Source organism: Pseudomonas sp. FG36, from assembly GCF_057809275.1.
In genome coordinates this window covers 1-55531 of sequence record NZ_JBMDJQ010000034.1, presented here as the reverse complement: position 1 = coordinate 55531, position 55531 = coordinate 1, and the positions used below count along the sequence as shown (strand labels likewise).

Annotated in this window: 58 protein-coding genes (1 of these 58 cut by a window edge); 41 read left to right on the top strand and 17 right to left on the bottom strand. The window is 63.9% G+C overall.

Annotated elements, in window-relative coordinates:
- From lon to ACODS9_RS21620, 4 genes are all read right to left on the bottom strand, one after another.
- A protein-coding gene (gene lon / locus ACODS9_RS21635) for an endopeptidase La (protein ID WP_046856830.1) crosses the window boundary here: on the bottom strand, positions 1-1118 show its beginning. The gene continues 1303 nt to the left of window position 1, outside the view; the window shows 1118 of its 2421 coding nt (coding positions 1-1118); the start codon lies at positions 1116-1118; its stop codon lies off the left edge, out of view.
- Positions 1119-1272: 154 nt separating this feature from the next.
- Positions 1273-3684, bottom strand: coding sequence for a glucose/quinate/shikimate family membrane-bound PQQ-dependent dehydrogenase (locus ACODS9_RS21630; RefSeq protein WP_046856829.1), 2412 nt, complete (start codon positions 3682-3684; stop codon positions 1273-1275).
- A 31-nt stretch (positions 3685-3715) separates the two neighbouring features.
- Positions 3716-5062: a carbohydrate porin gene (locus tag ACODS9_RS21625; protein WP_489094724.1), complete on the bottom strand. Its 1347-nt coding sequence runs from the start codon at positions 5060-5062 to the stop codon at positions 3716-3718.
- A gap of 245 nt (positions 5063-5307) precedes the next feature.
- Positions 5308-7362, bottom strand: a complete 2055-nt coding sequence (locus ACODS9_RS21620; RefSeq protein WP_489094723.1) for a TonB-dependent receptor — start codon at positions 7360-7362, stop codon at positions 5308-5310.
- 193 nt (positions 7363-7555) lie between these two features.
- On the opposite strand from ACODS9_RS21620, the gene ACODS9_RS21615 reads away from it, so the two are divergent.
- Both ACODS9_RS21615 and ACODS9_RS21610 read left to right on the top strand, forming a co-directional pair.
- Positions 7556-7777, top strand: a complete 222-nt coding sequence (locus tag ACODS9_RS21615; protein WP_046856826.1) for a VF530 family protein — start codon at positions 7556-7558, stop codon at positions 7775-7777.
- Positions 7777-8403: a Pr6Pr family membrane protein gene (locus ACODS9_RS21610; protein ID WP_489094722.1), complete on the top strand. Its 627-nt coding sequence runs from the start codon at positions 7777-7779 to the stop codon at positions 8401-8403. Before ACODS9_RS21615 ends, ACODS9_RS21610 begins: the two co-directional genes overlap by 1 nt.
- A gap of 440 nt (positions 8404-8843) precedes the next feature.
- Here the strand turns inward: ACODS9_RS21610 and fdxA are convergent, their stop codons facing one another.
- The 3 genes from fdxA to ACODS9_RS21595 form a co-directional block, all read right to left on the bottom strand.
- Positions 8844-9167, bottom strand: a complete 324-nt coding sequence (gene fdxA / locus ACODS9_RS21605; RefSeq protein WP_023629582.1) for a ferredoxin FdxA — start codon at positions 9165-9167, stop codon at positions 8844-8846.
- 139 nt (positions 9168-9306) lie between these two features.
- Positions 9307-11880 carry a DNA mismatch repair protein MutS gene (gene mutS, locus ACODS9_RS21600; RefSeq protein ID WP_046856824.1) on the bottom strand — a complete coding sequence of 858 codons (2574 nt, stop codon included), beginning with the start codon at positions 11878-11880 and terminating at the stop codon, positions 9307-9309.
- A 121-nt stretch (positions 11881-12001) separates the two neighbouring features.
- Positions 12002-12205 (bottom strand): hypothetical protein, encoded by a 204-nt coding sequence (locus ACODS9_RS21595; protein ID WP_102681627.1) that lies wholly within the window; start codon positions 12203-12205, stop codon positions 12002-12004.
- A gap of 112 nt (positions 12206-12317) precedes the next feature.
- Here ACODS9_RS21595 and ACODS9_RS21590 point away from each other — a divergent pair, with 112 nt between their 5' ends.
- The 33 genes from ACODS9_RS21590 (at position 12318) to recX (ending at position 38825) form a co-directional block, all read left to right on the top strand.
- The gene (locus ACODS9_RS21590) at positions 12318-13064 is read left to right on the top strand and encodes a LexA family transcriptional regulator (protein WP_082337656.1); all 747 of its coding nucleotides are present in this window, start codon (positions 12318-12320) and stop codon (positions 13062-13064) included.
- Positions 13065-13524: 460 nt separating this feature from the next.
- Positions 13525-13872: a phage holin family protein gene (locus tag ACODS9_RS21585; RefSeq protein WP_186714660.1), complete on the top strand. Its 348-nt coding sequence runs from the start codon at positions 13525-13527 to the stop codon at positions 13870-13872.
- A 25-nt stretch (positions 13873-13897) separates the two neighbouring features.
- Positions 13898-14086 (top strand): zinc finger domain-containing protein, encoded by a 189-nt coding sequence (locus ACODS9_RS21580; RefSeq protein WP_367856895.1) that lies wholly within the window; start codon positions 13898-13900, stop codon positions 14084-14086.
- Positions 14087-14096: 10 nt separating this feature from the next.
- Positions 14097-14927 (top strand): putidacin L1 family lectin-like bacteriocin, encoded by an 831-nt coding sequence (locus tag ACODS9_RS21575; RefSeq protein WP_401104377.1) that lies wholly within the window; start codon positions 14097-14099, stop codon positions 14925-14927.
- A gap of 62 nt (positions 14928-14989) precedes the next feature.
- On the top strand, positions 14990-15487 hold the full coding sequence (locus ACODS9_RS21570; RefSeq protein ID WP_401104374.1) for a hypothetical protein: 498 nt from the start codon (positions 14990-14992) through the stop codon (positions 15485-15487).
- Positions 15484-16044: a phage baseplate assembly protein V gene (locus tag ACODS9_RS21565; RefSeq protein ID WP_489094721.1), complete on the top strand. Its 561-nt coding sequence runs from the start codon at positions 15484-15486 to the stop codon at positions 16042-16044. Before ACODS9_RS21570 ends, ACODS9_RS21565 begins: the two co-directional genes overlap by 4 nt.
- 19 nt (positions 16045-16063) lie before the next feature.
- Positions 16064-16708, top strand: a complete 645-nt coding sequence (locus tag ACODS9_RS21560) for a hypothetical protein (RefSeq protein ID WP_367856891.1) — start codon at positions 16064-16066, stop codon at positions 16706-16708.
- Between the two features lie 136 nt (positions 16709-16844).
- Complete coding sequence (locus tag ACODS9_RS21555; protein WP_110738424.1) at positions 16845-17177, top strand: hypothetical protein; 333 nt, start codon at positions 16845-16847, stop codon at positions 17175-17177.
- Positions 17178-17256: 79 nt separating this feature from the next.
- Entirely contained in the window at positions 17257-18234 is a 978-nt protein-coding gene (locus ACODS9_RS21550) for a baseplate assembly protein (protein ID WP_401104367.1), read from the top strand.
- A complete protein-coding gene (locus ACODS9_RS21545; RefSeq protein ID WP_401104364.1) occupies positions 18231-18863 on the top strand; it encodes a phage tail protein I in 633 nt (210 codons plus the stop codon). Before ACODS9_RS21550 ends, ACODS9_RS21545 begins: the two co-directional genes overlap by 4 nt.
- Entirely contained in the window at positions 18860-19546 is a 687-nt protein-coding gene (locus tag ACODS9_RS21540) for a phage tail-collar fiber domain-containing protein (RefSeq protein WP_489094720.1), read from the top strand. Before ACODS9_RS21545 ends, ACODS9_RS21540 begins: the two co-directional genes overlap by 4 nt.
- Before the next feature lie 5 nt (positions 19547-19551).
- Entirely contained in the window at positions 19552-20277 is a 726-nt protein-coding gene (locus ACODS9_RS21535) for a hypothetical protein (RefSeq protein WP_489094719.1), read from the top strand.
- A gap of 8 nt (positions 20278-20285) precedes the next feature.
- On the top strand, positions 20286-20738 hold the full coding sequence (locus tag ACODS9_RS21530; protein WP_401104356.1) for a hypothetical protein: 453 nt from the start codon (positions 20286-20288) through the stop codon (positions 20736-20738).
- 138 nt (positions 20739-20876) lie between these two features.
- Positions 20877-21203: a GPW/gp25 family protein gene (locus tag ACODS9_RS21525; RefSeq protein ID WP_476258542.1), complete on the top strand. Its 327-nt coding sequence runs from the start codon at positions 20877-20879 to the stop codon at positions 21201-21203.
- Positions 21200-22081 (top strand): baseplate assembly protein, encoded by an 882-nt coding sequence (locus ACODS9_RS21520; protein ID WP_489094718.1) that lies wholly within the window; start codon positions 21200-21202, stop codon positions 22079-22081. The genes ACODS9_RS21525 and ACODS9_RS21520 overlap by 4 nt, the downstream gene beginning before the upstream one ends.
- Before the next feature lies 1 nt (position 22082).
- Positions 22083-22694 (top strand): phage tail protein I, encoded by a 612-nt coding sequence (locus tag ACODS9_RS21515; RefSeq protein WP_489094717.1) that lies wholly within the window; start codon positions 22083-22085, stop codon positions 22692-22694.
- Positions 22687-25713, top strand: coding sequence for a phage tail-collar fiber domain-containing protein (locus ACODS9_RS21510; protein WP_489094716.1), 3027 nt, complete (start codon positions 22687-22689; stop codon positions 25711-25713). Before ACODS9_RS21515 ends, ACODS9_RS21510 begins: the two co-directional genes overlap by 8 nt.
- On the top strand, positions 25710-26090 hold the full coding sequence (locus ACODS9_RS21505; protein ID WP_489094715.1) for a phage tail assembly chaperone: 381 nt from the start codon (positions 25710-25712) through the stop codon (positions 26088-26090). The genes ACODS9_RS21510 and ACODS9_RS21505 overlap by 4 nt, the downstream gene beginning before the upstream one ends.
- A complete protein-coding gene (locus ACODS9_RS21500) occupies positions 26087-26971 on the top strand; it encodes a phage tail protein (protein ID WP_489094714.1) in 885 nt (294 codons plus the stop codon). The genes ACODS9_RS21505 and ACODS9_RS21500 overlap by 4 nt, the downstream gene beginning before the upstream one ends.
- 102 nt (positions 26972-27073) lie before the next feature.
- Positions 27074-28240 (top strand): phage tail sheath subtilisin-like domain-containing protein, encoded by a 1167-nt coding sequence (locus ACODS9_RS21495; RefSeq protein ID WP_046856794.1) that lies wholly within the window; start codon positions 27074-27076, stop codon positions 28238-28240.
- A 13-nt stretch (positions 28241-28253) separates the two neighbouring features.
- Positions 28254-28763, top strand: a complete 510-nt coding sequence (locus ACODS9_RS21490) for a phage major tail tube protein (protein ID WP_023628885.1) — start codon at positions 28254-28256, stop codon at positions 28761-28763.
- Between the two features lie 12 nt (positions 28764-28775).
- Complete coding sequence (locus ACODS9_RS21485; RefSeq protein ID WP_046856793.1) at positions 28776-29078, top strand: phage tail assembly protein; 303 nt, start codon at positions 28776-28778, stop codon at positions 29076-29078.
- 329 nt (positions 29079-29407) lie between these two features.
- Entirely contained in the window at positions 29408-31309 is a 1902-nt protein-coding gene (locus ACODS9_RS21480; RefSeq protein WP_489094713.1) for a hypothetical protein, read from the top strand.
- A 12-nt stretch (positions 31310-31321) separates the two neighbouring features.
- Entirely contained in the window at positions 31322-32167 is an 846-nt protein-coding gene (locus tag ACODS9_RS21475) for a phage tail protein (protein WP_367856883.1), read from the top strand.
- Positions 32142-32348 carry a tail protein X gene (locus tag ACODS9_RS21470; RefSeq protein ID WP_476258550.1) on the top strand — a complete coding sequence of 69 codons (207 nt, stop codon included), beginning with the start codon at positions 32142-32144 and terminating at the stop codon, positions 32346-32348. Before ACODS9_RS21475 ends, ACODS9_RS21470 begins: the two co-directional genes overlap by 26 nt.
- Positions 32349-32364: 16 nt before the next feature.
- Positions 32365-33399 carry a phage late control D family protein gene (locus tag ACODS9_RS21465; protein ID WP_489094712.1) on the top strand — a complete coding sequence of 345 codons (1035 nt, stop codon included), beginning with the start codon at positions 32365-32367 and terminating at the stop codon, positions 33397-33399.
- Between the two features lie 217 nt (positions 33400-33616).
- Positions 33617-34168, top strand: a complete 552-nt coding sequence (locus ACODS9_RS21460) for a glycoside hydrolase family 19 protein (RefSeq protein WP_489094711.1) — start codon at positions 33617-33619, stop codon at positions 34166-34168.
- Between the two features lie 32 nt (positions 34169-34200).
- Complete coding sequence (locus ACODS9_RS21455) at positions 34201-34662, top strand: lysis system i-spanin subunit Rz (protein ID WP_401105000.1); 462 nt, start codon at positions 34201-34203, stop codon at positions 34660-34662.
- A gap of 86 nt (positions 34663-34748) precedes the next feature.
- Positions 34749-36017, top strand: a complete 1269-nt coding sequence (locus ACODS9_RS21450) for a colicin-like pore-forming protein (RefSeq protein WP_489094710.1) — start codon at positions 34749-34751, stop codon at positions 36015-36017.
- A 61-nt stretch (positions 36018-36078) separates the two neighbouring features.
- On the top strand, positions 36079-36651 hold the full coding sequence (locus ACODS9_RS21445; RefSeq protein WP_110697824.1) for a hypothetical protein: 573 nt from the start codon (positions 36079-36081) through the stop codon (positions 36649-36651).
- 30 nt (positions 36652-36681) lie between these two features.
- Positions 36682-37164: a CinA family protein gene (locus tag ACODS9_RS21440; RefSeq protein WP_489094709.1), complete on the top strand. Its 483-nt coding sequence runs from the start codon at positions 36682-36684 to the stop codon at positions 37162-37164.
- Between the two features lie 104 nt (positions 37165-37268).
- Positions 37269-38345 carry a recombinase RecA gene (recA, locus tag ACODS9_RS21435; protein ID WP_028690616.1) on the top strand — a complete coding sequence of 359 codons (1077 nt, stop codon included), beginning with the start codon at positions 37269-37271 and terminating at the stop codon, positions 38343-38345.
- Between the two features lie 9 nt (positions 38346-38354).
- Positions 38355-38825, top strand: coding sequence for a recombination regulator RecX (gene recX, locus ACODS9_RS21430; RefSeq protein ID WP_102681663.1), 471 nt, complete (start codon positions 38355-38357; stop codon positions 38823-38825).
- A gap of 69 nt (positions 38826-38894) precedes the next feature.
- Here the strand turns inward: recX and ACODS9_RS21425 are convergent, their stop codons facing one another.
- The gene (locus ACODS9_RS21425; RefSeq protein ID WP_094010100.1) at positions 38895-40013 is read right to left on the bottom strand and encodes an LOG family protein; all 1119 of its coding nucleotides are present in this window, start codon (positions 40011-40013) and stop codon (positions 38895-38897) included.
- A 304-nt stretch (positions 40014-40317) separates the two neighbouring features.
- Here ACODS9_RS21425 and ACODS9_RS21420 point away from each other — a divergent pair, with 304 nt between their 5' ends.
- Positions 40318-40524 carry a hypothetical protein gene (locus ACODS9_RS21420; protein ID WP_046857890.1) on the top strand — a complete coding sequence of 69 codons (207 nt, stop codon included), beginning with the start codon at positions 40318-40320 and terminating at the stop codon, positions 40522-40524.
- 1 nt (position 40525) lies between these two features.
- Here ACODS9_RS21420 and ACODS9_RS21415 read toward each other — a convergent pair whose 3' ends face one another.
- On the bottom strand, positions 40526-40945 hold the full coding sequence (locus ACODS9_RS21415) for a quorum-sensing-regulated virulence factor family protein (protein WP_046856783.1): 420 nt from the start codon (positions 40943-40945) through the stop codon (positions 40526-40528).
- A gap of 214 nt (positions 40946-41159) precedes the next feature.
- Between ACODS9_RS21415 and ACODS9_RS21410 the strand changes: the two genes are divergently transcribed.
- From ACODS9_RS21410 to ACODS9_RS21400, 3 genes are all read left to right on the top strand, one after another.
- On the top strand, positions 41160-41870 hold the full coding sequence (locus ACODS9_RS21410; protein ID WP_094010099.1) for a tRNA-uridine aminocarboxypropyltransferase: 711 nt from the start codon (positions 41160-41162) through the stop codon (positions 41868-41870).
- Positions 41871-42127: 257 nt separating this feature from the next.
- On the top strand, positions 42128-42778 hold the full coding sequence (erdR, locus tag ACODS9_RS21405; RefSeq protein WP_023631045.1) for a response regulator transcription factor ErdR: 651 nt from the start codon (positions 42128-42130) through the stop codon (positions 42776-42778).
- A gap of 76 nt (positions 42779-42854) precedes the next feature.
- Positions 42855-43220, top strand: a complete 366-nt coding sequence (locus tag ACODS9_RS21400; RefSeq protein ID WP_023631044.1) for a diacylglycerol kinase — start codon at positions 42855-42857, stop codon at positions 43218-43220.
- A gap of 3 nt (positions 43221-43223) precedes the next feature.
- On the opposite strand, the gene finR is transcribed toward ACODS9_RS21400, so the two are convergent.
- Positions 43224-44150, bottom strand: coding sequence for a LysR family transcriptional regulator FinR (gene finR / locus ACODS9_RS21395; RefSeq protein WP_023631043.1), 927 nt, complete (start codon positions 44148-44150; stop codon positions 43224-43226).
- 120 nt (positions 44151-44270) lie between these two features.
- On the opposite strand from finR, the gene fpr reads away from it, so the two are divergent.
- Complete coding sequence (fpr, locus tag ACODS9_RS21390; RefSeq protein WP_046856781.1) at positions 44271-45050, top strand: ferredoxin-NADP reductase; 780 nt, start codon at positions 44271-44273, stop codon at positions 45048-45050.
- 78 nt (positions 45051-45128) lie between these two features.
- Here fpr and tsaA read toward each other — a convergent pair whose 3' ends face one another.
- The 5 genes from tsaA to rimO all read right to left on the bottom strand — a co-directional run bounded on the left by tsaA (position 45129) and on the right by rimO (position 49047).
- Complete coding sequence (gene tsaA / locus ACODS9_RS21385; RefSeq protein WP_489094708.1) at positions 45129-45821, bottom strand: tRNA (N6-threonylcarbamoyladenosine(37)-N6)-methyltransferase TrmO; 693 nt, start codon at positions 45819-45821, stop codon at positions 45129-45131.
- 6 nt (positions 45822-45827) lie between these two features.
- Positions 45828-46289 (bottom strand): YehS family protein, encoded by a 462-nt coding sequence (locus tag ACODS9_RS21380; protein ID WP_094010097.1) that lies wholly within the window; start codon positions 46287-46289, stop codon positions 45828-45830.
- 50 nt (positions 46290-46339) lie between these two features.
- Entirely contained in the window at positions 46340-47050 is a 711-nt protein-coding gene (locus tag ACODS9_RS21375) for an rRNA pseudouridine synthase (RefSeq protein WP_489094707.1), read from the bottom strand.
- Positions 47051-47171: 121 nt separating this feature from the next.
- Positions 47172-47630 (bottom strand): GNAT family N-acetyltransferase, encoded by a 459-nt coding sequence (locus tag ACODS9_RS21370; protein ID WP_489094706.1) that lies wholly within the window; start codon positions 47628-47630, stop codon positions 47172-47174.
- Between the two features lie 85 nt (positions 47631-47715).
- The gene (gene rimO / locus ACODS9_RS21365) at positions 47716-49047 is read right to left on the bottom strand and encodes a 30S ribosomal protein S12 methylthiotransferase RimO (RefSeq protein ID WP_031315328.1); all 1332 of its coding nucleotides are present in this window, start codon (positions 49045-49047) and stop codon (positions 47716-47718) included.
- A 235-nt stretch (positions 49048-49282) separates the two neighbouring features.
- On the opposite strand from rimO, the gene ACODS9_RS21360 reads away from it, so the two are divergent.
- Positions 49283-51193, top strand: coding sequence for a potassium transporter Kup (locus ACODS9_RS21360; RefSeq protein WP_023631037.1), 1911 nt, complete (start codon positions 49283-49285; stop codon positions 51191-51193).
- Between the two features lie 101 nt (positions 51194-51294).
- Here ACODS9_RS21360 and ACODS9_RS21355 read toward each other — a convergent pair whose 3' ends face one another.
- Positions 51295-52587, bottom strand: a complete 1293-nt coding sequence (locus ACODS9_RS21355) for a virulence factor family protein (protein WP_367856872.1) — start codon at positions 52585-52587, stop codon at positions 51295-51297.
- A complete protein-coding gene (gene mprF / locus ACODS9_RS21350; protein ID WP_489094705.1) occupies positions 52587-55229 on the bottom strand; it encodes a bifunctional lysylphosphatidylglycerol flippase/synthetase MprF in 2643 nt (880 codons plus the stop codon). Before mprF ends, ACODS9_RS21355 begins: the two co-directional genes overlap by 1 nt.
- Positions 55230-55531: the final 302 nt, after the last annotated feature.

Below are 55531 nucleotides of genomic sequence, written 5' to 3'. Positions count from 1 at the left end.
AACTCGAGGATGCGCTCCTTGATGTCGTCGAGCCCGGCGTGGTGGCGGTCGAGTACCTTGCGCGCGTGCTTGAGGTCGAGCTTGTCCTTGCCGTACACACCCCAGGGCAGCGCGGTGGCCCACTCCAGGTAGTTGCGGGTGACGGCATACTCCGGCGAGCCGGTCTCGAGGATCGCCAGCTTGCCCATCTCTTCGTCGATGCGTTTTTTCGCCTGCTCGGGCAGGGTCTTGCCCGCCAGGCGCTGCTGGAACTGCTCCACGTCGGCGCTGCGGTCGTCCTTGGTCAGGCCCAGCTCCTGCTGGATGACCTTGAGCTGTTCCTTGAGGAAGAATTCGCGTTGGTGCTCGCCAATCTGGCGGTTCACCTCGGCGGAGATCTCGTTCTGCAGGCGGGCGACTTCGACCTCCTTGCGCAGCATCGGCAGGACCTTTTCCATGCGCTTGAGCATGGGCACGCAATCGAGCACTTCCTGCAGCTGGTTGCCGGTGGCCGAGGTGAGGGCGGCGGCGAAGTCGGTCAGTGGCGATGGATCATTCGGGCTGAAGCGGTTGAGGTAGTTCTTCAGCTCTTCGCTGTACAGCGGGTTGAGCGGCAGTAGCTCCTTGATCGCGTTGATCAGGGCCATGCCGTAGGCCTTCACCTCGTCGGTGGGCTCCGCCGGTTGGCGTGGGTATTCGACCTCCACCAGGTAGGGCGGGCGGTGGTGCTTGAGCCAGGTGCGGATGCGCACGCGGGTCAGGCCCTGGGCGACGAACTGCAGCTTGCCGCCTTCGCGGCTGGCGTGGTGGACCTTCACCAGGGTGCCGTATTCGGGCAGGGCCTTGGTGTCGAAGTGGCGGTGGTCTTCCGGCGGGGTGTCCATGAAGAACAGCGCCAGGGAGTGGTGCGGGGTCTTGGCGACCAGGTCGAGGGTTTCGGCCCAGGGTTCTTCATTGACGATCACCGGCAGCACTTGCGCGGGGAAGAACGGGCGGTTGTGGATCGGGATCACGTACACCTTGTCCGGCAGCTGCTGGCCGGGCAGGGCGAGATGGTGACCGGGTGCGGTCGCGGGATCGAGATGTTCGACTTCGCTGTGTTCGTCGGGGTGTTCCGGGAAATCCTGCTGGTCGCTCATGGGGCACCTGCGTGAATGGCTATGGTGCTTAGATGGGGCGGTGGTTGGCAGGTTTCAATGGTAGACGAAGGGGGGAGAACTGCGGGGGGAAACAATAGCGGGGCAAGCCCGCTCCCTCGATGGGAGCGGGCTTGCCCCGCGACAGGCGTGACGCTTACTCAGCCAATTTGTAAGCGATGATGTAGTCGCCCATTTTCGTGCCGAGCGAGCCATGGCCGCCCGCGGTCACCAGCACGTACTGCTTGCCATCCTTGCCGGTGTAGCTCATCGGCGTGGCCTGGCCGCCTGCCGGTAGGCGAGCCTTCCACAGCTCCTGGCCGTTCTTCACGTCGTAGGCGCGCAGGTACTGGTCCAGGGTGCCGCTGAGGAAGCCGACGCCGCCGGCAGTGACGATCGAGCCACCCATGCTTGGCACGCCCACCGGCATGCCGATCGGCACTGGGGTGCTGTCACGGGTGGTGCCGTTCTTGTGCTTCCACACCACTTTGTTGGTGAACAGGTCGATGGCTGCCACGTAGCCCCAGGCCGGCGCCTGGCACGGAATGCCCAGCGGCGACATGAACGGGTGCATGGTCACGGCGTACGGCGCACCGGTGTTCGGCTGCACGCCGCTGGTCTCGCTTTCGCGTTTGCTGCCTTCGGCGACCTGCTCGCGTGGGACCATCTTCGACACGAAAGCCATGTAGTTCGGCGAGGTGAAGAGGATCTGGCGCACCGGGTCGACCGAGACGCTGCCCCAGTTGAACACGCCCACGTTGCCTGGGTAGACCAGGCTGCCCTGCTCGGACGGCGGAGTGTACTGGCCTTCGTAGCGCAGGCTGCGGAACTGGATGCGGCAGAGCATCTGGTCGAACGGCGTGGCGCCCCACATGGCCTGTTCGGTCAGGTCAGGGCCGAGCAGGTTGAGGTCGGAACGGGCCTGGGTTGGCGCAGTGTGGTCGCCCTTGACCGCGCCTTGGGGGACCGGGATCTCGCGGATCGGCACGATCGGCGTGCCGTCGCGGCGGTCGAGCACGTACAGGCTGCCTTGCTTGGTCGGCACGATGACCGCCGGCTTGACGCCGTCGTCGGTCTTCAGGTGCACCAGGGTGGGCTGGCTGCCGACGTCCATGTCCCACAGGTCGTGATGGGTGAACTGGTAGTTCCAGCGCGCCTTGCCGGTGGCCAGGTCCAGGGCGACGATGCCGGCGCTGTACTTCTCGGCGCCCGGAGTGCGGTCGGCGCCCCACTGGTCAGGGGTCTGGTTGCCCAGCGGCAGGTAGATCATGCCGAGGTCTTCGTCGACGCTGGCGATCGACCACATGTTGGCCGAGTTGCGGCTGTAGAACTTGCCGTCGGCCAGGGGCTTGGTGTCGTCCGGGTTGTTGCTGTCCCAGTTCCACACCAGGTGGCCGTCGTGCACGTCGTAGGCGCGGATCACGCCGGACGGCTCGTTGGTCGACTCGTTGTCTGTGACGTGGCCACCGATGATCACCAGGCTGCGGGTGATCGCGGCCGGCGAGGTGGAGTAGTAGCCACCGGCGGTGAACGGGCCGATGCCACGGGTCAGGTCGATCACGCCCTGGTTGGCGAAACCTTCGCAGACCTTGCCGGTGTCGGCGTTGATGGCGATCAGGCGGGCGTCGGCAGTAGGCAGGTAGAGGCGGCGCGGGCAGGCCTGGGCCACGGCCTGGCCTGCGTCGGTGATCTTCGGCGCGGGGCTGCCATCGCGGCTGACGTAGCTGTTCTCGTCATAGTACGAGACGCCGCGGCAGGTCATGTGGGCGAAGCCCTTGAAAGTGCCGGTGGGGCTCTTGACCTGCGGATCAAAGCGCCAGATCTCGGCGCCGGTGTCCGGGTCCAGCGCCAGCAGGCGGCTGTGGGCGGTGCAGGCGTAGAGCATGCCGTTGACCTTCAGCGGCGTGTTCTGGTTGGTCAGCTCCACCGGGTCGTTCTCGGTCGGCAGGTCGCCGGTGCGGATACGCCAGGCCTCTTCCAGGCGGTAGGCGTTCTGCGGGGTGATCTGGCGCAGCGGCGAGTAGCGGTCGCCGTGCTCGGTGCGACCGTAGGCCTGCCATTCACCGTCGGGCATGGCCGGGGCGGCGCTGCCCATCTCGCTGTTGTCGCGGGTGAACTCGCCACGGATTTCGCCCGGGTGAGTGAACTGGCTGGCCACGGCAGTGGCGCCGGAGGCGACCACGGCGACGCTGAGCAGGGCGGTGTTGACCTTCGACGCAGGGCCGACCAGCGGGCGGCGCGCCCACGGCAGCAGCAGGACCACGCCGATGGCGAACCAGATGGCCAGGCGTGGCACCAGTTGCCACCAGTCCAGGCCCACTTCCAGCAGCGCCCACGCGGTGCTGCCCAGCAGTACCAGGCCATACAGGCCCAGGGCGATGCGACGCTTGGCCAGCAGCAGGATGCCGGACAGGGCGAAGCCGATACCGGCAATCAGGTAGTAAAGCGAGCCGCCCAGCTGGCTCAGCTTGATGCCGCCGGCCAGCAGGGCCAGGCCCATCAGCAGCAGCAGCACGCCCATCAGGCGCGGTAGCCAGCGGGTTCCATTCTTGGCACCGTCAGTGCTCATCGTCTGTTCTCCGTAGTGTGAAAGGGTCGGGTTAGAAACTGCTCTGGATCTTCAGGCCGCCGATCAACGCGTCGTCGACCCGCGACACCCCGCCCGGATGGCGGATGTACTGCAGGTTCGGGCGTACGGTGAGCCAGTCGGCCAGGTGGATGCCGTAATAGAGTTCGGCGCTGTACTCGGTGTCCTGCACGGGCAGGAAGCCGGGGTTGTCGTAGTCGTCCAGGCCGTTGGCCTGGTTGATGAGGCGGGCGTTCTTGCGATAGCCGGGGTTGACGTGCACGCGGGCCAGGGCGAAACCGATGTCGTCCTTGGCGCGGGCATCGAACGGCCCTTTGTAAACCACACCTGCCTGCACATAGTTGTCGATGGCATTGGTCTTCTTGTCGTGCACCGTGGCGTTGGCGAACAGGCTCAGGCCGCGCGACTGGTCGGAGGCCAGCGCGGTCACCTGCTGCTGCGCGCCGAGCCACAGGCCGTGCTTGCTCGAGCTGCTGCGATAGGCGGCGCCGCTGATGGCGGCGGGCGTACCGTTGCTGTCCTTGAGTACATCCTGTGCCTTGGCATTACTGTAGTAGTAGCCGGCGCGATATTCCCCTTTCAGGCCATTGACCCGCGGGCTCCAGACCAGTTCGATCGGCATCACCGCGCCCTGGGTGCCGCTGCCGCTGAGCTTGAAGCCGTTGCCGCTCTCGAGGTTCGAGGGGTTCTGCTCGAACACCCCGACCTGGGCGTAGAGCGCGTCATTGAGGTTGTAGCGCACGCGCAGGGCCCACTGGCTGACCGGCCAGTTGTACCAGATGCCGCCTACCCAGTTGCCCACCTGCGAGCCGCAGAACGCCAGGTTCTGGAAGTCGCAGGGGAAGCTGTTGAAGTCCTCGCCCTCGCCGAAGCGGCCGAATTTCACGTCCAGCGCGCCATCGAAGTACTTCTGCTTGATCCACATCTGGGTCAGGCGCCAGGTCTGGCCACGGCCCCAGACTTCCTGGGCCGAGGTGAAGCCGCCGACGCGCGGGTCGTTGATGCGGTCGTTGCTGATGTTGTTGCCGTGGCGTTCGGTGACGGTCAGCTGCACCTCGGTGTCGTACCAGCCGAGGATCTTCTGCAGGTCCATGTTCACGCCGAAGGTGAACTGGTCGCTGTAGCGTGCGGCGCGGTCGTGGCTGTAGCCGCCGTGCAGGTTGCTGCCCATCTCGCCGGTGTAGCCAAGGGTGAAGTCGTAGCCCTTTTCCAGCAGTTCACTGCGGGTACCACCCCAGTCGCCGAGCATCCACTTCGAGTCCTTGGCGAACATTTCGCCAGCACTGGTGGTAGGGGACAGGGCACCGAGCAGGGTGGCGAGGGCGAGGCCGGAGTAGCGGGTATTGGGCAGCTGGGGCATGAGATAGCGCTATCTTTTGATTTTTGAGGAAACGGCAAGCGCAACGAAGTGCGAGGTCTTCGAAGGGAAATGGCTGCGATGGATATCGAGTGAAGCGATTCAGCTTGCGGCAGGGAGGATATAGGGGAAGTTGTAAGAAAAAAAGACAAAATGTCGCAGGGGATTGTTGCTGATGGGGTAACAGTCCATCGGCCCTCGCCGGGTAGCCCACCCCACAGTGGGAGAGGGCTTACCCTGCGATAACGTCAGAACGAGGTGCGCAAGCCAACCTGCACACTACGCCCCGGCGCCGGCGCGATATCGCGCAGGATCGAGCTGGCATAGCGCACGGTCTGGTCGGTGAGGTTCTCGCCGCGCACGAACGCCAGCCATTCACTCTGGCCGATGTCGAAGCGATACCCCACGCTTGCGCCGAGGGTGGTGTAGCCGTCGGTGCTGGTTTCGTTGGCCGGTTTGCGCCGTTGCGACGCGGCATGCTGCACATCGACCCGGGCCTGCCAGCGATCCAGTTCCCAGACCAGGCCGCTATTCAGGCGCAGCGGGGCGATACGCGGCAGCGGCTCGCCGCTGTCGAGGTTCTTGGCCCGGGTGTAGTCGCCGGACAGTTCCAGGGCCAAGCTGCCGTAGCGATTTTCCAGCAACTTCCAGCGGTCCTGGGCCTCGATACCGTAGAAGCGTGCGCGCACACCCTGGTAGACATACTCGGGGATATCACCGTGATCGTGATCATGGTCGTGGTCGTGGTCATGATCGTCGCCATGGTCGTGATCATGCCCTTCACGCATGTTGCCGGTACCGATCAGGCCGATGTAGTTGCGAAAATGGCTGTAGAACACACCGACGCTGCCCTTGTGGGTGCCGTTGTCGAAGCGCAGGGCCAGGTCGCCGGAGATGGCTTTTTCCTTGTTCAGGTTCGGGTCACCGATCTCGTAGGCGCCGGTCGCCACGTGGGCGCCGTTGGCATACAGCTCATAGAAAGTCGGCGCGCGCTCGGTGTAGCCGAGGTTGGCTGCCAGCGACCAGATCGGGTCGAGCTGGTACACCGCGCCCGATGACAGGCTGAAGGCATTGAAGCTGCTGGCGCTGTCGGCTCCGGCAAAGGTTTCGTTGCCCTTGGCATCCGGATCGACCCGGGTGTGTTCCATGCGCGCGCCCAGGCTCAGGTTCAGGCGCTCGGTGGCCTGCCATTGCTCGAGCAGGAACAGCGCCAGGCTGTCGGTATCGGTGTGCGGGACAAAGGCTTCCTCGCCCAGTGCGGAGAACTCGTTGCGGCTGACCTGTGCACCGATCACGCCCTCGACCGGCCCCAGCGGCTGGTGGCGTGCCTCGATGCGTGCCTCGTAGCCCTTGTTCTTGAAGGTGGTGTGCACTTCACCGCTTTCGATTTCACGGTGCTGGTAGTCGGTGTAGCCGGCATCGACCTTCACCGAGCTGAATGGTCCGTCGAGATCGCGCAGTTCCGAGGCGAAGCCGTAGTGGTCCTGCTGCATGTCCAGGCGCACGCCGGGCTCGGCTACCGAGCCATAGTTGCTGTCATAGCGGCTGTAGGACAGGCCGGTATAGCCGTGATCCCAATGATAGGAACCGCCGATTGCACCGCCGTCCTGGCGTCCATCGCTGTTCTTCAGGCGGTGTTTGCTGCCGGGCTCGTCGGCGTCGCGCACCTTCGAACTGCGGGCATAGCCGGGGATGCGCAGGTCGTTGAACTGGCGGCTGTTGGCATCCAGGTGCAGGGCGAAGGTACCGTTGCCGGCCTCCAGTTTGCCGGCACTGCTGCGCGTGGTGTCGGCACCGCCGTAGCGCAGCTCGCCCGCGCCATGGATACCGTCGATGGGCGTGTCGGGGATGCGGTTGTCGAAGGTGTTGACCACGCCGCCAATGGCGTTGCCGCCGTAGAGCAGGGCGGCCGGGCCGCGGACGATCTCGACCCGCTCGACGGTCACCGGGTCCAGCGGCACGGCGTGGTCGTAGGACAGCGACGAGGCATCCAGGGCGCCGACGCCGTTGCGCAGGATGCGAATGCGGTCACCGTCCAGGCCGCGGATCACCGGGCGGCTGGCGCCGGGGCCGAACCATGTGGAGGCGACACCAGGCTGTTTGTTGAGGGTCTCGCCGAGGCTGCCCTGTTGCTGTTGCAGCAGGTTGTCGCCTTCAAGGACGGTGCTGGGGGCGGCCAGCTGGGCGTTGCCCAGCGGGTTGGCGGTAATCACCTGGGGTTGCAGTTCCACGGCCTGGCTGGAAGTCGAGGCCAGCCAGAGCGCGACGGCAAGGGGGGAGAGGTGCAGCGGCATGTGACGCATGGGGATGTGGCGTTCCTTGGCAGATTCTTTGTGTTGTTACAGTATAACATCACTATTTCAGCATAAGGTTTCCCGTGCTTGCCAGTGGTTTTTGCATCGTCTTCAGCCGGGCTGTGGCGGGGCAAGCAACCTCGATCCCACCCGCTCGCTACACTCGTGTAAGGTGCGCACCTTCCCGAACCTGGAGCACTGCATGAGCACGGCCAACCATAACGCGCTGCACGGCAAGACCCTCGAACAGATCCTCACCGAGCTGGTGGCGCACTATCAGTGGCAGGGCCTGGCCGAACGCATCGATATCCGCTGCTTCAAAAGCGACCCGACGATCAAGTCGAGCCTGACCTTCCTGCGCAAGACCCCCTGGGCCCGGGAGAAGGTCGAGCAGCTTTACGTGAAGCTGCAGCGCAAAGGCTGATGCCGCGCCGGCCTTGGCTTGCCCTGGCGGCCGTTCTTGGCTGGGCGGGATTGGCGATCCAGCTGTATCTGGTACTGCTGGCACGTTGGCAGGAACAGGCCAGCCTGATCGGCGGGCTGGTCAACCTGTTCTGCTATTTCACCGTGCTCAGCAACACGCTGGTGGCCACGGTGCTCAGCCATGCCGCATTCGGCCGCGACTCGCCGGCCAGGCGCTGGTTTCTTTCCCCGGCGATCAGCTCGTGCGTTGCAGCCAGTATCGTGCTGGTGGCGCTGGCCTACAGCCTGCTGCTGCGCCACCTATGGCAACCCCAGGGCTGGCAGTGGCTGGCGGACGAGTTGCTGCACGACGTGATGCCGCTGCTGTTCGTCCTGTACTGGTGGTTCGAGATACCCAAGGGGCAGCTGCGGCTCTGGCATCTGGCAGCCTGGGCGCTGTATCCGATGCTGTATTTTGCCTTCGTGCTACTGCGTGGGCATGAGATCGGCGTCTATCCCTATCCGTTCGTCGACGTCGCGCGGCTTGGCCATGGGCAGGTGCTGATGAATGCAGTGGGAGTGCTGGCAGGGTTCTGGGCCATCGGGCTGGTGCTGCTGGGGCTTGACCGTTGGCGAGGGCGGCATTGAGGCGGGAGGAGTTCATGGCACCCTCAGCAAAGTGTTTATTTCGCCACCCTCGTAGTATCGCGTGTAAGCATTCGCTTACTCATCATGTAAGTGATCGCTGTAGGGATCAGTAAATCAATGTCGTTTCCAGTGGCGTATTTTTTCTAAGTGCATGAAATATATTATTTTTATAAATATCAGAAGATATTTCGCCTGAATCATCCTGAGATATTCGCCGCTTGTACCAAGGCGGGGAATCGCTAGTATTCGAACTGTGTCTACGGACTGACACAGGCTCTCAAGGATGATGGCCAAGGACATCGCGGGACGCGATTCATCAGGACGATGATTGGGACATACAGGGACTACGGAAAAAATGTGGGCGGGTCAAACCGCCCCTTTTTTTTGCCTGCTGAAAATGAAAAAAGGCCCTCGCGGGCCTTTTTCGTACCTGGGCGCTGTCAGCGCTCCAGATCGGCGATCTTGCCAGGCTTGCCATCCCACTCTTCGGCGTCCGCCAGGGCGTCTTTCTTCTCGGTGATGTTCGGCCAGATCTCGGCCAGCTCGGCGTTCAGCTCGATGAAGTTCTCCATGCCGGACGGCACTTCGTCTTCCGAGAAAATCGCCTGGGCCGGGCACTCAGGCTCGCACAGCGCACAGTCGATGCATTCGTCCGGGTGAATCACCAGGAAGTTCGGGCCTTCGTAGAAGCAGTCCACCGGACAGACTTCCACGCAGTCGGTGTACTTGCATTTGATGCAGTTGTCGGTGACGACGAAGGTCATTTCTAATTCTCTCCTCAGGCGACGGCAGCTTGCCCTTCCTTCCAGGGCAGCGCGGTTCACGGTGCTGGCTGCAGACCAGGCTAATAACCTGCAGCCCTCGCAAACCGCGCCGGATTCTACCAGCTTGCGCGGTGGGCCGTTATAACAGGTTTTTCAGTTGATATAGCATTTCGATAGCTTGGCGCGGCGTCATGTCATCCAGGTCCAGCTTGCCCAGCTTCTCGATGGCCGGATGTGGCAGGCTGGCGAACAGGTCGCTCTGGTGCGGCACGTGAGGCGTATTGTCGCGCGGCGTTGCAAGCGGCGCTTCATGGGGCAGGCTGGTGGTCTCCAGCCGGCCCAGATGCTCGCGGGCACGCTGGATTACCGCCGCCGGCACACCCGCCAGTTGCGCCACGGCTAGGCCGTAGCTCTGGCTCGCGGGGCCCGGCAGCACATGGTGCAGGAACACGATGCGTTCATTGTGCTCGGTGGCGTTCAGGTGCACGTTGGCCACCAGCGGCTCGCTGTCCGGCAGCACGGTCAGTTCGAAGTAGTGGGTGGCGAACAACGTGTAGGCGCGCAGCTGGGCCAGGCGCTCGGCGGCGGCCCAGGCCAGCGACAGCCCGTCGAAGGTGCTGGTGCCGCGGCCAACTTCGTCCATCAGCACCAGGCTGCGGTCGGTGGCGTTGTGCAGGATGTTCGCTGTTTCGCTCATCTCGACCATGAAGGTCGAGCGCCCGCCGGCCAGGTCGTCGCTGGAGCCGATACGGGTGAAGATACGGTCCACCGGCGACAGCTCGCAGGCGGCTGCCGGGACGAAGCTGCCGATATGCGCCAGCAGCACGATCAGCGCGGTCTGGCGCATGTAGGTGGACTTACCGCCCATGTTCGGGCCGGTGATGATCAGCATGCGCGTGCTGTCGTCCAGGCCCAGGTCGTTGGCCACGAACGGCGTGGTCAACACCTGCTCGACCACCGGGTGGCGGCCCTGCTCGATGCGCAGGCACGGCTCGTCGACGAAGCTTGGGCAGTTCAGGTCCAGGTTCAGGGCGCGTTCGCCCAGGTTGCTCAGCACATCCAGCTCGGCCAGCGCCGCGGCGCTGTCCTGCAGTGGCGCCAGGTGCCCGATCAACGTTTCGAGCAAGGCATCGTAGAGCATCTTCTCGCGGGCCAGGGCACGGCTCTTGGCCGACAGCGCCTTGTCCTCGAACGTCTTCAGTTCGGGGGTGATGAAACGTTCGGCGCCCTTGAGCGTCTGCCGGCGGATGTAGTCGGCGGGTGCCTGCTCGGCCTGCTTGGTCGGCAGCTCGATGAAATAGCCATGCACGCGGTTGTAGCCGACCTTGAGGTTGGCAAGGCCCGTGCGGGCCTTCTCGCGGGCTTCCAGATCGATGAGGAACTGGCCGGCGTTCTCGCTGATCGACAGCAGTTCGTCCAGTTCGCTGTCGTAGCCGGTCTTGAGCACGCCACCGTCGCGGATCACCGCCGGCGGGTTGTCGATGATCGCCCGCTCCAGCAGGCCGGCCAGCTCCGGATAGGTGCCGGTGATCGCGGCCAGGCGCGCCAGGTGCGGTGCCTCCAGCTCGGCCATGGCGTTCTGCAGCTCGGGCAGGGCACCGAGGGCGTCGCGCAGGCGCGCCAGGTCACGCGGGCGGGCGTTGCGCAGGCCGATACGCGCGAGGATCCGCTCGATGTCGCCGATTTCCTTGAGCTGCGGCTGCAGCTTTTCGAAGCGATAGCCGTCGAGCAGGCAGCGGATCGAGTCCTGGCGTGCCTTGAGCACCTTCAGGTCGCGCAGCGGACGGTTCAGCCAGCGGGTCAGCAGGCGGCTGGCCATGGCGGTCTGGCAACGGTCGATGACCGATTGCAGGGTGTTGTCGCGGCCACCGGCCAGGTTGATGTCCAGCTCCAGGTTGCGGCGGCTGGCGGCATCGAGGATGACGGTGTCGTCCAGGCGCTCGTGGCGCAGGCTGCGCAGGTGGGGTAGGGCGGTGCGCTGGGTTTCCTTGGCGTAGCTCAGCAGGCAGCCGGCGGCGCCAATGGCCAGGGTCAGCTTGTCGCAGCCAAAGCCCTTGAGGTCCTGGGTGGCGAACTGCTGGCAAAGGCTCTTGCGTGCCGAATCACGGTCGAAGTCCCACGGGGCACGGCGCCGTGCGCCACGGCGCTTCTCCGCTGGCAGGCCCTGCGGCCAGTCATCCGGGATCAGCAGCTCCACCGGGTTGATGCGCTCGAGCTCGGCCAGCAGGTTCTCCCAGCCCTTGATCTCCTGCACGGTGAAATTGCCGCTGGTGATGTCCAGTACCGCCAGGCCGAACAGCCGCTCGTCGCCGAGCAAGGCGGCAATCAGGTTGTCGCGACGCTCGTCGAGCAACGCCTCGTCGCTGATCGTGCCCGGGGTGATGATGCGCACCACCTGGCGCTCCACCGGGCCCTTGCTGGTGGCCGGGTCGCCGATCTGCTCGCAGATCACCACCGACTCGCCGAGCTTGACCAGCTTGGCCAGGTAGCCTTCGAGCGAGTGGAACGGAATCCCGCACATGGGAATCGACTGGCCCGCCGACTGCCCGCGCGCGGTCAGGGTGATATCCAGCAGTTTCGCGGCTTTCTTCGCATCTTCGTAGAAGATCTCGTAGAAATCGCCCATGCGGTAGAACATCAGCTGGTCCGGGTGCTGGTTTTTCAGCTTCCAGTACTGCTGCATCATCGGGGTGTGTGCGGAGAGATCAGACATTCAGGGCCTTACAGCGGGTGGTCTGGTGGCAAATTTCGAAACCGTCAATGGTACAGGCTTTTTTCGGTGGGCGCAGGTTGGATGGGTGGGGCAAATCTGCGCAGCTTGTCAGGCGTTGGCCTCAGCCCGGGTGGCCGAAGAACTGGTTGAGGAGGATCAGTTCCATGATCACCACCAGCACGCAGAACATCACGAAGCCTCGGCTAAAGACTCGCCGTGGCCGTTCAAAGGACGGCCAGTCCTGGATGTTCAGGGCCGCCATCAACGCAATGATCAAGCCGACAAGCAGGTAGGTGGGCCAGCGGCGTCGCGGCGAAAGGTCCATGCCGTTTTCCGATCCATGGTGAGGGATGGCGACGATAGCGATGGCCCGGGGGAGGGGCAACCCTTGTTTTCCGCTTGCCCGGCCATTGCATTTGCGCTGCCACGGATGCATTATGCGCATTATGCAAAAACGCAACGTAGCCTCCGTACTTAGAGAACTGCTCGCCCGCCACGGCCTGTCCCCGACAGAGCTGCATCGGCGCACGGGTGTACCTCAATCTACCCTGTCGCGGATTCTCAGCGAGAAGATCGTCGATCCTTCGGACAAGCACGTCTCGAAGATCGCCGAGTACTTCGGCGTGAGCACCGACCAGTTGCGCGGCCGTGTCGAACTGGGCGAGTCCCGTGACGCGGCCCCGCTCGCCCAGGGCCACGCAGCCCTGAGCGATATCAGCCTGTGGGACGATGAAACCCCCGTCGAGGACGACGAGGTATCCGTTCCTTTTCTTCGTGAGGTCGAGTTGGCAGCAGGATCAGGAAGATTCGTCATCGAGGAAAGCGAGAACGCTCGCTTGCGCTTCGGCAAACGCAGCCTGCGTCACAATGGCGTGCAGTTCGACAACGCCAAGTGCGTGACGGTGCGTGGCAACAGCATGCTGCCGGTATTGCGCGATGGCGCCACGGTCGGGGTCAACACCGGTAAAAGCACCATCGGCGATATCATCGACGGTGACCTTTATGCCATCAACCACAATGGCCAGCTGCGGGTGAAACAGGTGTACCGCCTGCCTACCGGCATTCGCCTGCGCAGCTTCAACCGCGACGAGCACCCCGACGAGGACTACAGCTTCCAGCAGATGCAGGAAGAACAGATCAGCCTCCTCGGTCACGTTTTCTGGTGGGGCATGTACGCCCGTTGATCCCCAGCCTCGATAAAAACCCGCCTTGGCGGGTTTTTTTTTGCCCTCAGAAACCCCCTACACCCACGTCAGATCAGGCCTCCATGCATAAGAGCAAATCCTGATGCATAAATTTTTGAATTTGTGCATTGACTGCATATGCATGAATGCATAAAATGTATCCCAAGCCGGACGAAACCGGTTGAGATACAGGCAGCGATGAACAGGCCTCGACTGTTCAGAGGGTTGGCAACTGGCCCGGGTGTGCAGCGTAAAGCACCACGATCAGTTATCCGGCGGGCAGGCGGCCGCGGTCGGAGTCACCAATTTGAAGCGCAACCGCACGGCGTCACCAGTCGTGGCCGGCGGTTACACCGCGCATTACTGAAAAGCCTGCAAGGCGGGCTTTTTGGAATGCCGAGTCAAGCCAATCACGATCCGCCGGCCTGTCGCCGGCGGGTAATACACAGGAGACAGGAACGTGACGAACGAGCAACAGACGTTGCTGGAGATGCCGCTCTGGCTGGTGATCCTCCTGGCATTGCTGGGCGGACTCTCCGGCGAGATGTGGCGCGCAGACAAGGCCGGCGCGCGCGGCTGGGGGCTGCTCAGGCGGCTGGCGCTGCGCTCCGGGGCCTGCATGGTCTGCGGGGTGTCGACGGTCATGCTGTTGTACGCCAGCGGCATGTCGATCTGGAGTGCCAGCGCCTTCGGTTGCCTTACCGCCATGGCCGGTGCCGACGTGGCCATCGGCCTTTACGAGCGCTGGGCCGCTCGAAGGCTGGGGTTGGGCGAACAGCCCGCTGCTGTGCGCCAGGACGAAGAATGAACGCGGTAACAAGGAAGAAAGGCGGATGTTCAACGAGTTTCGCTGCGGTAAATGCAACCGCTTGCTGGCCCGCATCGGCGGGTCGGCGCTGGTCCAGATCAAGTGTTCGCGCTGCGCGACCATCAACCACATGAAGGCCACGGGCCTCGACAACGTGCCGACGAGCGATCAGGGCGGGCCACAGAGCCCGGCTCCCCTTCAATCGATCCAGTAGGAGAAACACCATGGCAGGTCGTACCCGCATTCCTTTCAACGGCGTCGGCACTTCTGTGCTGCCCGCTTACCAGACTCTGTCGGCGGGCCAGTACCTGCTGTCGCCCAACCAGCGCTTCAAGCTGCTGCTGCAGGGCGATGGCAACCTGGTGATCCAGGACAACGGCGCCACCGTCTGGGTCGCCAATGAACAGCAACCTTTCAGCTCGACCATCCCCCTGCGCAACAAGAAAGCCCCGCTGGCCTTCTACGTGCAGTACGGCGCGTTCCTCGACGACTACTCGCGACGCCGGGTGTGGCTGACCAACAACAGCACCTTCACCAGCAACGACCAGTGGAACCGTACCCATCTGGTGCTGCAGGACGACGGCAACATCGTGCTGGTCGACTCCCTGGCGCTGTGGAACGGCACGTCGGCTATCCCTCTGGTGCCTGGCGCCGTCGATTCGCTGCTGCTGGCACCTGGCTCCGAGCTGGTACAGGGTGTGGTATACGGCGCGGGCGCCAGCAAGCTGGTGTTCCAGGGTGACGGCAATCTCGTGGCCTATGGCCCGAACGGCGCGGCCACCTGGAACGCCGGCACTCAAGGCAAGGGCGCCGTGCGCGCAGTGTTCCAGGGTGACGGCAACTTGGTGATCTACGGCGCTGGAAACGCGGTGCTGTGGCATTCGCACACCGGCGGCCATGCCAGCGCGGTGCTGCGCCTGCAGGCCAACGGCAGCATCGCCATTCTCGATGAGAAACCGGTGTGGGCGCGCTTCGGCTTCCAGCCGACCTATCGCCATATCCGCAAGATCAACCCTGACCAGAAGCCGATCGACATCTGGACCTGGCACTTCTGAGCCGGGCGCCGGGCCTTTGCGGGCCCGGCCTTCGCCGAACCGAGCGTTCAAGGAGCACACGCATGAGCGAACTGGCCCAGTTGTACGCGGCCGTCACCTCCACCCTGCGGGCGGCGTTGCCGGCCTTCGCCACGGTCGCCACGGAGGGCGACGACATTACCGAGCCGGCACTGCCGGCCTTGGTCCATGGCGTGTTGCGCATGCGTGGCGACGAGGCGCTACGTGATGGTCGCTCATTGCTGATGACGACCTTCGAGGCCCGCGTCACCGCCCAGGGCACCCCCGCGCAGGCACGGACGCAGGCCGGTGTGCTGGCGGCGCAGCTGATCGATGTGCTGCGCCAGCAATCCTGGGGGCTCGATTACGTCGAGGGCGCACGGGACATCCTCGCCGAAGCCGAGGGCACCACCTGGCGGGTGCAATGGGATCAACCTGTCCTGCTGGGCACTGTCCAGTGGCCTTGGCCCGACCAGCCGGCGGGCAGCATGATGCTGGGCTTTGCTCCGGACACCGGGCCCGGCAACCAGGACAAGTACCTGTCACCGGAGGACCTGGCATGAGCTACGCCAGTGCCATGCACGATCGTATGCTGGCCAGCCTGGTGATCCCTTGTCGGGTGGTCGCGGTCGACCTGGCCGCAGCCCGGGTGCGGGTGTCCGACGGCGGCGGCTGGACCAGCGCCTGGGTGCGCTGGCATGCCCAGGCTGCCGGCAAGGCCCGCCACTGGCGGGTACCGAGCCTGGACGAGCAGGGCGTGCTGATCAGCGCCAGCGGCGAACCGGCACTGGGCACCTTCGTCCCGGGGTTATACGGCAATGCCGGCACGGCGCCGGACAACCGCGACCATGTCGAGGTCTGGCGCTTCGATGACGGCGGATCGCTGGCTTACGACTGGCAGGCCAAACGCTATGACATCCAGCTACCCAGCGGCCAGGCCACGGTCAAGGTCGGCGCCAGCACCCTGGTGGTCAGCGACAACGCCATCACCCTCGACGCTGCGTCGATCACCCTGACCGGCGCGGTCGCCATCAATGGCCCGCTGACGGTCAGCGGTGACATCAACGGCGGTGGCCGAATCATCGATACGGCCGGCAACACCGCCAATCACAAGCACTGAACAAGGATCTGATCAGACCATGAAAAAATTCAAAACTACTCTAGTCGTGCTCACCCTGCTGTGTAGCGCCATGGCCCCCAGTGCCTGGGCGGCAACTGCCCAGTCGTGGAACCTGGCCCGGGACATGTATATCGCGACCCAGAGTGCCGCAGCCGACTCCCCTTGGACGTTCATGCAGAACAAGTCTGGGGTCAACGCACCGGCCAACTACACGCTGCTACCGACGTTCGTTGCCGACAACTGCAGTGGCGCCAACGTCACTTGCTGGCGCGATGACGCCAACAACGCGTACGTGAGTGTCATCAAGAAGAGCTTCGTCTTCAGCGGCTCGGGTGGCAGCTTCGTCTTCAAGCAGGGCGAAGTGGCCACCCATCCGGGCGGTGACAGCCAGAGCATCGTGCGTTGGGCGAGCCCGATCAGTGGCCGGGTCAACGTGCTGGGCCGGGTCAACGACCTGCACAGCGCGTGCGGCGACGGTATCGCCTGGTCGCTCAACCTGGGTGACAGCGTGGTGCAGTCGGGCGACCTGGCCAATGGCGGCAGTGCGGTCATCAAGGCCAACGATATCGAAGTGAGCACCACGTCGATGCTCTATCTGGTCATCGACAAGAAGGCCAGCAACGCCTGTGACGCGACCAGTCTGGATCTGCTGATCACCAACTGATTTTTGCCACCGAGCAGTGCCTGGACGTGCGCTTGCGTCATTGCGCAAGGCGCCTCCAGCGAACGCGATCGCCTGTGAGCGACATGTCTTGCGCAATGGTGCGCATCTGATCATTCGACTCAAAAGGTAAAGCAACATGGAAGCAGTAAAAGTCGGCAAGCATTTCTTCAACGCCCACCCAACCGCCGTCAGCCAGGTCTTCAGCGCGGCGGACAACAAGGATGGCGTGTACCTGCGCACCGCTACCCTGTGCACCGGTGGCGGCATCCTCAACCTGTACACCGGTCCTAAGGCGCCGGCCTACATCGGCGACATGAGCGTCCACGCGATCATGGGCGGGATCAATGGCGGCATCGACTCGCAGTACACCCTGCCTTATCCGCTGTTCATCCCGGCGGGCTACGGCCTGTGGACCGTGGCCAACAACGCCACGGCGGCCATCGCCCTGACCTACGACTTCGTGTCCTGAGGCCGGTTGCCCGGCAGTGCCGGGCAACTTGTTGGGGCTGGCTCGCTGATGCGGGCCTTGACGAGCAAGGAGACCAGCGATGATCGATCTTTCGCAGTTGCCTCCACCCGATGTGCTGGAGAGTCTCGAGTTCGAGGCCCTTTACCAGGGGTTGCTTGACGATTTTCGTCAGCACATGGGAGAGCGCTGGACGGCGCAGCTTGAGTCGGACCCGGTGATCCATCTGTTGGAAGTGGCTGCCTATCAAAAGCTACTGGGGCGGGCACGGATCAATGACGCTGCGAAGGCGAGCCTGCTTTCGCATGCTGCGGGTGCCGACCTGGACAACCGCGCCGCGGATTACGGTGTACAGCGGTTGCGCCTGAGTGAAGCGGATCCTGACGCGCTGCCGCCAGTGGCGGCAGTCATGGAAAGTGACGAAGACTTGCGCTATCGCACCCGTCTGTCACTGGAGGCGTTGTCCGTGGCTGGTAGCCGAGGGGCCTATGAGTTCCATGCGCGCACCGCATCCGCTGAGATTGCCGATGTTTCGGTGGACTCGCCGACGTTTCGGGTCGCTCCACTGAATGATGAACTACGTGCTTGCTTGCCTGCGGGTGCCATGGTGCTGGAATGTGACTACGCGGCTGGCCTGGTCGATCCCCTGCCGGGTGATGTGTCGCTGACCCTGCTGCCCAGGCTCGAGAGTACGAGCTCCGGAAGCTCTCTGGTCGAGGCAGTGCGTAGCGTACTTTCGGCGGAGTCCGTGCGTCCTTTGACCGACCGGCCGCGTATCCAGCTGGGGCAGCCAAGCCTTTACCGGGTAGAGGCGAGCATCGAGGTGGAAGAGGGGCCCGACCCGGAAGTGGTCACGGCTGCCGCCCATGCCCAGCTGCGAATCGCCGTAGCCGAGGCGCGCCGACTGCAGGGTGAGCTACCTGTATCTGCCGTATACGCAGCGCTGCACGTGCCCGGCGTACGCCGGGTACGACTGCGACAACCGGCTGCCGATGTGGTTTGCGACCAGCGCCATTATCCCAGTTGCGCGGGTATCGAGCTGACGCAGGTGGCTCCATGAGTTTGCTTGCGCACAACGCCAGCCCCCTGGAGCGGCAACTGGAGCACGTTTGCGACCCGCGTCTCGACCCAGGGCTGATTCGAGGTGTCGCCGACTCTGCACGGTGTCCACTAGCCCTGTTGCCCTGGTTGGCCTGGGCGATGAAGGTCGATGGCTGGGAGGCCGCGACCAGCGAGAGCCAGCAGCGCGCATTGATCCGTGAGGCCATCCCTGTGCACCGCAGCAAGGGCAGCGTGGCGGCTGTACGTCGTGCCTTGCAGGCAGTTCAGGTTCATTCGGAACTCAAGGAGTGGTGGCAGGTACCTGGTGCTGCGCCCTATACCTTCCAGTTGACCGCCTGGGCCAATGACAACCGGATGGGTGAAGGGGCGATCCTGTCCCCGCAGCTCTATATCCGGTTGCGAAACCTGGTGAACGCGGTCAAGAACGAGCGCAGCCATTATGACTTTCGCCTTGGCGCCGGCTTCACGACCGGCCTGCGCCTGGCCAATGCCAACTTCAATCGCTGTGTGGCGAGGCACGCGGCCACGCTACAAGGCGTCCCACTGACACCCGGACAGGGCCTGCTGATCGCCAACCTCAGCCGGCCCTGTATCGTCGTGCGCGGCAGGATGGAGGCCGTCACATGAGTACTGTCTTGCAGCCCGTTATCACCAAGGCCGGTTTGGCTGCTGTGTGGCGGGCCGACAATAGCGGCCTGGCCGCGAAAATCACCCACATTGCCCTGGGCACGGCAGGCTACAGCCCGAGCACCGAGCAGAAGGCGTTGCGCACGGAGGCTGCGCGTCATGTCATCGCTGGCGGTGAGCGTCTTGGCAACAATCAGTTGCACCTGACCGCGATTGCCGATGGCGCACACGCCTTCTGGGTTCGCGAGGTCGGCTTTGTGCTCGAGGACGGCACGTTGTTCGCGGTCTGGTCCCACCCAAGCGAAGCGTTGGCCTACAAGCCCGCCGGCACCGACCTGTTGCTGGCCTATGACTTGTCGTTGGCGGCCTTGCCGGCCGACAGCGTGACCATCGTCAGCAACGGTGCCGGGCTCAGCCTGACCCTGGCAGCGCCCCTGGCCGCCCAGGCTTCGGCGCTGATCACCGAACAACTGCGCAACCTGCAGCAACAGGACCGGCTGGACAGCCTACAGCAGGCAGGGGGTATCGCAACTGCACAGTTGCAGGCTCTGCGGGCTTGCACGATTGAGATGGAGCAGCGGCAGGTCGATGCTCATCAACGACTCTTGACCGTCGTGGCGGCCAATGCGGCCTCGCTGGTCAGCCTGCAGACCCTTGTCGTGAAACACATTCATGGAGAATGAGGCATATGAGCCTTGAAACGGAAATTGCCAACCTGACGTCGAAGACCACGGCGTTGATCGATTACTTCAACAGCAAAAAGACCGGCATCGAGGCGGCACTCAGTGCTGCGGTTGCCGCGGCTCCTGCCCTTGCCCGGAACTTCTTCGTCGACTGCGTGGCCGGGGATGATGCGGCGGTCGGCACAGAGGCCGCGCCGTTCAAGTCACTGGCTCGGGCCCTGGCAGCAACCCCGGCAGGGGGAATCTGCGATGTCACGTTGCTGCGTGACTATGTACACACCCACCAGATCGCCCTTGTCAGCCGACAACTGAGGATACGCGGGAATGACAAGAAACTGATTCTCGAAGACTTCATCAAGCCGGACGATGGCCTGCGCTACATGGCTGGATTTCAGCAAATAGGCAACTCGACGCTGGAACTGACGGACTTGACCGTGGTGTTGCCCGAAGGCAAAACCACGCCCAATACCCATGCGGGGTACTCGGCGCTCATCTATGCCGGAGGCTATGCGATTCCCGTGGCCCTGACTTTGCGTCTCTACAAGGTCAAGTTCGAGCTCCGCGGCGCGTTGCTGGATAAATTGGTCGGCGCAGGGTCGACCCTGGTGGTGCTGTCCGGGGCGGGAACGACGTTCCCGGCGGAAATGGCGGGGACGATTGTATTTGGCGTGGCCAAAGGTACCGATCCGCGCACGGTCCCCTATGTATTCACCAACTTCGCTTCCTTGTGAGAACCGCCATGCAATTGGAAAACCTTAATATTTCCCATGCCGGCGAACACTACGTCGGTTTCGCCTTCGTCGAGTTGCCACTTGATGCCGCACGACAGGCAGCTGTTGTGCAAATCGATGCGGCGGCCAATCAGGCGCGGGTGGCCGTGGTGGGAGACCCCTTGCGAGCATTCGAATACCAACTGGCGGAGATCGAAGCTCGGCGTTTCACCGAACAGTCCTATCAAGGCGAGGCCCCTCGGGCGGTCCGTGCCTGGGCCAGGGCCTCGGGCATTTCTGATCAGCAGGCCGCCCAGGCCATCCTGGAAAAGGCCAGTGCCTGGATTACTGCACTGCACGTTATCCGCGAGACACGGCTACTGGCCAAGCAGGCCGTGTTCAAGGCTGACAGTCATGTAGAGGTTCAGAGCATTGCAGACAAGGCCTTGGTTTCCTTCCCGAGCATGCCGCTCGACATTTGATCGCTTGATGACATCCATGCGCGCCAGATTTTCCGAGGCGTATCTCCCAGGCCCGCTCAAGCGGGCTTTTTCATGCCGGGTGATTACCATGTGCTATGTGAACAGGCAGCCTGGAGCCTCAATTCCAGGCGGTACCCCATGATCGGCATGGACCGCCGCACCGGCCAGCCCCTGTCGGGCGTAGCCCACCTGCGTCAATCCATCGAAGACATCCTCACCACACCATTGGGCAGCCGTCGCATGCGCCCTGACTACGGCAGCCAGCTGCGCCGCTACGTCGACCTGCCGGTCAACGAAGGCTGGAAGAGTGCGGTGCAGGCCGAGGTGGCCAGGGCCCTGGGGCGTTGGGAACCGCGGCTGAAGCTGGAGCGGGTCAAGGTCGTCGCCGTACTTGATGGCCAGGTCAGTCTGGCCTTGAGCGGTCGTTACCTGGGGGATGACGCCCTGGTGGAGGTGACTGTATGAGCCAGGTCGACCTGTCGAAACTGCCTGCCCCGCAATTGCTTGAGGACCTCGATTTCGAGGCGTTGTATCAGGAAGACCTGGCCAGCTTCCGTGCTCAGCTGGGCGACGGCTGGACCGCCAACCTTGAAAGCGACCCGGTGACCAAGCTGCTCGAGGTCGGTGCCTACCGCAAGCTGCTCAACCGGGCACGGATCAATGACGCGGCCAAGGCCTTGTTGCTGGCCTACGCCCAGGGCAAGGACCTCGACCAACTGGCGGCCAACGTCAGCCTGCAGCGCCTGGTGATCCAGGCCGCGGACCCGGGCACGATTCCACCGACCGAGGCGGTGCTCGAATCCGACGACGCCCTGCGCGAACGGGTGCAGCTGGTCTACGAAGGCCTGACCACCGCCGGCCCGCGCAACAGCTACATCCTCCACGCCCGCAACGCTTCGGGGCGGGTCGCCGACGCGACCGCCGAAAGCCCGTCGCCGGCCGTTGTGGACGTCACCGTGCTGAGCCTGGACAACGATGGCGTGGCCAGCCCCGAGCTGCTGGCCCAGGTCAACGCCTACCTCAACGACGACGACATCCGCCCGGTCGCCGACCGGGTCAATGTGCGCAGCGCCGAGGTGTTGCCGTACCGCGTCGAGGCGGTGCTGCATATGGCCGACAACGGCCCGGAGTTCGAGGCGATCCTCACCGAGTGTCGACGCCGTCTCCAGGCGTGGGTCAACCCGCGCCGACGCCTGGGCGTCGAGGTCGCCCGTTCGGGGATCGACGCGCAACTGCATATCGACGGCGTGAGCCGCGTCGAGCTGGTCGGTTGGAGCGATATCCGCCCGAGCAAGGCCCAGGCCGCCTGGTGCACGGACATCGAACTGCGGCGGGGTGGCTGACATGCAGAGTCTTCTGCCGCTCAACCGCACGCCACTGGAGCGGGCCATCGAGGTGGCCACCGATGAAGACCTCAAGGCCGCCTTGCGCACACTCTACAACCCCGACACCTGCCCGGCGCACCTGCTCTACCAACTGGCCTGGGCCTGGTCGGTGGACCGCTGGGACGACAGCTGGAGCGAGGCGATCAAGCGCTCGGTGATCCGCTCGGCGTTCTTCGTCCACGCCCACAAGGGCACCCTCGGCGCCTTGCGGCGGGTGGTCGAACCGTTCGGCTACCTGATCGAGGTGCAGGAATGGTGGCAAACCCAGCCGGCCGGGGTGCCGGGGACCTTTGCACTGAAGGTCGGGGTGGCGGACAGCGGTATCGATGAACAGACCTACCAAGAGCTGACCCGACTGATCGAGGACGCCAAGCCAGTCAGCCGGCACCTGGTCGGGCTCGACATCAGCCTCGAAAGCCACATCCCCGCCTATCAGGCCGTCGCGCTCTACGACGGTGAACTGCTGGAGGTACTTCCCTGGCAGGCATCGGACATCGACGTACACCTGGGCGCTTACAACCTGGTGAACGACCACACCTCGGACATACTGGACATCTACCTCAATGGCTAACTCAACCACCCAATTCGGTGGGTTCCTGACCAACGTGGGCATCGCCCAGCAGGCCAACACCGCCGTGCTGGGCCTGCCCTGGAACATCACCCACATGTTGATCGGTGATGCAGGCGGCGAGCCTTCGCAGACCCCCGACCCAACGCCTAAACCAACCCAGACCGCGCTGGTGCGCCAGGTCTATCGGGCACAACTCAATGCCCTGTATCAATCGCCCGCCGACCCTGGCGTGCTGGTGGCCGAACTGGTTCTGCCACCGGAAACCGGCGGCTGGTGGATCCGCGAGCTGGCGCTGGAGGATGCCAACGGCAACTTCATTGCCGTGGCCAAACCGGCGCCCAGCTACAAGCCGCTGCTGGCGCAAGGCTCCGGGCGTACCCAGACCATCCGCATGCACGTGGTGTTCGGCAACCTCGCCAATGTCACGCTGAAGGTCGATCCGAGCATCGTCCTGGCGACACGCGACTATGTGGACAAGGCCCGCGAAGCGGCCGAGCTCTACGCCCGCAACCAGCTCAAGGCGCACGTGGAGGCCGCCGACCCGCACCCGCAGTACCTGCGCCGCGCCGATGCGGCCAAGGACGTCGGGCCGTTGGCCTGGCTGGGTGTCGCCACCGGCACCGCCGATGCCCTGACGCTGAAGCTCAAGAGCGGCGAATCGGCCCTGGCGGCCTACGCTGCTGGCCAGCGCTTCCAGTTCCAGGCCAGCGCTACCAATACCGGCGCCGTGACGGCACGCATCAATGGTCTGGCCGCCGTGGCGGTGAAGAAGTCCGGCAATAGCGGCCTGATCGACCTGGTGGGCGGCGATATCCGCGCTGGCGCCCTGTACGACCTGAACTACGACGGCACCTACTTCCAGCTCGGTGGTGGCGTTGGTGCCAACAAAGCGTTCGAGCGTTACTCGTTCGAAGCGTCGGTCGGCCAGACCGTCTTCACCCTGGCCCATACCATCGGCAGCACCATCGTGCTGCGCAATGGCCGCGAGATCACCGACTACCTGTCCGACGGCCAGAAGATCACGTTCAAGGCCCCATGCAGCTTGGGTGAGGCCGTGGAGATCCTGGCCTTCAGCTCGTTCCAGGCCGCGAACAGCTACACCAAGGCCGAGACTCAGGCGTTGTTGAATACAGCGTCGGCGTTACCGGTGGGCACCATGCTGCCGTTCCCACGAGGCACCGTGCCGGCGGGCTTCCTCGAAGTAGATGGTAGTACCCAGAGCGCGGCGGTGTATCCGGACCTGGCGGCTTACCTGGGTGGGGCTTTCAACAAGGGCAATGAGGCAGCAGGATTCTTCCGCCTGCCGGATACCCGTGGTGAATTTTTGCGAGGTTGGGATCACGGACGGGGTGTCGATGTTGGACGCTCTGTTGGGACTTTTCAAGGACATCAAATGGAGGCGCATTCGCACGTGACTCCAGTAAATGATCCCGGAACGAAAGTGCCATGTATCCAAAACGCTCGGGGCCTGGGTAGCGGAGGAGGGGAGTGGCCTTACGGATCTGCTGCCATTGGTGTTCCAGGAACAAACAGTGTGGCGAGCGATGTGATTTATGCTGCTACGGGTGAAGATGGCTGGTTGAAAACTGGACCAGCTATCTCATTGGGTATCGGTGAAACGCGCAGCCGCAATATGGCTGTTATGTGGTGCATCAAGGCCTGGAGCGCGCCGGTAAATCAGGGGCAGATCGATGTCGCGGCCCTCGTTGCCGAACTGACGGCATTGCGCTCTTCGACACCAGTCGGTGCGATCCTGCCCTTCCCAAAGGCCGAGGTACCAGCCGGTTACCTTGAGCTCGATGGCAGCCTTCAAAGCATGGCGACCTACCCGGACCTGGCGGCCTACCTAGGCACCACGTACAACAAAGGCGCAGAGCCAGCAGGTTTTTTCCGCCTACCAGACTACCGCGGTGAATTTCTGCGGGGCTGGGATCATGGTCGGGGCGTGGACACCGGCCGAGCAGTAGGCTCTATCCAGGCCGACGCCTTGCAAAACATCACAGGCAAAATGGGTGATTTCACTCGCTCACCTGCGAATACGGCGGCATTCGGTGAAGGCGCTTTTAACGCCAACCTGACCGGTACCGGTGGGAGCGCAGACGGCGCAGGCGTCAACTACTTCCAGATGACACTTGATGCTTCGCGCGTGGCTCGAACCGCCAACGAAACCCGACCGCGCAACTTGGCAGTGATGTGGTGCATAAAGGCCTGGAGCACCCCGGTTAACCAGGGCCATGCCGACGTTGCCGCGCTGATTGCCGAAGCGAAGGCGCTGATGAAGGCATCGGCGACCGTGGGCGAGGCGCGCGGTGTGCGCATGGAGATCGCTTCGGCATCTGCCACGGCAACCGTTCAGGCAGATGAACTGGTGGTTAAGAATACCCTGGGTGGCGCCGGCTGGTCGGTTGCGAACGTCTCTGTGCCGTTGAACCTGGGCACGGTAGGTGCCGGCGGCATGAATACCGGCACTGCGCCTGCCAATGGCTATGTGGCCCTTTATGTGCTCTACAACCCCCAGGCCAGAACGAGCGCCGCGATAGCGGTGAACGCCAGCAAGGATGTGGCAGCCGAGGTCTTTGCCGGGCCATGGCCCTCTGGCGGTTTCAGCGCCTCGGCACTGGTGGCGGTAGTGCCAACCGATGGTGCCGGGAGAATGCTCCCCGTGGTGGTGCGGGGGCGTTTGGCCGCGCCACCGCCCACACAACCTTACCTGGGCGCTGCAGCCGTCAACATGGCTCCGGTCTCGTTGGCGGGCTCCGTGCCACCCAATGCAGTATCGGCCGAGGGGCTGTTCTCGGTCAGAAGTTCTCAGGCGGGCGCGATCTCCATCGAGTTGTACGCAACACCCAATGGCATAGGCATCAAACGCAACACCGCGACTCTTCCGGCGAACGGCGCCAGTTCCATCATGTTCGAAGGCTTGCCGCTTGTTACGCGCCAGCTCATGTACATGACCACTGTCAACCAGACACAGGGTACGCCGGAGTACAGCGTCTATATCACGGGGTATCGCATATGAAGTACTTGAGTATCTTAGAGGGGGACGTGGCAAGTGTCTTTGCCTGCCCTCAATCACCTGAGTTCTGGCCGGGCATCGTGGAAGTGGAAGACGATGACCCACGTTACCTTGCGTTTCTAAACCAACGGCTACCTGCAGGGCAGAACGATGACCGCGTGTGGCGTGACGCCAAGCTGGCCGATATGGCCTGGCTGCGGGACCGACACCGCGATCAGGCGGAAATGGGCATCGATACCACGCTCGATGCGCAGCAGTACAGCGCACTGATGGTGTATATCCAGGCCCTGCGTGACTGGCCTCAGGCCAGTGAATTTCCTCAGATCGAACATCGCCCCGTGGCACCTGAATTTCTTGTGCAGCCAGGGAGGTCGGCATGAGCCGCAGTGATGTGCTTGCAGCCATCGAAAGTGGAATGCTTTCGGTGCTGGGTATCAACAACACGGTCATTCGTGCGAACAAAGTATTGACCGCGGAAGAAGCAGGTTTCCTGCTGGCCGACGCTTCAGTGGGCCAGACCATGATCACCCTGCCCAAGGCGAGCCAGATCATGGACGTGCGTATCCAGCGCGTCGACAACAGCGCCAACGCCTTGCTCGTGTATGCCGCCACTGGCGAGAAAATCAAGTTCCATACCCACCTTCGCCCTGAAGGCTATCCCTTCTGCATGGTGCTGGGCGGCGGTGATTTCTGGCACTTGCGCAGTGATGGCGTGGGCAACTGGCTATTGCTGGACCGCATGGACAACACCCCCTTGGGGCGTGTCGTTTTCGAGACCTCGACAGCACTGAATCCGGGAGGCTGGGGCATCCCTAACGCAAGGCTGCTGGCGCGTGGTGACTGGCCATGGCTTTGGGATCACGCACAGCAGTCGGGCATGCTGGTGAACGACACGCAACGCGTCGGCATGGAGGGCGGTTGGACACGCGGAGACGGGGTAACCACGTTCCGCATTCCTGAGCTGCGTGGTGAGTTCCTGCGATCTCTGGATGAAGGCCGTGGTGCGGACCCCGCGCGAGTCGCAGGTTCATACCAGCTTGCTTCGCTGGTGCATGGGGAAATCGTCGACGCAGTGTCGTCCTTTCGGCGCATGCAAAACATGAAGCCTAAGTATTTCGATGGTCCTGACACCAATGAAGTCGTGGCGGTTTCGACCACTTCCGCATCCGCAACCACACAAACGCTAGCCGCCAACAGTGTCTATTTCGGTGCTGTGAGGCCTCGCAACATCGCGTGTCCGAGCCGTATCAAGCTCATCTGAAGCGCCACCACCACTTGCTTCCCACATCAACCCTTTCAGGCCCTGCAAGCGCGGGGCTTTTTTACATCTGAACCTTTACATCAAAACCTGGAGCACACCTACATGAGTGGATTCTTCCACGGCGTAACCGTAACCAACGTCGACACCGGCGCCCGCAGCATCGCGCTGCCGTCGTCCTCGATCATCGGCTTGGTCGACACCTTCACCGAAGGCCCGGGCGTCACCGCCAAGGCCAATGACCTGGTGCTGATCACCAGCGAGCGCGAAGCGGTCGCGGCGTTTGGCCAGGACGCGGCGATCACCAAGGCTTGCCGCGCCATCTACAGCCGCGCCAAGGCGGTTATCGTCGCCTGCGGCGTGGCCAAGCTCGAAGACGCCGCCGAGCAGACCTCGGCGATCATCGGCAACGTGCTGGCCGACGGCAAGCGCACCGGCCTGCAAGCGCTGCTCGACGGCAAGAGCCGTTTCAACGCCCAGCCGCGCCTGCTGGTCACCCCCAAGCACAGCGCCACCCAGGCTGTCGGTACCGCCCTGGTAGCCCTGGCCGACAAGCTGCGCGCCATTGCCATCATCGACGGCCCCAACACCACCGACGAAGCGGCCATCGCCTACGCCAAGAACTTCGGCGCCAAGCGCGCCTTCCTGGTCGATCCGGGTGTGCGCTACTGGGACAACGCCGCAGAGGCCACCGTTGACGCGCCGGGTTCGGCCTGGGTCGCCGGCCTGTTCGCCTACACCGACCGCGAGTACGGCTTCTGGGCGTCGCCGTCGAACAAGGAGTTCGTCGGCATCACCGGCACCACCCGCGCCGTGGAGTTCCTCGATGGCGACGACACCTGCCGCGCCAACCTGCTGAACAACGCCAACATCGCCACCATCATCCGCGACGACGGCTTCCGCCTGTGGGGCAACCGCACCCTGTCGAGCGACCCGAAATGGGCCTTCGTCACCCGCGTGCGCACCATGGACATCGTCATGGACGCGATCCTCTACGGCCACAAGTGGGCTGTCGACCGCTCCATCACCGCCACCTACGTCAAGGACGTCACTGAGGGCCTGCAGGCCTTCATGCGCGACCTGAAGAACCAAGGCGCGATCATCAACTTCGAGGTCTTCGCCGACCCGGAACTGAACACCGCCAGCCAGCTGGAGCAGGGCAAGGTGTACTGGAACATCCGCTTCACCGATGTACCGCCTGCCGAAAACCCCAACTTCCGCGTCGAAGTCACCAACCAGTGGCTGACCGAAGTCCTCGATTCCGCCGCTTAAGGAGCGCACCCACATGGCAATGATTCCCGAAACACTGGCCAACCTGAACCTGTTCGTCGATGGCGTCAGTTTCCAGGGCGATGTACCCAGCCTGACCCTGCCCAAGCTCACCCTGAAGATGGAAGAGCACCGCCCCGGTGGCATGGACATGCCGGTCGAGATGGACCAGGGCATGGAGAAGCAGGAAGCGGCCTTCACCACCACCGGCGTGCGCCGCGAGTCGCTGAAGTTCTTTGGCCTGGCCGACGGCACCGCCTTCAACGGCACCTTCCGCGGTGCCTTCAAGGGCCTCAAGGGCAAGATCAACCCGGTCATCGTCACTCTGCGCGGTTCGCTGAAAGAGATCGACATGGGCGACTGGAAGTCCGGCGACAAGGCCGAGATCAAGCACAGCGTCGCCGTCACCTACTACAAGCTCGAAGTCGATGGCCGCCTGGTCTACGAAATCGACGCCCTGGGCATGAAGCGGGTAATCGACGGTGTCGACCAACTGGCCGCCCAGCGCGCCGCCCTGGGTCTTTAAGGAGAACGCTCTATGGCTCAAGCGAAGAAACTGCCGCAATGGCTGACCGTCAATGCCGAGCGCGTGACCGTGCGCCTGTCGCGCCCCAGCGAAGCCAACGGCGTGCAGGTCGACAGCCTGTCGCTGCGTGCACCGACCGTGCGTGATATCCGCAACGCCCAAGCTGGCGGCGCAGTTGACGACGAGCAGCGCGAACTGAACCTGTTCGCCTCGCTCGCCGAAGTCGGCGTCAAGGACCTCGAAGGCCTTGCCCTGAAGGACTACAGCCGCCTGCAGACCGGCTATTTTCGCCTGGTGCAGGACGACGAGGTTTGACCCTGCCCGGCAGAAGGCCGCCGCCAGGCGGCTGGCCAAGGAGCTGAACTTTTCCGCCAGCGAAATCATGACCATGTCGTACAGCGACATGGTCTGGTGGCTGGCGGAGTGAAAGGGAGACACGGATGGCGAACAGATCAACGACAGCGCCAGGCGCTGTCGGTGCCACCGTCCCGGCGCTTGGGGGGACGGTGGGGGAGGAGCGAACCCGCACGGTACCCATGGGGGCGCTGGGGGTAACCCAGCGACCACCTGATGTCGGTGGTGGTGTCGACCTGCCTCATCAAGGGACGGAGGTAGTAGAGAGCAAGGACGATCAAACCGAGTCCTTGAAAGTACAGCAACAGCAGGTTGGGCTGCTGCAGCAAAACAAGGCGCTTCTGGAGCGTGCCCTGAACAACCGCACACCGCCACCTGCGCCGGGGCTCCTGCCGCAGGTCGGTCAGACGGCGCGCGATGCAGCGACGTCGTTGCTGGTCGGCGGCATTGGTTACCTGGCGCTCAAGGGAATCGCCCAGGCACCTGCGACGATCGGCAGGACGTTGAGCCCAAAGGCAGGTTCGACTGGCAGCGAGGGCCATCCTGACGGAGCCCAAGTCAGTACAACTGACCGAGCGGGCACTGTGTATCTGCCGCCGTTGGTCATAGGTGGTAGCACTTCTGCTCCAGGCATCGACGACTACCTGCTGGGTGCGGATGCGATGCCAGCTCCCATTCCACGACCCAGCGAACCCGGGCATTGGGCGCAGGCGCTGATGGTTGGCAAGTCTGCTGCAGTCATGGCCGGGGCGGACGCCGCGATGAAGTCCATCTTCACGGCAACCACGGCCTCCACGCCCGAACAGATGGGCGAGGGTGTGGGCGGTGCGGCTGGGGGCTTCATGGGGGCCGTTTCTGGCGCCATGTTGGGTGGAAAACTCAAGGTGGGCGCCCCGGCGGCCTCCCTGGCGCTGTCCTTTATCGGTGACAAGGTCGGCGGTACGCTGGGCAAGGAGCTGATGGCCGCTCCCGATGGTGCATCACAAAGTACACCGGCAACCAATACCCGTCCCGGGCAGTCGACGCCGCCAGCGGGCGGTACCTCGCCATCACCGGCGACCACGTTGTCGGGCACCTTGGCCAGTGCTGCGAGCATCGGCGCGGTAGCTGCCGCCTACACGAACCGTGAACGGCTGCTTGGCCTGGGCCGTGCCAAGGGCGTGGCGGTACTGGATGACATATATCCACTGGGGGCGGATGCCGGGCCGTCGCCTACCGGCATCAACGCTCCTTCCGGACGCTGGGCCACGCTGAAGAATGGCTTCAAGGCAGCCGGCAAGATGCCGTGGGTGGAGGCCGGGGTAAAGGGTGCTTACACCTATGCCACCGCCAAGACGCCCGAGGAAAAAGGCGCGGGCTATGGCGGTGCGATTGGCGGAGCGGTAGGCACGGCGCTGGGAGGGGCGCTACTAGGCAGCATTGTCACGCCGCCGTTCGGGATGCTGATTGGCAATATGGTTGGCGACAAGGTTGGTGGTGTGATCGGCGGTTGGGTTGGCAAGACGTTCCCCAGTGCCGCTGATGAGCCCCGTGGGAAACCTCGCTCGGCGATCACTTTGCGAGATCCGCGCCAGGTCACACTTCCCTCAGGGCGTGAAGTCTTCGACGAGCAAGTCGGCACACGGATGGCTAGACAGTTACTGTCGGCAACGCCGCCAACGCTACCCAAGCCTGGATCGCCAGCCGATGCACATCCTGCGGGAGGTGTCGTGATACCGATGGCGTTTGGACCGGGTAAGCAGGCTGCCACACCGGTAGGCAAGTATTTCGCCGAGCGTGCTGCCGAGTTTCGGCCAGTTGCGCAGGCAAACCGGCCAATTGGGATGCTGGTATTGCCTAAGCCTCATGAGGCATCGGCGCTTGGGGCGGGTGCACCGGTAACTGCTAAGGCAGACAAGTACCTGCCAGAGCGCGTGACCGAATCGGGGCTTACTGCGCCGGTAAGCGTGCCACCCGCGCCGATGGCGCTGCCGGACGCCGGTCCACGCCCGACGCAAGGTCTAGGCGCGACTACGCAACCCATTACCCAGCAGTTCACCTTTACCGCAAACATGCCCATTACCGTGCAGGGCAGCGTGGATGCGCCCAACCAGCTCACCGTGCAACTTGAGGAAACGGTCCGGCGTGTCATGCAGGACCTGCAGCGGCAGGCCTACAACGCCCAACTGGCCGACCACCCCAATTCATTCTGAAAAGGAGGATCCATGACCTATCTGGAGCAGCTGCAAGCCACGCTGCACGCCCTGGTCAAGGCGGGAGAGGCAGGGCGTCGGCGTGCCGACGCCATGCTCGATCCGATGAACGACGCGATCGGCCATATACAGGGCGCCGTGGGTGAACTGGAAGGTTTGCCGGTGGTTGGTCCGGTCATCGGTGCCAAGCTCCAGCGCACGATGCGTGCAATCAGCAATGCCCAGGCCCGGGTCGCCAAGGTGGTGGCCAAGTACGACCAGGCGGTGGCGGTGGTACGTCAGGTGCGTGATCGCATCGACGGCTTCGCCGCCCATGCCGCCAAGGCCGGGGCAGCGATCCGCCGTGTGGTGGGGGAGGTGCGTTCGACCGTGAACGGCGTGCTGTCGACGCTGGGCTTCGCGCCCGAGGCGACGCCTGCCGCCGAAGCGGTCAAGCCATTCCCCCACCTGCTGGTGATGCAACCACTCAAGGCCGGTTCAGCGCCGTACTACTTCAACCTCGACACCGCCGCCTTCGACCAGTTGCGCCGGCAGACCCGGTTCCGCTGGGCCGGCCAGGAGCGGCTAAGCCGCGACACCGCGCAGCAGGCGGTGAGCCTGGGTGAAGAAACCATCAGCATTCGCGGGGCGATCTTCCCCGGTTTCAAGGGTGGCCTCGGCCAGTTGCAGACGCTGCGCAGCATTGGCCGCCAGTTGCTGCCGCTGTCGTTGACCACTGGCTACGGCGAGGTGCTCGGCACCTGGTGCCTGACAAGCATCGAGGAAGAGCAAAGTGTCCTGCTGGCCGGCGGCATTCCGCGCAAACAAGGGTTTTCACTGGAGTTCGTGAGCTATGGCCAAGACTTGCACAACGTCTGAGGGCGACCTGCTTGACACCCTCTGCCAGCACTATTACGGCCATCTTACCGGCACGGTCGAGGCCGTGCTGGATGCCAACCAAGGGCTGGCGGACGAGGCGCAGCCGTTTCGCGCCGGGGTGAGGATCCTGTTGCCGGAACTGCCGATGACGGCGAGCGAAACCTTGCAACTGTGGGACTGAAATCGGAGCCTCAATCGTGCAACCCCAATTCCGTATCACCGCCGACGGCAACGACATCACCAACCTGATCAACGACCGCCTGCTGCTGCTGCGCACCACCGATAAACCTGGCCTCGAGTCGGACGAATTCGAACTGCGCATCGATGCCCGTGACGGCAACGTGGCGCTGCCGGCCAGGGGCGCGTTGCTGGAGGTGCACCTGGGCTACGCCGGCCAGCCTTTGAGCCGCCTGGGCCGCTACACCGTCGATGAGGTCGAGCTGTCGGGCCCGCCAGACACCCTGGTGATCCGTGGCAAGGCCAGCGACCTGCGTGGCAGCGGCAAGACCATCCGCAGCGGCAGCTGGGAGAACACGACGCTGCAGCGCATTGTCGCCGAGATCGGCGCCCGCAACGGTTGGCAGGCGGTGTGCCCGGTGGCCGTGCAGGTGCCGCGGGTCGATCAGTACAGCGAGTCGGACTTCAACTTTGTCACCCGCCTGGCGCGCCAGCACGATTGCACCGCCAAGCTCGCCAATGGGCAACTGCTGGTGCTGCCGCGCCAGGGCGGACATAGCGCCAGCGGCAAGCCTCTGGACGTGGTGGGCATTACACGCAACCAGGTCAGCCAGTGGCAGTTCCGCCTGGCCGACAAGAGCACCCACAAGGCCGTCAGGACCCGCCACCAGGACAGCGCCAGCGGGCGCCTGCAGGCGGTGGAACTGGTCAATGGCGATGCCCCGGACGGCCTGCAGCCGGTCTACACCGACCGTCACCTGTACCCCAACCGTGCGTCGGCGGAACAGGCCGCCCGTGCCCGCCTGGCCAGCTTCAATCGCGACACCGCGAGCGTACGCCTCGACATGCCTGGGCGTACCGATCTGTTCGCCGAGCGTGCCATTGATGTCCAGGGCTTCCTCGCCGGGCTCGATGGCCTTTACCTGATCGAGTCGGTTGAGCAGGTGTTCACCAGCAGTGGCTGGCGTACCACCGCGCAATGCAATGGCGGGCGCCAGGGCAAGGCCAAAGCCAAGGGTTCCGCGCCTCGGCGGACGGGTTCGCTCAAGGCCTGAGGCAGGGTGGTGAGGGTTTCCCGATGCCTGCCGGCTGCGGCGCTCCCTATAGTCGCTATCAGCCGGCCGCATCACCCTGTTTCCGAGCTCCAGATCAGGTGCGGCGGTCGCCACACCTTGGATTCTGTGAAAGCCAAGCGCTTCGAGCCATCGCCCATGAGCGAGCCACAGGCGGCACCGGCCGCCTTTCGATCAGACCGCAATGGAGAATGCACCGATGCCGCTCACTGAACAGCAACTCAAGCAGATCTACCCGCTCGCCGGCCAACGCGTCGCCGCGTTTTTGCCGGCGCTGAACACGGCCATGGCCAACTGGGAGATCGACCACCCCAAGCGCGTTGCCGCGTTTCTGGCCCAGGTCGGCCATGAGTCGGGTCAATTGCGCTATGTGAAGGAACTGGGCAACGACAAGTACCTGGCCCGCTACGACACCGGCACCCTGGCCCTGCGCCTGGGCAACACGCCCGAAGCCGACGGCGACGGCCAACGCTATTGCGGTCGTGGCCTGATCCAGGTGACCGGGCGCAACAACTACCAGGCCTGCAGCCGAGCGTTGTTCGGTGACGAGCGCCTGCTGGCGCAACCGCAGATGCTCGAGCAGCCGCGCTGGGCCTGCGAATCGGCGGCCTGGTTCTGGCACTCGCGTGGGCTCAACGTCCTGGCCGACCAGGGCGAGTTCAACCGCATCACCCGGCATATCAACGGCGGCCTGAACGGCTTGTCCGAACGCCTCGAACTGTGGGCGCGGGCGCGGGAGGTGCTGTGCTGAGCCGTCTGCAACTGGCGGTGTGCATTGGGCTGATGCTGTTGTCCGCTGCCGTGGCCTGGCAGGCGCAGGGCTGGCGCCTTGGTCGCCAGCTGGCCGAGCAGGAACAAGTGCTGGTGCAGCAGCGCCTGGACCAGGCCGAGGCGCTGCACGGCATGCTGCTGGCCGAGCGCGAGCAGCGCCAGGGCCTCGAACAACGCCTGCACGACAGCGAAACCAAACATTTCCAGGAGTTGACCGATGCCCAGCACACTCAGGCTCGCCTGCGTGACCGCCTTGCTACTGCCGATCTGCGCCTGTCGGTCTTGGTCGAGCGCGACACCACCTGTGCCCCAGTGCCTGCCGCCACCGGCGCCGCCGGCGTGGATCATGGCCCCGTACGCGCCCGACTTGACCCGGCGCATGCTCGGCGAATTATCGCCATCACCGACGACGGCGACCGTGGACTGATCGCCTTGCGGGCCTGTCAGGCCTATGTGCGCGCACTGTCGCACTGATCTGTATTTCTTATCTTTTTTCATGGCCGGCCCCACCTTGCGTGGGGCCGGCCATTTTGTGACCCAGCCAATTCAAGGAGTAGAGAATGGGCGAAAAGAACATCATCGTGGACCGTGGCATTCCCCCTTCAGGCGCCGGCGGCGGTGGCGGAGGTGGGCGTGGCGGCAGTTCGGGTGGAGACATCAGTATTCCGCTTGACGTCAATGGCGAGCCATCCCGGCATGCATTCAACGTTGCCGAGTTGATGAACGGCGCAGTGCTGGAGGCGGTACTGGAAGGGCAAGGTTGGCCGAGCCCGGACGCCTACTATGATTTGGGCGTCGATATGTGGGGCATGCTGCCTTACCAGATCCTCGAAATGCGCAATGAGCTGAGTGACAGCTACCTCAGGAAGGAGCAGAACCTGCCCGCTAGCCTGAATGCCGAACTCGCCGCCGCAGAAGCCGCTGCTGGCAGCAACGCGGCGTTGTCGGACTCGAAGAAGGCTGAGCGTTCCATCGGGATCGTCAAGTCGATGATGGCCACACGGGACCAGCAGATTGCCTTCAACCGCGGGCGATTGGCCACGGAGCAAGGCGGTCGTTTCGATGACCGCAGCGTCAGGGCGTTGATCGACGAATTGCGCAAGCTGGACGATTACGACGTGCCAGCGGCGCTGGATGTCGAGCTTTCTCTCTTTACGGCAGCGCTGGCGTTGTATGTCGACCTCAAGGCGCAGGAGCAGTTGAGCGCGAAACTCGATGCCCTGGAAAAGGCCCGGCGTGACGCCGCGGAAAAGGAGGCCTACAAGGATGCCGCCACCTACGCCAGCGACATCGGCAAGGAAATCGCCAGCCGTTACGGTGAGCGCGTATCGCAAGCCGCCCGGGAGCTTCAGAAGGATATCTCGGGCAAACAGGTGCGCAGCTACCAGGATGCCCTGAAGACATTCGAGAAAATGTCGAGCAACCCTGGCTGGAAGCTCAATGGCAAGGATGCGGCTGCTGTCGCGCAAGCGTTGCGCGCACTGGACAAGGCGACCTTGGGCGATAACATGACGCGCCTGGGCAAGGCTTTCGGCGTTACCGGCGGGGCCATCCAGGCCCAAGGGCTTGTGGAGGCGGCCGCCACAGGGTTCCAGACGGGAGAGTGGAAGCCCTTCCTGCTGGAGATGGAGAGCGCGGTGGCCGGCAAGATCGCAGGCAGTGCGGCCGGGGCCATGCTCGGCATCACACTCGGTTTGCTGGGGGTGACGCTGACGGGTGGCGTGGCGCTGGTCGTCGGGGGTGTGCTGGTTGGCCTGGCCAGTTCCTACTTCGACCCGGAGAAAGTTGATCAGATCAACAACTGGGTAATGGACGCCGTAGGCGCCTGACGCTGTTCACCAAGGAGCGCGTTGCGCTCCTTGGCTTAATGCATGCAATGAACAGGATGTCATGAAAACCACTGAAAAAGCGGGTCTGCTCAAACTTTGCCAATGGCTACTCATCCTGGTGAGCGTGCTGCCAATCTTCGCGATTGCCCTGTGGTTGCCAACCCAGGCCCAAGGCCAATTGCCGATCACGCTCGAGCAGTTCCTGGTACAGCACCTGCTGGGACGTGTCGGTCCCTGGTCATCAAACTTCCCTCTAGAATCCATGGCCATCGCCAATTACATCGCGGTTGCCGCCCCCCTGTTTGCCGCCGGGCTTGTCGTGATCCTGCGCCAGCCCGGCTCCGGCTTGCCTGCTCGCTTGCCCGTACTGCCATGGCATCGCTACCTGTTGCTGTACCTCGGCTGGGCAGCGCTTATCAGCTTCATGGTGCATTACAACTACTTCACCTCTGTGGATTTTGCCCATCACCGCGGCAAGTTTCGCGGTTTCGGCTTCAACCCGGTGCTGTTTGCATGCTTTGCCGCGAGCATGCTGATGGCGTTGGAGTATCTGCTGCTCCTGAGCTACCTGCTGTTCATTCATTACCCGGTCGGCTGGCTGCTGCGATGTGTGGGCAGGTCACCGGGGTGTTAGGGTAGGGCCCATTCTTCACAGGAGCCCATCATGGACCCGATCACTGTTCTCTCCACCCGCCTGGGCGAACATCTGCGGCGCTTCAATGCCCAGGTGACCACCGCCGAGTCCTGCACCGGCGGCGGCATCGCCGAGGCCATCACCCGCATACCCGGCAGTTCGGCCTGGTTCGAGGCCGGCTACGTCACATACTCGAATGCCCAGAAAACCCGCCAGCTAGGTGTACCCGAGGTGTTGTTCGCCGAGGTGGGCGCGGTCAGCCAGGAGGTGGTCGAGGCCATGGTACGCGGCGCCCAGGCTGCCAGTGGCGCGCGCTTTGCGGTCGCGGTCAGCGGCGTGGCCGGCCCCGACGGCGGCTCAGCGGCCAAGCCGGTGGGCACGGTGTGGCTGGCCTGGGCCGACGGCGACCACGTGAGCAGCGAGCGCCGCCACTTCGACGGTGACCGCGAAGCGGTGCGCCGACAGACGGTGATCGCCGCGTTAGACGGCTTGTTACAGCTTGGCGCGGAGTAATTCGCCCGACGGGGGTTTGCGGAAACGAATCGCTGTGGAATAATACTGGCTACTTATACAGTTATTCCGGCCGTCAGGGCCACGTCGAACACGTGAGGATTTCAATGGACGACAACAAGAAGCGCGCCTTGGCTGCGGCCCTGGGTCAGATCGAACGCCAATTCGGCAAAGGCGCGGTCATGCGCATGGGCGACCACGAGCGCCAGGCGATCCCCGCCATCTCCACAGGTTCCCTGGGCCTGGACATCGCCCTGGGCATTGGTGGCCTGCCGAAAGGCCGTATCGTCGAGATCTACGGCCCGGAGTCTTCGGGTAAAACCACGCTGACCCTGTCGGTCATCGCCGAAGCCCAGAAGAACGGCGCCACCTGCGCCTTCGTCGACGCCGAGCACGCCCTCGACCCTGAATACGCCGGCAAGCTGGGCGTCAACGTCGACGACCTGCTGGTCTCGCAGCCGGACACCGGCGAGCAGGCCCTGGAAATCACCGACATGCTGGTGCGCTCCAACGCCGTCGACGTGATCATCGTCGACTCCGTGGCCGCGCTGGTGCCCAAGGCCGAGATCGAAGGCGAGATGGGCGACATGCACGTCGGCCTGCAGGCCCGTCTGATGTCCCAGGCGCTGCGCAAGATCACCGGTAACATCAAGAACGCCAACTGCCTGGTCATCTTCATCAACCAGATCCGTATGAAGATCGGCGTGATGTTCGGTAGCCCGGAAACCACCACCGGCGGTAACGCCTTGAAGTTCTACGCCTCCGTGCGCCTGGACATTCGCCGTACCGGCGCGGTCAAGGAAGGTGATGAGGTGGTTGGTAGCGAAACCCGCGTCAAGATCGTCAAGAACAAGGTCTCGCCGCCGTTCCGCCAGGCCGAGTTCCAGATCCTCTACGGCAAGGGCATCTACCGCAACGGCGAAATCATCGACCTGGGTGTTTCCCAGGGCCTGGTTGAAAAATCCGGTGCCTGGTACAGCTACCAGGGCAACAAGATCGGTCAGGGCAAGGCCAACGCCGCCAAGTACCTGCAAGAGAACCCGGCCATTGGTAGCGAGATCGAGAAGCAGATTCGCGATAAGCTGCTGACCGCCGGTGCTGCAGCCGCTGCAGCAGCGGCCGCCAAGGCCGGTGCCGCCGAAGCCGATGCCGATGATCTGGCTGACGCCGACGCCGGTTATTGATCTGCCTCCATGTCCGTCGTACTCGACACACCCGTCGCCGTTCGGCGGACAGCCATGGACCTGCTCGCACGCCGCGAGCATGGTCGCGTGGAGCTGACCCGCAAGTTGCGCCAACGCGGCGCTACCGATGAGTTGATCGAGCCTGCGCTCGATCGGCTTGCCGAGGAGGGGCTGCTCAGCGAGGCCCGCTACCTTGAAAGCTTCATACGCTATCGATCCGGCTCAGGCTATGGCCCTGGGCGTATCCGTGAGGAACTTGGTCAGCGAGGTCTGGACCGAGGCGATATCGACCAGGCACTGCGTGACAGCGAAGTGGACTGGGCGGTGCGGTTGAAGGAGGTGTGGCAGCGTAAGTTCTCAGGGCAACTTCCCCATGATCCACGCAGCCGTGCACAGCAAACGCGTTTTCTCGCCTACCGTGGGTTTTCCATGGAAATGATCGGCCGGCTGCTCAGCGGGCGCGATCTTGACGATTATTGAAGCGTGACCAGCATTGATGGCCCACATGGCTGACCCCGACCGGGGCCAGCCATGTGGGCCATTTTGCATTCAGTTCACCCGCAGGGCTTCCCGGGCTCGTTGGGTGGTGTGCATTGGCTGGGGCTTGGCCCAGTTCTCCGACAGGTTGATGAAGTCCACCAGTTCGCGCAGGCGACCCTGGTCACGGCCGTTGAAGGCGAAGGTCAGGCGTGTCAGGTGGCTGAAGTTGCCTTCTTCATGCTCCGCGCCACTGTCAGGCTGCTGGTGATACCTGCCGCTCAGGCGCAGGTCGGCAAAGCCTTCCTCCACGTCATGCAGCGCGGCCTCGCTCAAGGGATGGTGCATGCGGATGACGAACTGGTTCTTCAGCCACCGGCTGGAGTGGTAGTTGCTGTAGAACTGGTTGATTTCCTCCACCGCCTCGTCGGCACTGTGCACCAGGCGTACCAGCTTGAGGTCGCTGGGCAGGATGTAGCGGTTTTCTTCCAGTTGGCGGCTGATGAAGGCCAGGGCGTCCTGCCAGAAACTGCCACCGGGCGAGTCGAGCAACACCACCGGAACCAGCGGGCTCTTGCCGGTCTGGATCAGGGTCAGCACTTCCAGCGCCTCATCAAGGGTGCCGAAGCCTCCCGGGCAGAGCACCAGCGCATCGGCCTCCTTGACGAAGAACAGCTTGCGAATGAAGAAGAAATGGAACGGCAGCAGCTTGTCGGTGCCATTGACGGTTGCATTGGCATGCTGCTCGAAGGGCAAGGTGATGTTGAAGCCCAGGCTGTGATCGCTGCCGGCGCCTTCGTGGGCGGCGGCCATGATGCCGCCTCCGGCGCCGGTGATCACCATCAGGTCGGAACGTGCCAGCGTTGCGCCGAGCTCCCGGGCCAGCGCATACATGGGGTGCTCCAACGGCGTTCGTGCCGAGCCGAACACGGTAACTTTGCGTCGCCCCTTGTAATGCTCGAGGGTGCGGAACGAATGGTCGAGTTCACGCAGGGCCTGCAGGGTGATCTTGGCGTTCCAGCGGTTGCGGTCGTCGTGGGCCATGCGCAGCACGGTCAGCAGCATGTCGCGGTACAGCGGCAGGTTGGGGCTGTTCGGGGCAACCAGTTGCAGTTGCTCGTCGATCTTGCTCAGGTCGATGCCGTGGTCCCTGAAATGATTGAACAGCAGCTCGTTCGATTGGTAAGGCATTCAACGTCTCCTTCTGCAGCAAAACCTCTGACCGGGTCGATGGCAGGTCCCGGCCGCGACACTGCGTGTGTCGCTGGCTGCTGTGGCTCGAGTGTGCCCCCCGAGCGTTGCAGTAGGCCTTCAAGGCCATTGTTGCAGTGGCAGTTCCATCGCGTTGTCGTTGTTATGGGTACTCGTTATCAATCTAGACGCTGGGGCGCACTCGTGCCGCCACAGGCGTGCAATACCGCCTGTCAGACTGGATCCGATGATGGCAGCGCTTTGGTTAACTGGAGGCGGAAGAGTGATGCAGCGAGGTGGCGGTATGCACCGGCTGGTGATCGAGGTGGACGGGCAACTGTTGCAGTTGCTCGAGCGCGAGGCGAAGGTGCATCACCTGAGCCTGGAGGGGGAGTGCTTGCGTCGGCTGCAGGGGGGCGAGGGGCACTCGCCTTACCTGCTGGCCCTGTTGGCCGAGTTGCGCGCCGATGATGAGCAGCGGCGCGCCAGAGACAGCGATCAGCTGGCCTGAATCACTTTTTCTTGTTGCCAGCCGCGCAGCTGGCAGCGTCGAACGCCTGGTCCATGACCGGTTGGTTGGTCTTGTACACGGTGAAGCGGTAGACCATCACCGCGCCCTTGGACATCAGCTGACGGTAACCATTGTTACGGCAAACGCTGTCACCCAGCTGGCTGCGCACCTGCGCGGGGTTGGCCTGCATGCCTTGCGCATGCTCCTGGCGCACGCTCAGGTGATTGACCAGCGCCTTGCCTTCGACGGTATAGCCTTGGTCGAGGATGTCTTCGTTGATGGCCCGGGGGGTACCGACGCTGCTTTCCTTGGCGACCTTCTGCAGCATCTGGGTCAGCTCGTATTCCTGCTTGGAGGCAGCCTGGGCGGCCAGGGGCAGGGCGAGCAACAGGCTCAGGGTCGGGACGATAAGACGCAGCATGAATCTCTCCTGGTTCGATGACTGGCGCTTTGACCTGCGCCGGCGGGCGGCGTTCCATGAAACTGCTGGGGTTCCCCGGCCGCCTGAGCCGTTGATTATAAAGGAGCGGCCGTAAGGGCTGCACGGCAAATGACGTACGCTCTGGTAGACTCGCATTTTGTTTTTACCGAGTCGTCGTCGTGCCCCTTCCATCTTCCTGCCAAGGCCTGCAGCCATGAGCCACGCGGTAGCGCGGCTGCGCGCCGAGCGCCTGGCGCGCAGCATCAAACCCTTTGTCGCCCGCGGCTCGCGAGCCGAGCGCTGCCCGGATTGCCGGGTGATCGCCACGCACTGCCTGTGCGCGTGGAAACCGCGGGTGCCGGCAGACGCCGGTATGTGCCTGCTGATGCATGACACCGAGCCACTGAAGCCGACCAATACGGGGTGGCTGATTGCCGACGTGATCGAGGATACGTCCGCCTTCGGCTGGCTGCGTACCTCGGTGGACGAGGGTTTGCTGGCGCTGCTGGACGATCCGCGCTGGCAGCCTTACATCGTCTTCCCCGGCGAGTTCGTCAAAGAGGACCGTGTGGTCAGCGAGGTGGTGCGTGAACCGGGCAAGCGCCCGCTGTTCATCCTGCTCGACGCCACCTGGACCGAGGCGCGCAAGATGTTTCGCAAGAGCCCCTATCTCGACCGTTTCCCGGTGTTGAGCCTGCAGGCCGAGCAGATGTCGCGCTACCGCCTGCGCCGCTCCAAGCGTGACGACCACTTCTGTACCGCCGAAGTCGCCGCCATGTGTCTGGAATTGGCCGGCGACAGCCAGGCCTCGCAGGCCCTGGATGCCTACCTGGATGTGTTCAGCCTGCACTACCTCAGCGGCAAGCGGCGCCTGGCGCTGGATGAGCAGGACGAGGTCCACCAGCGTTTGCATACCTTCCTATAGTCCAAGGGGCAGGCACGGCGGATTGGTACATACTGTCGGGGCTGGCAGCCAGGGTAGGCGGGGACGACCGGGCAATTGGCTTGACCACCCGGGGCGTGCTCGGCATCCTTGGCGCCGCTTCGGGCACGACGAAGCTGCTGTTACCCCGGACTTCGCCGTGCCATCCCGGCCGGCGGCCCTGCCGTTCGCGCCATGAGTTGCCCGCCAGGCGTCTCCCGTACCCCCTGCGCCTGGTACAGAACAGGATCCCTAGATCGATGGCCACATACGAAATCCTGATTGCCGATGACCACCCGCTGTTTCGCAGCGCACTGCGCCAGGCCGTTACCCTCGGCCTGGGCCCGGATGTGCGCTTGGTCGAGGTGGCGAGCATCGCCGAACTGGAAACCAGCCTGACTGAAAAAGCCGACTGGGACCTGGTCCTGCTGGACCTGAACATGCCCGGTGCCTATGGTTTCTCCGGGCTGGTGCTGCTGCGTGGCCAATACCCGCAGATCCCGGTGGTGATGGTTTCGGCGCAGGAAGAGGCGGCGGTCGTGGTAAAGTCCCGCGAATTCGGCGCCAGCGGTTTCATCCCCAAATCCAGCGAGCTGAGCAAGATCCAGGAAGCCGTGCGCAATGTGCTCGACGGTGATGTCTGGTGGCCGCCGCAGGCGTTCGAGAAGGTCGATGTGTCTGCCGAGGCCAAGGCCGCCAGCGAAGGGCTGGCCAGCCTCACCCCGCAGCAGTTCCGCGTGCTGACCATGGTCTGCGAAGGGTTGCTGAACAAGCAGATCGCCTATGAACTGAGTGTCTCGGAAGCGACCATCAAGGCCCACGTCACGGCGATCTTCCGCAAGCTCGGCGTGCGCACCCGGACCCAGGCCGCGCTATTGTTGCAACAACTTGAATCGGTTTCGGCCAGCTAAATCCCTGCGCCTTCACGCTTTTTTGACTGCGGTTGAACTAGCCTGCTGGCCTTTTTCGGTGAAGTGACTGACACACATGTCGCCATTCAAGGGCCAGACCGGCCTCAAACGTATCTTCAATGCCGCTGGCTACTCGCTGGACGGCCTGCGCGCCGCGTTCAAGGGTGAGGCCGCGTTTCGCCAGCTGGTGCTGGTCAACGTGCTGTTGATCCCCACGGCCTTCTGGCTGCCGGTGAGCCGCGCCGAACGGGCGATCCTCATCGCCGTGTGCCTGCTGGGGCTGATCGTCGAGCTGCTCAATTCGGCGGTGGAGGCGGCGATCGATCGCATTTCCCTCGATCGTCACCCACTGTCGAAGAACGCCAAGGACATGGGCAGTGCCGCGCAACTGGTGGCCATGAGCATGGTTGCGTTGGTCTGGGGCGTGATCCTGCTCGGCTGACGTTCAGGCGATCGGCGGCAGCACGATCTCGTCGCTGCGCTGCACCCCTGCGGTGAAACTGCGGCACAGCTCGAGGAACTCGCGCATGGCCGAGGTCTGGTACTTCTGCTTGTGCCAGATGAAATAGAACTGCCGCGACAGATCCAGCGCCGGCGTCTCCACCGGTACCAGGCTGCCGCGGCGGAAGGCGTCGCGCAGCGCCAGGCGCGAGATACAGCCGATACCGAGGCCCGACTCCACCGCCCGCTTGATTGCTTCGGTATGTTCCAGTTCCAGGCGGATGTTCAGGTTGGCGCGATGATGACGCATGGCCTGGTCGAAGGTCAGGCGCGTGCCCGATCCTTGTTCGCGCAGGATCCAGGCTTCATGGGAGAGCTGCTCGATATCGGCATGGCCGGCCTTGGCCAGCGGATGCTGCGGCGCGCAGAACACCACCAGCTCATCCTCCACCCAGGGCTGTACCTCCAGATCGGGGTGGTTGCAGTCGCCTTCGATTAGACCCAGGTCAATTTCGTAATGGGCAACCTGTTGCACGATATGCGCAGTGTTCTGTACGTGCAGCTTGACCTGGCTTTCCGGGTGCACCTGCATGAAGCTGCCGATCAGCAAGGTGGCCAGGTAGTTGCCGATGGTCAGGGTGGCGCCGACCGCCAGCGAGCCGAATCCCGACTTGCCGTTGAGCAGGTCCTCGATTTCCTTGGCCTGGTCGAGCAGGGCCACGGCCTGGGGCAACAGTTGATGGCCCAGGGCGTTGAGGCTCAGGCGTTTACCGGCACGGTCGAACAGCTGGCAGCTGGACTGGCGCTCCAGTTCGGTGATCGAGGTGCTCGCTGCCGATTGCGACAAGGCCAGTACGCCCGCGGCCCTGGACACACTCTGGTGCTGGGCGACGGCGACAAAGACCTGGAGCTGACGAAGTGTGAATCGCATATCTATATAACCGATAACACATATCTTGATAATTCAGTTAACAGATATTGTCGCTGCCCCTAAACTATCGCGCAACTGCGCGTCTTGCGCGCGCCGCGTTTTCCTTCAGGAGCCCCATCGATGAGCAACATGAACCACGAACGTGTCCTCAGTGTGCACCACTGGAACGACACTCTGTTCAGCTTCAAGTGCACCCGTGATCCGGGCCTGCGCTTCGAGAACGGTCAGTTCGTGATGATCGGCCTGCAGCAGGACAGCGGCCGTCCGCTCATGCGCGCCTACTCCATCGCCTCGCCGAACTGGGAAGAGCACCTGGAGTTCTTCAGCATCAAGGTGCCGGATGGCCCGCTGACCTCCCAGCTGCAGCACCTGAAGGAAGGCGACGAGATCATCATCAGCAAGAAGCCCACCGGCACCCTGGTGCTGGACGACCTGAACCCGGGCAAGCACCTGTACCTGCTGAGCACCGGTACCGGCCTTGCGCCGTTCATGAGCGTCATCCAGGACCCGGAGACCTACGAGCGCTTCGAGAAAGTGATCCTGGTACACGGCGTTCGCTACGTGAACGAAGTGGCTTACCGCGAGTTCATCACCGAGCACCTGCCGCAGAACGAGTTCTTCGGTGAGTCGGTGCGCGACAAGCTGATCTACTACCCGACCGTGACCCGCGAGCCTTTCGAAAACCAGGGCCGCCTGACCGACCTGATGCGCAGCGGCAAGCTGTTCAGCGATATCGGCCTGCCGCCGATCAATCCGCAGGACGACCGTGCGATGATCTGCGGCAGCCCGAGCATGCTCGACGAGACCAGCGAAGTGCTGGACAGCTTTGGCCTGAAGATCTCTGCGCGCATGCGTGAGCCGGGCGATTACCTGATCGAGCGAGCGTTCGTCGAGAAGTAAGGCCAGCGGCATGAATGAAAAAACGCAGGCTTGGCCTGCGTTTTTTTATGCCTGGCATTGCGTCTTATCGACGCGACATCACTCCGGCGCCACCTCCAGCACCCGGATCACATCCGGTTGCGGATAATGCCAGCGCACCTGCACATCCCAGAACTTCACCCCATATACCCGCTCGGGCGGTGGCACCTGGTAGGCAGGGCGTGGGTCCTGCGCCAGGCACTGTTCGATCAGCTCGACCAGCGGTTCGCCCAGGCGCAGTGCGTGGGTGTGGGCCTGAGGCAGTGCGCCCTCGCTCCATTGCACACTGATCGGCTCCGGTGCATCACTGGCCATCAGGTTCGATGCCTCGGCGACGCTGTCCGCATATGGCACATAAGGCTTGATATCCAGCACCGGGGTGCCGTCTAGCAGATCGATCCCCGACAGCAGCAGGCGCCCCGGTTCGACGCCTTCCAGGCGTACCACCGACTGGCCGATGCCGTTGGGCCGATGGGTGGCTCGGGTGGCGAACACCCCCATGCTCTTGTTGCCGCCCAGGCGCGGTGGGCGCACCTTCAGCCGTGGCTTGTCCTCCAGTGCCTGGTGGAACAGGAACAGCAACCACACATGGCTGACCTGTTCCAGGCCTTCGACGGCATCGCCCTGGTCAAAGGGCGGCAGCAGCTCCAGCACGCCGCGGGCGGCCGGCGCCAGCTGGGGCTGGCGCGGGATGGCGAACTTCTCTTTGAAGCAGGAGCGAACGATGCCGACCGGCGAGACGGTATGCTGCATCTTGGCTCAGCCGCGCACGCGAAGGGTCAGGCCCTTGAGGAAGTTGCGCAGCAACTGGTCGCCGCAGGGGCGGTAGTTGTCGTGGCCAACCTTGCGGAACAGCGCGCTCAGCTCTGGTTTGGACACCGGGAAGTCGACGGACTTGAGCACCGCGTGCAGGTCGTCCTCCTTCAGCTCGAAGGCCACCCGCAGCTTCTTGAGCACGGTGTTGTTGGTCACCGGCACTTCGATCGGCTGAGGCGGGCGGCTGTCGTCGCGGCCGCGACGGTGAATCACCAGGCCGTCGAGGAAATGCGCCATGACCTTCTCCGGGCAGCGTACGAAGCCGGGTTCCTCTTCCTTTTTTACATAGGTGGCGATGGCCTCGACGGAAACCTCGAGGCCCGAGAGCTTGATGATCTCGGCCATTTTCTGGTCGTTGGCCTTGAGCATGTAGCGCAGGCTGCGCAGTACATCGTTGTGGTTCATTGCAGCGAATCCTGTTCTGTTGCCGCGTCAGTCATTGCGCGGCGGTAATGCTAGAAGCGTTCTGTAGCGGCCACGTAGCGCCACTGGCCCAGCGGTAGCTTGCCCATCGACACCCCGCCAAGGCGAATACGGCGCATCGCCAGCACCTTGAGGCCGGCGGTTTCGCAAAGCTGTTCGATCAAGCCCGGTTGCGGGTTCTTCAGCACGATGCGCAGGTTTTGCTCGTTCTGCCAGCTGGCCTTGGCCTTCGGCAGTTCGACACCCTTGCGCTCCACGCCACGGGCCAGGCGCTCGAGAGCGCCGGGTTTGGCTTCACCACTGACCTGGACGATGTATTCCTGCTCCATGCGGCGCAGGTCGGCCTCGAGCTTGCGGGTTACCCGCCAGTCCTGGGTGAACAGCTGCAGGCCAGTGGCGCCGGGCAGCAGCGGGACGATGCAGGCCTGGCGGGCGAAATGCCCATGCAACGGGCGCACGCCCTCGCGGTGCGCTTCGCTGAGGCTGGCCATGCTGATACTGGCCAGGGCGCTTGCGCTGTTTTGGCCGGCCTGCTGGTTGAGCAGCAGGGTGACCGGTTCGAGTGAGTCGGCACGAGCGCCCGGGAGCAGCTTGACCTGCTGTTCGGCGACTTTGAACTGGGGTTGTTCGACCACCACGCCATCGACCGTGACCCAGCCACCCTCGATGTACAGTTCGGCCTCGCGGCGGGAGCAGCCAAGCTGTTCGATGAGGCGTTTGGAGAGACGAATGGGTTCGGACATGGACACTGGCATCACGCGGAAGGGAAAGCCTTCATTGTACCTGCCTGGGCGAGGTAGCGGCTGCAAATCGATGTCATTTGCGCCATTTCGGAGCGGGGTAGTGGTTTCCTGAGCTTGCGTACTAGGACGTTGTACGAACAAGCCTCATATGTAGTAGGGGATAGGGCTGCCCTAGGCCGTCGATTTCCGAGCGGCCATAGATCTCGAAGCCTTCATGCAGGTAGAAACCCAGGGCTTGCGGGTTCTGTTCGTTGACGTCCAGGCGCTCGGCGTTCAATTCGTGCACCGCGTGGCGCAGCAGGCGCCGCCCGATGCCCTGGCCACGGTGTTCGGGCGCGACGAAGAGCATGTCCACCCGGCCGTTGGCCACTCCGGCAAAACCGAGGATGTGCCGCTTGCTGTCCTTGCAGCAGACCAGCATCACGGCATCCAGGTACTTGCGCAGCACGTGCTCGCGCAGCAGCAGGATGTAGCCCTCGGGCAGGAAGTCGTGGGTGGCCCGCACCGACGCCTCCCACACCCGGACCAGCTCGGGATAATCGCTCAGATGAGGTGTGTGCAGCGTGACGGTGGGCGACATCCTGTGATCCTCGGGGCCATTGAGGAAAACATAGATGCAAAAAAATACCCCGCCAGCTGGCGGGGTATTTTCAGGCGGGTTTCGCTCAGATGGGCTCGGCCCACATGTCGTACTCGTCGGCGTCGACGATGCGGCAGCGGACCTTGTCGCCCGGCTTGAAGCCGTGGTCGCCGTCGATGAACACGCTGCCGTCGATCTCCGGCGCGTCGAAGAAGCTGCGGCCCACCGAGCCCTGCTCTTCGACTTCGTCGATCAGCACTTCGATTTCCTTGCCGATACGCAGTTGCAGGCGCGCGGTGCTGATGGCCTGCTGGTGGGCCATGAAGCGGTCCCAGCGGTCCTGCTTGACGTCGTCCGGCACCTCTTCCAGGCCCAGGTCGTTGGCCGGGGCGCCTTCGACCGGCGAGTACTGGAAGCAGCCGACGCGGTCGAGCTGGGCTTCGGTCAGCCAGTCGAGCAGGTACTGGAAGTCTTCCTCGGTTTCACCGGGGAAACCGACGATGAAGGTCGAGCGGATCACCAGCTCAGGGCACTGTTCACGCCAGTTCTTGATGCGCGCCAGGGTGCGGTCTTCGAAGGCCGGGCGCTTCATCGACTTGAGCACCTTGGGGCTGGCGTGCTGGAACGGGATGTCCAGGTACGGCAGGATCTTGCCGGCGGCCATCAGCGGAATCACGTCGTCGACGTTCGGGTACGGGTAGACATAGTGCAGACGCACCCAGGCACCCAGGCTGCTCAGCGCCTCGCACAGCTCGAGCATGCGGGTCTTGACCGGGCGGCCGTTCCAGAAGTCGGTCTTGTACTTGACGTCCACGCCGTAGGCGCTGGTGTCCTGGGAGATCACCAGGATCTCCTTGACGCCGGCCTTGACCAGGCGCTCGGCTTCGCTCAGGACTTCGCCGACCGGGCGGCTGACCAGCTTGCCGCGCATCGACGGGATGATGCAGAAGCTGCAGCTGTGGTTGCAGCCTTCGGAAATCTTCAGGTAGGCGTAGTGACGCGGGGTCAGCTTGACGCCCTGGGGCGGCACTAGGTCGATCAGCGGGTTGTGGTCCTGACGCGGTGGCACCACTTCGTGCACGGCATTGACCACCTGCTCGTACTGCTGCGGGCCGGTGACCGACAGCACGCTGGGGTGCACGTCACGGATGCTGCCTTCCTCGACACCCATGCAGCCGGTGACGATGACCTTGCCGTTTTCCTTGATGGCTTCGCCGATCACTTCCAGCGACTCGGCCTTGGCGCTGTCGATGAAGCCGCAGGTGTTGACCACCACCACGTCGGCATCCTCGTAGGTAGGCACGACTTCATAGCCTTCCATGCGCAGCTGGGTCAGGATGCGCTCGGAATCGACCAGAGCCTTGGGGCAACCCAGGGAGACGAAGCCGACCTTTGGGGTGGCGGGAGTGGTGGACATGGCTAACCTCGGTATTGAATACAGGTCGCCCGGCCGGTAACGGGGGCGATCCTGGCGGGCGCTTTCGGCGCCTCTGATCAAAAAGTGCGCAATTCTAGCGAGCACAAGGTCGCTTTACCAGCAGAAATACGACGAACGCTGCGCTATGCTTCGCGCCGTTGCGCCGGGGTATCCGGGAGGGCCCGGCGCGGGTAGGCATTCAACCGGTCTAACAGGCCGTCTGCGGGAGTGGTCGATGGTTCAGGCAAGCAGTCATGCCGAAGGCGGGCACGCGGGGAAGCAGGGGGCGGCACGGCCGCTGGGCCTGCTCGTGGCGGCCGTTGGGGTGGTCTATGGCGATATCGGCACCAGCCCGCTGTACACCCTCAAAGAGGTCTTTACCGGCGGTTATGGCGTACAGGTCAACCATGACGGGGTGCTGGGCATCCTGTCGTTGATCCTCTGGTCGCTGCTGTGGGTGGTTTCGTTCAAGTACGTGATGTTCATCCTGCGTGCCGACAATCAGGGCGAGGGCGGCACCATGGCCCTGACCGCGCTGGCGCGGCGGGCCACGGCGCAGTATCCGCGGCTGCGCATGCTGATGGTTGGCTGCGGCCTGATCGGCGCCTCGCTGTTCTACGGTGACAGCATGATCACCCCGGCGGTGTCGGTGCTGTCGGCGGTGGAGGGCATGGGCCTGGCGTTCGAGGGTATCGACCACTGGGTGGTGCCGATTGCGCTGGTGGTGCTGGTGGCGCTGTTCCTGGTACAGAAGCACGGCACGGAAAAGATCGGCAAGGCCTTCGGCCCGATCATGGTCGCCTGGTTCCTGGTGCTGGCGGCGCTGGGCGTGCATGGGATCTCGCAGAGCCCGGAGGTGCTGAAGGCGTTCAACCCGGGTTGGGCCTTGAATTTCTTCATCGTCCACCCCGGCATGGGCGTGGCCATTCTTGGTGCGGTGGTGCTGGCGCTGACCGGTGCCGAGGCCCTCTACGCCGATATGGGCCACTTCGGCCGCAAACCCATTGCCCGTGCCTGGTTCGCCCTGGTGCTGCCGGCGTTGGTGCTCAACTACTTCGGCCAGGGCGCCATGCTGTTGCAGAACCCCGAGGCGGCACGCAACCCGTTCTACCTGCTGGCGCCGTCCTGGGCGTTGCTGCCGCTGGTGGGCCTGGCCACGATGGCCACGGTGATCGCCTCCCAGGCGGTGATCTCGGGGGCCTTCTCGCTGACTCGCCAGGCCATCCAGCTGGGCTATGTGCCGCGGATGCAAATCCAGCACACCTCCAGCGACGAGCAGGGGCAGATCTATATCGGCGCGGTGAACTGGGCGTTGATGGTCGGCGTGGTGCTGCTGGTGATCGGCTTCGAGTCCTCCGGCGCCCTGGCGGCGGCCTACGGCGTGGCAGTGACCGGCACCATGCTGATGACCACCATCCTGGTCTCGGCGGTCATGCTGCTGCTGTGGAAGTGGCCGCCGGTGTTGGCGGTACCGCTGCTGCTGGGCTTCCTGTTCGTCGACGGGCTGTTCTTCGCCGCCAACGTGCCGAAGATCGTGCAGGGCGGCGCTTTCCCCGTACTGGCGGGTATCGTGCTGTTCGTGTTGATGAGTACCTGGAAGCGCGGCAAGCAGATTCTGGTCGAGCGCATCGATGAAGGCGCGTTGCCGTTGCCGCTGTTCATCAGCAGCATCCGCGTGCAGCCGCCGCATCGGGTCGAGGGCACCGCGGTGTTCCTGACCGCGCGCTCCGATGCCGTTCCCCACGCGCTGCTGCACAACATGCTGCATAACCAGGTGCTGCACAGCCAGGTGGTGCTGCTGACGGTGGTCAGCGAGGACCGGCCGCGAGTGCCGGAGCATGAGCGTTTCGAAGTGGAAGCCTATGGTGACGGGTTCTTCCGGGTGCTGCTGCACTTTGGCTTCATGGACGAGCCGGACGTCCCGGCGGCGCTGAAGTTGTGCCACTTGGACGAGCTGGACTTCAGCCCGATGCGCACCACCTACTTCCTCAGCCGGGAGACGGTGATCGCCTCGCGCCTGGAGGGGATGTCGCGTTGGCGCGGGAACCTGTTCGCGTTCCTGCTGAAGAATGCCAACGGCAATCTGCGGTTTTTCAACCTGCCGCTCAATCGGGTGATCGAGTTGGGGACGCAGGTCGAAATCTGAGGGCTAAAGCATCGCGGGGCAAGCCCGCTCCCACAAGGCTTGTGTGACCTTGTGGGAGCGGGCTTGCCCCGCGATGGGCCGTGAAGCGGCCCCTTTCCTTATCATTTCTCAGCGACGTTGGCCTTTCCCTGGCGGGTCTCGATCTCACCGATCAGACGCTTGGCCAGAGCCGGGTAGTTTTCGTCGAAGTGGTGGCCGCCAGGCAGTTTCATGCGCTCACCCACGGCGGTCTTGTCGGTGCAGCCGCTCTCGTCAGTCTCTTCCACGCCATAGATGCACACCACCTTCGCCGCCGGCAACCTGGCCATCTCCGGCCCGGTTGGGGCTTCCTGGCCCTCCTTGCCGAGCCAGCCCTCCACCTCGATCTCGAAACTGCCACTGCGGGCGAACGCCAGCAGGATCACCGCATCGATGCGCTTCTGGTCGTCTGCGGACAGGCGGTTATAGATCGCCGGCAGCACGTCGGCGCCGAACGAGTAGCCGGTCAGCACGAAGCGCTTGGTGCCCCATTTCTGGCGGTAGTGCTGCATCAGCTCGGAGAGATCGGCGGCGCTCTGCTCCGGGGTCTTGTGCTGCCAGTAATAGCGCAGGGTGTCGATGCCGACCACCGGGTAGCCAAGCTTGGCCATCTCGCCGGCTACATCGCGGTCCAGGTCGCGCCAGCCGCCGTCGCCGGAAAGGAACAGGGTGACGGTGTCGGTGGTCTGCCCGGCCGGGACTTCCACCACCGGGATGGCCAGGGCGTTACCATCGTGACCGACCAGGGCCTGGGTCAACTGCGCCTTGAGCACCTGGGGCAGGTGGATGTCGTAGTCGGCGATGCTGGTCTCGGCGTTGGCCTGGTCGCGCACGAAGGCGGCGCTGGCGTCATCCGGGTTGTCGTTCCAGGCCACATTCCAGTGGCCATGGGCGGCGGACTTGGGTAGGGCGGCCTGGCAGCCGGGCTGCTCGACGGTGAAATCCACCGAGATGGCTCGCGCCTTGTCGTCGCCTTGCGCGGCCAGCCAGCGCCAGGCCTGGGCGGCGCCTGGGCCGATACCGGCAACCAGGGTCGGTTTGTCAGCCAGTCGGGTCAGAGCCTGGTCCATCGCGGCCTGCTGCTTGGCGCAGTCGGCCGGCGGCAGGACCACCTGCACCAGCTGGGCCTCGCCGGCCTGGCTCAGGTCGAGCAGTTGCTTGTCGGTCAGGGCCTGGTCCTGGGGCACGCCGATGGCCACCCGGGCCTTGGCATGCACGCCGGGAGTGGCGCGGGTCAGGGCGCTGCCGTCGTCGAGCGTGAGGTGCTCCAGGCGTGCCTCGGGGGCCGGGCGGGTCCACAGCCAGAAGGCCGCGCCACCGGCCAGCACGGCGAGCAACAGGGGAATCAGTACGTACAGCCAATAGCGTCGGATCATCAACGTTTCACCAATCCAGTCAGGCCGCCAGCGATCAGGGCGGCGGTGTCAGCCAGTGCCACCAGCGGGTCAAGCCCGGCTGGCACGGCCATGTAGCGGGGTTCCCAGTCCGGCTGGAACTTGTCCTTGAAGCGCCGCAGGCCCTGGAAGTTGTAGAGCTGTTCGCCGCGCTGGAACACCATCGAGCCCAGGCGCTGGGTCAAGGGGGCGCCACGCCGCGGCTGCAAGCCGGAAAGGGGGACCATTCCCAGGCTGAAGCGGCCGTAGTCGTGGCTTTTGTAGTGCAGGATCAGACCGACCATCATGAACTCCATGGTCAGCTTCGGTGCTTCTGGATGCGCGCGCATCAGGTCGAGGCTGGCCAGCTCGTTGCTGTGGGTCTCCAGCAGGTTGGCGAAGGCCACCGGACGGCCCTGGAAGCGGATCAGCGCGATGCGGAAATGCTGCAGGTACTCGGGGCTGAAGCGGCCGAGGGAGAAGCCTTTTTCGCGCACGTTCTTGCCGCTGAGCCAGGCGTCGGAGATCTCCTTGAGTGCCTCCAGCGGGGCGTGGCCAGGCTCATGGATTTCCAGGGCCAGGCCGTCGCGGCCGCCGCGGTTCCAGGTGTAGCGCAGGTCCTTCATCTCCTTGCCCTTGGCATCGATATCGAAGCGGCGCAGGTCGACCCGCGCTTCCTCGCCGAGCTTGATCGCGGTCAGGCCGATGTCCATGTAGAACGGCAGGTTCTCCGCACGCACCTGGTAGAACACCGGGCGGGCATGGTGCAGGTCGCACAGGTCGCGGAACTGCCAGATCATTTCGGCACGCTCCTGGGCCGGGCCGATCGGGTCGTACAGGGCTACCAGGCTGCGGCCGCGACGGGCATACATCAGGAAGGCGTTGTCGTTGGGGTGGAACAGCAGCGCCTTGTCACCGGTCAGGGCCAGGCCGCCATCGGGCTGGTCGGAGGCGAGCAGGATGCGGTTGGCGCGCTGCAGTTCATCTTCGTTGGGCAAGTGGATCACTGGCCTGGCGGTGCGCAGCAGCCAGGTCAGGGCAACGATCACCAGCAGTACGGCGCTGCCCAGCGCGGCGCGCAATCCCCGCGGCGCATCGGCATCAAGGGTGAACTGCCACCACAGTTTGTGGGTGTAGGGCACGTCCTGGTAGGCGAACAGCAGCAGCCATACCGAGGCGCCGACCACGCAGGCGCTGGCCACCAGATAGACCGGCGAGAACGGCAGCTCCAGCAGGCGGCTGGGACGGTAGAACGAGCGGCGGAACAGGGCGAGAAGGGCAGCGGTGAAGCACATCAGGCTGGCTTCTTCCCAGTCGAAGCCCTTGAGCAGCGACAGCACCGCGCCCACCAGCAGCAGCACGGTGGTCAGCAGCCAGGCGGCCGACAGGCGCCGGCGCAGGCCCTGGGCGAGCAGCAGGCAGAGCACGCCGATCAGGCTGGCGCCGAAGTGGGAGGCATCGATCAGGCGGTGTGGGATCAGGAAGCCCATGTGCTCCAGACGGCTATCGATCTCCGGGGTGGCGCCGGAGAACAGCAGCACCACGCCGGAAAGGAACACCAGGATTGCCAGCACCGGCGCGGCCAGGCCCGAGGCTGCGCGGATCGCCTGCTGGGTGACCATCAGCCGTCGGGCTTCGTTGGCCAGCAGCAGTACGCAGGCCACCAGCAACGGCATCACCACGTAGATCAGCCGGTACAGCAGCAGGGCGGCCGCCAGTGGCGCCGCGCCCAGCTGGTTGGCGAACGCGGCCAGCAGGATCGCCTCGAACACCCCGACGCCACCCGGCACATGGCTGAGCACCCCGGCGGCGAGGGCGAGCAGGTAGACCAGCACGAACGCGCCAAAGGGTGGGGCTTCGGGCAGCAGCAAATAAAGCACGGTGGCCGCGGCGGCGACATCCAGGGCGGTGATCAGCAGTTGCAACGCAGTCAGGCGTGCGCCTGGCAGGCGCAGGGTGCGGCGCCCGAACTGCACCAGCAGGTTGTCGGCCAGCGGCTGTTCAGGCAGGCGACGGCGGTACAGGCCCATGACCAGGGCTACCGCCGCGACCAGCACGGCGATGGCGATACCGCCCAACAGCGGTGCAGGCAAGCGCAGCGCCGTTGCCGCTGCCGGCAGGTCGCTCAGGGTGGCCAGTGCCGCCAGCGGCGGCAGCGCGCAGCCCAGCGAAAGGCTGGCGAACACCGTCATGCGCGCGACCTCTGCGGCCCCCAAACCTTGGCGGGCATAGAGGCGATAGCGTACCGAGCCACCCGACAGCATCGACAGGCCTATCGCGTTACCAATGGCGAAGGCGCTGAAGCCCCCGAGCACCAGGGTGCGAGGTGGCAGTTGCACGGCGGCATAGCGGCTGGCCGACCATTCGTAACCGAGCAGGATCACGAAGCCGACCAACGTGGCCAGCAGCGCGCCGAGCAGCGACTGGGTCGGTACGCTGAGCATCGCATCATGCAGGGCGTAGATATCCAGTTCGCTCAACAGATGGCGGCAGGCAATCAGGCCCATGGCGAACAGCAGCAATGTCAACGCCAAACCCAGCGGCTGACGGTACTTGCTCAGACGTTCCAGCCAGGGCAGGCGCTGCGCCGCCGCCGGCAAGGCCGTGGTCAACGGTGCCTGGGGCTCGGGAGTGGGGGCGGTCATGGAGTGCCTCGTGCGCAACGCGCGAGGTGAAGGCAAGGTACGGCCAAGTGAAAGTCCCTTTGGAAAAACGTATCCGAATATTACTCCGCGCCGGCGGCTTAATCTGTTTCAGGATAGTTAAAGATAGTTCATTCAGCCGTCTGCAAGGGCTGGAACAGGGCTTGGCGAGGAGGAATCGAAAGGGTATGGGCTGAATGCAACAAACCCCGCACTGTCTTGCGACAGGCGGGGTTTGTTCTGACGAATATGGTTGCGGGAGCCGGATTTGAACCGACGACCTTCGGGTTATGAGCCCGACGAGC

Bases quoted from the DNA above. Each gene is read 5' to 3' on its own strand.
- ACODS9_RS21630 (WP_046856829.1), bottom strand. From the start codon at position 3,684: ATGAGCACTGACGGTGCCAAGAATGGAACCCGCTGGCTACCGCGCCTG.
- ACODS9_RS21625 (WP_489094724.1), bottom strand. From the start codon at position 5,062: ATGCCCCAGCTGCCCAATACCCGCTACTCCGGCCTCGCCCTCGCCACC.
- ACODS9_RS21620 (WP_489094723.1), bottom strand. From the start codon at position 7,362: ATGCGTCACATGCCGCTGCACCTCTCCCCCCTTGCCGTCGCGCTCTGG.
- ACODS9_RS21615 (WP_046856826.1), top strand. From the start codon at position 7,556: ATGAGCACGGCCAACCATAACGCGCTGCACGGCAAGACCCTCGAACAG.
- ACODS9_RS21610 (WP_489094722.1), top strand. From the start codon at position 7,777: ATGCCGCGCCGGCCTTGGCTTGCCCTGGCGGCCGTTCTTGGCTGGGCG.
- fdxA (WP_023629582.1), bottom strand. From the start codon at position 9,167: ATGACCTTCGTCGTCACCGACAACTGCATCAAATGCAAGTACACCGAC.
- mutS (WP_046856824.1), bottom strand. From the start codon at position 11,880: ATGTCTGATCTCTCCGCACACACCCCGATGATGCAGCAGTACTGGAAG.
- ACODS9_RS21595 (WP_102681627.1), bottom strand. From the start codon at position 12,205: ATGGACCTTTCGCCGCGACGCCGCTGGCCCACCTACCTGCTTGTCGGC.
- ACODS9_RS21590 (WP_082337656.1), top strand. From the start codon at position 12,318: ATGCGCATTATGCAAAAACGCAACGTAGCCTCCGTACTTAGAGAACTG.
- ACODS9_RS21580 (WP_367856895.1), top strand. From the start codon at position 13,898: ATGTTCAACGAGTTTCGCTGCGGTAAATGCAACCGCTTGCTGGCCCGC.
- ACODS9_RS21575 (WP_401104377.1), top strand. From the start codon at position 14,097: ATGGCAGGTCGTACCCGCATTCCTTTCAACGGCGTCGGCACTTCTGTG.
- ACODS9_RS21570 (WP_401104374.1), top strand. From the start codon at position 14,990: ATGAGCGAACTGGCCCAGTTGTACGCGGCCGTCACCTCCACCCTGCGG.
- ACODS9_RS21565 (WP_489094721.1), top strand. From the start codon at position 15,484: ATGAGCTACGCCAGTGCCATGCACGATCGTATGCTGGCCAGCCTGGTG.
- ACODS9_RS21560 (WP_367856891.1), top strand. From the start codon at position 16,064: ATGAAAAAATTCAAAACTACTCTAGTCGTGCTCACCCTGCTGTGTAGC.
- ACODS9_RS21555 (WP_110738424.1), top strand. From the start codon at position 16,845: ATGGAAGCAGTAAAAGTCGGCAAGCATTTCTTCAACGCCCACCCAACC.
- ACODS9_RS21550 (WP_401104367.1), top strand. From the start codon at position 17,257: ATGATCGATCTTTCGCAGTTGCCTCCACCCGATGTGCTGGAGAGTCTC.
- ACODS9_RS21545 (WP_401104364.1), top strand. From the start codon at position 18,231: ATGAGTTTGCTTGCGCACAACGCCAGCCCCCTGGAGCGGCAACTGGAG.
- ACODS9_RS21540 (WP_489094720.1), top strand. From the start codon at position 18,860: ATGAGTACTGTCTTGCAGCCCGTTATCACCAAGGCCGGTTTGGCTGCT.
- ACODS9_RS21535 (WP_489094719.1), top strand. From the start codon at position 19,552: ATGAGCCTTGAAACGGAAATTGCCAACCTGACGTCGAAGACCACGGCG.
- ACODS9_RS21530 (WP_401104356.1), top strand. From the start codon at position 20,286: ATGCAATTGGAAAACCTTAATATTTCCCATGCCGGCGAACACTACGTC.
- ACODS9_RS21525 (WP_476258542.1), top strand. From the start codon at position 20,877: ATGATCGGCATGGACCGCCGCACCGGCCAGCCCCTGTCGGGCGTAGCC.
- ACODS9_RS21520 (WP_489094718.1), top strand. From the start codon at position 21,200: ATGAGCCAGGTCGACCTGTCGAAACTGCCTGCCCCGCAATTGCTTGAG.
- ACODS9_RS21515 (WP_489094717.1), top strand. From the start codon at position 22,083: ATGCAGAGTCTTCTGCCGCTCAACCGCACGCCACTGGAGCGGGCCATC.
- ACODS9_RS21510 (WP_489094716.1), top strand. From the start codon at position 22,687: ATGGCTAACTCAACCACCCAATTCGGTGGGTTCCTGACCAACGTGGGC.
- ACODS9_RS21505 (WP_489094715.1), top strand. From the start codon at position 25,710: ATGAAGTACTTGAGTATCTTAGAGGGGGACGTGGCAAGTGTCTTTGCC.
- ACODS9_RS21500 (WP_489094714.1), top strand. From the start codon at position 26,087: ATGAGCCGCAGTGATGTGCTTGCAGCCATCGAAAGTGGAATGCTTTCG.
- ACODS9_RS21495 (WP_046856794.1), top strand. From the start codon at position 27,074: ATGAGTGGATTCTTCCACGGCGTAACCGTAACCAACGTCGACACCGGC.
- ACODS9_RS21490 (WP_023628885.1), top strand. From the start codon at position 28,254: ATGGCAATGATTCCCGAAACACTGGCCAACCTGAACCTGTTCGTCGAT.
- ACODS9_RS21485 (WP_046856793.1), top strand. From the start codon at position 28,776: ATGGCTCAAGCGAAGAAACTGCCGCAATGGCTGACCGTCAATGCCGAG.
- ACODS9_RS21475 (WP_367856883.1), top strand. From the start codon at position 31,322: ATGACCTATCTGGAGCAGCTGCAAGCCACGCTGCACGCCCTGGTCAAG.
- ACODS9_RS21470 (WP_476258550.1), top strand. From the start codon at position 32,142: ATGGCCAAGACTTGCACAACGTCTGAGGGCGACCTGCTTGACACCCTC.
- ACODS9_RS21460 (WP_489094711.1), top strand. From the start codon at position 33,617: ATGCCGCTCACTGAACAGCAACTCAAGCAGATCTACCCGCTCGCCGGC.
- ACODS9_RS21455 (WP_401105000.1), top strand. From the start codon at position 34,201: ATGCTGTTGTCCGCTGCCGTGGCCTGGCAGGCGCAGGGCTGGCGCCTT.
- ACODS9_RS21450 (WP_489094710.1), top strand. From the start codon at position 34,749: ATGGGCGAAAAGAACATCATCGTGGACCGTGGCATTCCCCCTTCAGGC.
- ACODS9_RS21445 (WP_110697824.1), top strand. From the start codon at position 36,079: ATGAAAACCACTGAAAAAGCGGGTCTGCTCAAACTTTGCCAATGGCTA.
- ACODS9_RS21440 (WP_489094709.1), top strand. From the start codon at position 36,682: ATGGACCCGATCACTGTTCTCTCCACCCGCCTGGGCGAACATCTGCGG.
- recA (WP_028690616.1), top strand. From the start codon at position 37,269: ATGGACGACAACAAGAAGCGCGCCTTGGCTGCGGCCCTGGGTCAGATC.
- recX (WP_102681663.1), top strand. From the start codon at position 38,355: ATGTCCGTCGTACTCGACACACCCGTCGCCGTTCGGCGGACAGCCATG.
- ACODS9_RS21425 (WP_094010100.1), bottom strand. From the start codon at position 40,013: ATGCCTTACCAATCGAACGAGCTGCTGTTCAATCATTTCAGGGACCAC.
- ACODS9_RS21420 (WP_046857890.1), top strand. From the start codon at position 40,318: ATGCACCGGCTGGTGATCGAGGTGGACGGGCAACTGTTGCAGTTGCTC.
- ACODS9_RS21415 (WP_046856783.1), bottom strand. From the start codon at position 40,945: ATGCTGCGTCTTATCGTCCCGACCCTGAGCCTGTTGCTCGCCCTGCCC.
- ACODS9_RS21410 (WP_094010099.1), top strand. From the start codon at position 41,160: ATGAGCCACGCGGTAGCGCGGCTGCGCGCCGAGCGCCTGGCGCGCAGC.
- erdR (WP_023631045.1), top strand. From the start codon at position 42,128: ATGGCCACATACGAAATCCTGATTGCCGATGACCACCCGCTGTTTCGC.
- ACODS9_RS21400 (WP_023631044.1), top strand. From the start codon at position 42,855: ATGTCGCCATTCAAGGGCCAGACCGGCCTCAAACGTATCTTCAATGCC.
- finR (WP_023631043.1), bottom strand. From the start codon at position 44,150: ATGCGATTCACACTTCGTCAGCTCCAGGTCTTTGTCGCCGTCGCCCAG.
- fpr (WP_046856781.1), top strand. From the start codon at position 44,271: ATGAGCAACATGAACCACGAACGTGTCCTCAGTGTGCACCACTGGAAC.
- tsaA (WP_489094708.1), bottom strand. From the start codon at position 45,821: ATGCAGCATACCGTCTCGCCGGTCGGCATCGTTCGCTCCTGCTTCAAA.
- ACODS9_RS21380 (WP_094010097.1), bottom strand. From the start codon at position 46,289: ATGAACCACAACGATGTACTGCGCAGCCTGCGCTACATGCTCAAGGCC.
- ACODS9_RS21375 (WP_489094707.1), bottom strand. From the start codon at position 47,050: ATGTCCGAACCCATTCGTCTCTCCAAACGCCTCATCGAACAGCTTGGC.
- ACODS9_RS21370 (WP_489094706.1), bottom strand. From the start codon at position 47,630: ATGTCGCCCACCGTCACGCTGCACACACCTCATCTGAGCGATTATCCC.
- rimO (WP_031315328.1), bottom strand. From the start codon at position 49,047: ATGTCCACCACTCCCGCCACCCCAAAGGTCGGCTTCGTCTCCCTGGGT.
- ACODS9_RS21360 (WP_023631037.1), top strand. From the start codon at position 49,283: ATGGTTCAGGCAAGCAGTCATGCCGAAGGCGGGCACGCGGGGAAGCAG.
- ACODS9_RS21355 (WP_367856872.1), bottom strand. From the start codon at position 52,587: ATGATCCGACGCTATTGGCTGTACGTACTGATTCCCCTGTTGCTCGCC.
- mprF (WP_489094705.1), bottom strand. From the start codon at position 55,229: ATGACCGCCCCCACTCCCGAGCCCCAGGCACCGTTGACCACGGCCTTG.